Below are 57,466 nucleotides of genomic sequence, written 5' to 3'. Positions count from 1 at the left end.
GCCTCATAGTCGGCCGGATACTGACTGTCCTTGATCGAATTCCAGAACGTGATTTCGTACTCTTCGGATGTGTCTTTCGGCATCAGGCCGACCCGCACGATTGCGACGCCATATCGGCGCGGGACTGCTTGAGCGTGTGCGGACTCGATGCGGGTTTGCGCAGCCACCAGGGGCAGCATGCGTGCCGAAGTCGAAGAGGCATGCGCAGCGGACTCGGCCGGGTGCGTCGTCGAGGTCAGGCCGAGCGAGATCAACATGCACACAGGCACCAATAGCCGCCACATGTTCCTTCTCCCTATCAGGCGCCATCGCCTTTCAATGCCGAGGATGCGCTGCTCTGCCGCGTTCGCAGGAGGCGGGCGTTATCGACGCCGCCCGCCAACGGCGCAAGCACCGTTCGCTCACAACTACAAAATAGCACGCGTGCCGCCGATGCAGTAACACGGTGACGCGCGGCGATTTATGTCCATCCAGGTGAATCCGTCCTAAGCTGTAGAACACGCACCGAACTCCCCGGCCGCGTGCCGTCTGCCGAAGAAGGAGCATCAAGATGCGACGTAGAGAGACACTGTTGGCCCTGGCAGCGGCCGTCATGATGCCGCGTCTCGCGTTTGCCGGGCGTACCCCATCGCCACCCGGCGCAGAGGTGTACATCATCTGGCCGCCGGACGGCGCGACGATTCCCACCGGCAAGTTCTGGGTGCGCATGGGGCTGCGCAACATGGGAGTTTGCCCGAAGGGCATCGACCGGCCGAACACGGGACATCATCATCTGCTCATCGATACGGACTTGCCGCCGCTCGACCAGCCCATCCCGTCGGATCGCAATCATCTTCATTTCGGAGCGGGCGAAACGGAAGCCCGTATCGAGCTTCCGCCGGGCAAGCACACGCTGCAGTTGCTGATGGGCGACTACAACCACGTGCCGCACGACCCGCCGGTGTATTCGAAGAAGATCACGATCACGGTCAAGTAGCGAGGGACGTCCGTTCGTCTTTAGCCGGAAGCCGGAGTGCATGCCATGAACAGGATCCTTGTTTTTGCGGCCAGCCTCGCGCTGCTCCTGGGTGGTGCCGCGCACGCGGGCACGACCCCGGCCGACCCGAGAGCGTTCGTCTATATCGGCTGGCCAAACGATGGTCAGGTGATGCCGGCAGGACGACCGTTTCGCGTGTGGTTCGGCCTTCGTTACATGGGCGTGGCGCCCAAGGACGTCGCGTATCCGAACACGGGGCACCATCATCTGCTGATCGATACAGACCTGCCGCCGATGGATCAGCCCATTCCGTCCGACCGCAATCATTTGCATTTTGGCGCGGGCGAAACCGAGACGATGATCCAGTTGCCACCGGGCAAGCATACGCTGCAACTATTGATGGGGGACGCCCACCACATACCTCACAATCCGCCCGTCTATTCGAAGAAGATCACCATTTACGTTAAGTGATCCATACGATTTGAAATGCTCGTTGCGTTCGTGTGCACGAACGCCGCGCGCATGCACACCCTCTTGTTGTTCTCCATGAGGCGCACGGTTTTCGCGTCTCGTCCCCCTCCAGCGTTCGAGTGTTCGTAGCACGCCAACATAACTCGGCTGATCAGTTGGCGCGCGCCCATCAGCATGTTTTCACAGCATGCGCCGACAAGACGCGCGACATGCAGGCGAACTCCGGCAAAGTCCTTATGCAACGGGCGATGCGTCGCATTGAGGGCAGGCAGGTGCGCAGCTGGCACGCCTCATGCCTTGTTTGACGCGAGCCCGCAACGCATTGCAGCTCGACCGCCAACATCCTGGCATTTACTTTTCTGGAGAACTGTCATGAGCAAGCTGATGATCGCAGACCTGAGCGTCGCCCAAGAACTCGACCGCCGTGAAATGAGCGCTGTGCGCGGCGGCAACCTGGGCATTGGCGGCCTTTGGCCCGTCTACTACCCGACGCCGAGCGTGAAGGTCGACAACACGAGCTTCACGGCCGAACAGGTCATCGGCCAGACCAACAGCATCGTCAGCAACACCGGTAACGACGCGGCGTTCGTGTCGGGCATTTCTTCGTCCGTGAACCCGAAGCAAACGGCCCACAACACGATCAACTTCTGATCGTGCCGAGAGCCGTGGAGGCTCTCTCGCCTCCACGGCATTTCCCCTCGCCCCCGTTGCGCACAACCTCATCGTCGCGTTCCGCTCAAGGAGTCGATCGTGAACACACCTCTCTCGCCGTCCGCTGCATACGTACGTTGCGGCACGATGCGCTGGCTGGCCCGCTTCATCGGCTCGGCGGGGTTGTGTGCCTCGATGCTGTGCGGCTGCACGGATCTCAGCACGCCCGCATACCGCCGCCCGGACATGCCGGCCAAGGAAAGCTGGGCGCACACGCATGCCGCTGTGTCAGCGGCCGACACCGTCGATCCGCAATGGTGGAAGGCATTCGACGATCCGTACCTCGATTCGCTCATCGACAAGGCGATCTCGGGCAACGTCGACATCAAGATACTCGCGGCGCGCATTGGCGTGGCCGGCGCGCAGATCGGCGAGGTGCAGGCCGGCGCGCTGCCCACGGTCGACGCGGGAGCCGGTATCGACTATGAAAAGAGCACCGGACTGGCGCTCACGAAGACCTATAACGTCGCCACGCAGGTGAATTGGGACATCGATATATGGGGCAAGGTCGAGCGCAGCGTGCAGGCCCAGAAGGCCGAATACCACGCGAGCGAAGCGGATTGGCGTGCAGGCTATCTGACGCTGGTAGCGAGTGTGGCCAACACCTATTTCCAGATCCTCCAGTACGATGACCAGATAGAACAGGAGCAACAGACGCTCGACAGGAACAAGCAGATTCTCACGATTTACCAGCAGATGTACGCAAATGGCCTCGCGCCCAAAACCGAGGTCTTGCGCCAGAGTGCCGAGATCAATGGGCTCGTGAACGACCTGCTCGAGCTGCGCCGTTCGCGCGACACGACCGAAAACGCGCTTGCCACGCTGGTTGGCGTGCCTGCGGGCGAGTTCAAGATGCCGGCGGGCCATCTGCGTCAACGCGTAAAGTTTCCCGACGTGCCCATGGGCCTGCCTGCGCAGCTGCTTGGTCGCCGCCCCGACGTGGTCGCCGCGCAGTTCCGTATTCTCGAATCGTACGATGAGGTCGGTTCCGCGCGGCTCGCGCAACTGCCGACGATCAGCCTCACGGGCCGCGCCGGCACGGCCGCGTTTTCGCTCGCCGATCTGTTCAAGGTGTTCACGTTGAGCTTCATGCCGAGCATCGACTTTCCGATGTTCGATCCCAGCGTGCACGCCCACATCAAGACGACCGAGGCGCAGAGCAAGGTTGCCGAGCAAGAGTATCGCCAGACCGTGTTCGCGGCGTTCGAGGAGGTCGAGAACGCGCTCGTGAACCTCGACGCGCACAAGAAGGAGCGCATCGAGCTGCTGCAGCAGAACGAGCGTTTGCGCATCGTTGCGGCGCAGGTCGAGGCGCAGTTGAAAGAAGGGCTCGTGTCCCAGCTCGAAGTACTGGAGTCCGAACGTTCGCTCGCCTCCGCGGAGCTTTCGCTGCTCGCCAATCACGAGCAGATCCTGAGCGACACCGTTACGCTCTACAAGGCGATTGGCGGCGGCTGGTCTGCCGTCGAAATCACCAATGTCGCATCCAATGACGCTGCGGCCGCAGCGCCCGCACCGTGAACGCCCGCACCGGCGCGGCCCGCGCCAGTTGTTTGATTCCCGCGATCCGTCGCCTACACTTTTCTCACACCCCGAACGCCATATGTAAGGCGCGCGGCTTCACACGGATAGTCAGTGCGCGTGCGGCGCAAGCGCTGCGCGCAGCCTGGCGCACAAATGCTGATCGCTGACGCAATCATGGTGCCTGACGCCGCTTCGATTGCCGAGAGGCAGACATCGCTGGCCGGAACGTTCGATATCGTGCTTCGACCGATATCGCACCCGGAACTGGGCGAGATCCGCATCGACAAGGATCTGTTCGCGGTGGGGCGGACGCAGCCGCCTTTCGCTCTGGCGCGGCCTGAGGTCGTGGTCGACGTCTCGCGTCGTCATGCGCGCATCTTTCGTGAAGGCGCCGCCGCGTACGTGGCCGACCTCGGCAGCAAGAACGGCACGGCCGTCAACGGTATCGAAGTCACGCAAAAGCCCCATGTTCTCAAGGAAGGCGACGAGCTGTGCTTTGCCGGCGCGCTCACGTTCCGCGTCGGCTTCGTGCCGCGCGCGGCACGCGAGGCCACGCGAGCGGCGGTGGTGACGCTCACGCCCGAGCGCGACGATCTTGGTTTGCAGCAGATCGTCGTCAGCTGCTTTCCGTTCCTCGTCAGCAAGGCCGACGAGACGTTCGCCCAGTATCGCGAGGCCTATCCGCATCAGGTGAACTACCTCTCGCGCCGCCACGCGCACATTTACGCCGAGGACGACGCCATCTATGTCGAAGACCTTGGCAGCACCAACGGCACGTTCGTCGACGGACAACGTCTCGACGACCACGCCGTGCGGCTCGAAGACGGCCAACGGCTCGCATTCGGCGGCGAGCACTTCGTCTACCGTGTGGGACTCGAATGCGCGCCCGGGACCGATGCCACCGTGACCGCGACGCGCGCGCCCAGCGCCGAGACGATCGGCGACGACGCGGACCGCACGACTTTCGTCGGCACCGCTCACTCGTTCCTCGACATCTTCTGCGCATCGCCGCTTCCGGCACAGGACGACGAGATCAATCCCGATGCACCGCCGCAAGCCGCCGATCCTGGCCCGGGCGCGAAGCGCCGGCGTGGCAAGCTCGAAGTCTTTCTCAGCGAACTGAGCGAAGCGCTGGGCGGCAGCGGGAAAGTCGACATGCGCCGGCTTGTGAAATGGGGCGGCGGTGTCGTTGCGGTGCTTGTCGCGCTCGTTGCCGTGACGTATTTTCAGGGCGCGCCACAGCGCGAGATGCAAGCCATGCTCGCGAACGGCCAATATGAAGGCGCCGCGCGGATGGCCGATCAATACCTCGCAGGCCACCCGAACGACGCCGCCTGGCGCGCGATGGGGACAGAAGCGCTCATGAAGGCGAAGGTGCCGGACTGGATCGCCGCACTCGACGCTCATGCGTTCGATCGTGCGCGAGCCATCGTGGGGGACATGCGCACGCTTGCGCGCCACAACCCCGATGCGGCGCCGCTCGTGGAGAACATCGACTGGATCGGCGCGCTGCAATCGTTCGTGCTGGGACGGGGCGGCCCGGAAGCGCCGATACGCATCTATCGCGACGAAGCGCCGATCAGGGCGCTGACGAGCCGCTGGAACGACGACCCAGGCGAACACCAGCGTGCACTCGACAGGATCTCGGCTGATGTGCCGGCGTTCGCCGCCGTGTATGCGGATGCGCTCAGCCATCTGCGCAAGCTGCAGAGCGACGACTCGGTGTATGTGGCCGCGCTCGACCGGATCCGGCAGGCCATCGACGTAGCGTTGGCGAGCGACCACCTTGACGGGCTGGGCGCGATGCTGACCGACTATGGGCAGCGTTATCCGCGCCTGGCCGGCCTCGACGCCGTGCGAGCCGACCTCGACCAGTATCAGCAGATCGACAGTGAAGCGCACGCCGGCCATGCGCAGGCGGTGCACGAGCGCCTCGCCGCCGCTCACTTCGCCACGCCGGCATTCGCGGCCCATGCGGCGGCGCTCGAGAAGCTCGCTTCGGCAGGAGAGCACGGTGAAGCCGCGCCGGCTCCTTGAGCGCTTGCGCGAGGCGCATCCCCCGGCCGAGCCGCCACGTTCGCTCGGCGAGGCGCTCGGCGATCACAGCGAAGAAGGTGTCGCGATCCTGACCGCGCGTCCGTGGCGCCTCATCGAAGCGACCGTGATCACGATGGTGGCACTCGTGGTGTGCGGGCTGTTCTGGTCGTTCATCGGTCGCGCCGATGTGATCGTGAGCGCGCCAGGGGCGCTCTCGCCCGAGTCCGAGGTGCGCCGCATCTACGCGCCGGTAGACGGCGAACTGGTCGATATCTACATTGCCGAAGGCCAGCCCGTCGAGAAGGACGACGTGATTGGCCGCATCAACGCGCGTGGCGCGATCGAGGCGGCGACCAATGCGCTCGACGCACGTTTGAAGCTGGAGGACGCCGAGCGCGACTGGAAGGAATTCCCGGAAAAGAAGGCGCTCATGGAGCGCAAGGCCGAGGCGCTCAAGGCGCAGATCGACGTCGAAGAACATATGCACGAAACCCGCATAGCGGAAGGCACGAGCAAGCTGCAACAGGCCGAGAACGCGCAGCTCGACGAAGCGCGTGGCAACATCGACAACGCGCGCCACGTGCGCGACCTCGCGAAGGAAGAGCAGGACAAATACGAGCGGCTAATTGCGCTGCCGGGCGGCGGCGGGGTATCGCAAAGCCAGGTGGAGGAGAAGCGCAGCGCGTATCTGCAGGCCGACAACAACTTTCGCATCGCCCAGGCGCGGATGGCCGAGCTGCAGGCGCAGACGAGCCACGAGTTCGCGCAGGCGAAGGCGCAGCTCGAAGGCAGCGCCGGGCAATTGACGAGCCTGCGCATCGAATACGACGCGACCGAGCGCGAAATCGCCAATACCGAGGACAAGCTGCGTCTGCAGGTGCAGACAGCGCGTCTTGCCGCCGACGCGGCGGCGCGCATCCGCTTCGAGAACATCGACAAGGACAATTTCCTGCTCGTGCTCGCGCCGGTTTCCGGCGTGATCACGGATGTGACGACGACGCAGCCGGGCGACAAGATCCAGGCAAACACGCCGCTGGGCGGCATTGCGCCCGCCAACGCGCGCCCGGTCGTGAAGGTGGCGATCGCCGAGCAGGATCGCGCCTTCTTGCACGAAGGCCTGCCCGTCAAGCTGAAATTCAACGCGTTTCCGTATCAGCGCTATGGCGTGGTCGACGGCACGCTCGAATACATTTCGCCGACCACCAAGCCGCAGGCGCAGACGAAGGAGCCCATCTACGAAGGACGTGTGCGCCTCGCGCGCGATCATTTTTCGATTGGCGGCACGACGTATCCGCTGCGCTACGGCATGACGGCAACGGCCGAGATCGTGGTGCGCGAGCGGCGGCTGATCGACTTCGCGCTGGACCCTTTCCGGCAGATCGCGGGCTGAATCCAGAACTCGAGAATCAGGGGAACGACATGACGGCAATCGTACGTATCGATGACGAGGTGATCGGCACGGAGGATTTCATCCGGGTGCTGAAGCTCACAGGGCAGTTCGAGAGCCTCGTCGAACAGCAGGTGCGTGAGCGGCTCACGGTCATTGCCGCGAAGAAGATGGGCGTGCAGGTGAGCGCCGACGAAATCCAGCAGCGCGCCGACCAGTTTCGCCGCGTGCGGGGTCTGCACCGCGCAGCGGACATGAACCGCTATCTGGACGTATTCGGCATCAGCCTCGAGGAATTCGAGCGCTTCATCACCGACACGCTGTATCAGGAGAAGACATTCGAGCTGATCAGCAGCGACGAGGCTGTCGAGCGCTACTTCAAGCTCAATTCGCCGAAGTTCGACAGCATCGAAGTGAGCCATATCGTGGTCGACTCCGAAGGCAAGGCGAGAGAGGTCATGTCGATCCTCGAGGACGATCCGCAAGCGTTCGGCGAAATGGCGCGCGAACATTCGATCGCCGACACGCGCGAGCGCGGCGGCGTGATCGGCAAGGTGCTGCGCGGCTCGCTCAAGACGGACATCGAGGCGAAGGTGTTCAACGCGCACGTTGGGGACCTGCTCGGGCCGTTCCCTTCGCCCGATGGCTCGTTCTTCGAGATATTCTGCGTCACGGCCAAGCATCCGGCCGCGCTCGAGGCCGACGTCTGCTCCGAGGTGCGCCGGTTGCTGCGCGAGGAATGGCTCGCCGAGCGCGCTCAGGAACACATCATCGACGCGCACTGAGCGCGCCGGGCCACGCAGATGGACACCCACGCGCCCGCACCGGCCAGCGCACCCTCGCTGGCGGAATTCCTGGCATCGGTCGAACCGCTGTCGCTCTTTTCGCGCGAAGAACTCGACCGCCTTGCCACGCAGGTCGAAACGCGCAGCTATGCATTCGGCGATACGATCTGCAAGCACGGCGAGCCAGCCGCCGGGCTCTATGTGATTCGATCGGGTTCCGTGCGCCTCATCGCCGAGGAACGCGGCAAGGAAATGAGCCTCGGCGTGCGCAAGGAGCGCGAGGTGTTCGGCGAGATCGCGATGCTGCGCGATTACTGGCACGAAATCTCGGTGCGCGCTTCCGCGAAGACCGAGGTGCTCTGCATACCGCGCGCGTCGCTCGAACCGCTGCTGGCCGCGAATCCGGCCGCACAGTCGTTCGTGACGAGCTATGTGGCAATCAGCTCCGCCGGCGGCTTCGTCACCCGGCTGTTCGACTTGCGCGGCAAGTTGAGCCGTGAAGAACTTGAGGAATACGTATCGAGCGTCGGCGTCAAGCGCGTGGCGGCGGGCAAGGAGATCATTCACCAGGGCGCGGGTGGCGACATGCGGCTTTATGTCGTGCGCCAGGGCGAGGTCAGCCTCGCACGCGAGGAAGACGGCACGGTCTATCCGCTGGCGAAGCTCGGTGCGGGCGAGATTTTCGGAGAGCGCGCCTGCCTTCTGCGCCAGGATCAGTTCGCGAGCGTCACGGCGCTCACCGATGTGCGGCTTCTGGTGATACCCGAAAAGACCGTGCACTTCATGCTCGAGCGCAACGCGAAGTTGCGCGAGGTGCTGGAGGAGCGCATCCGCTTCACCGAGCGCGAATTGCAGCGGCAGAAGAAGCTCGCCGAGCGCCGCAGCCGGCCGATCGCGGTCGATAGCGGTGCAGATGCGAAGTTGAACGAACGAATCGTCAAGCGCTTCGTGCTGGTCGAGCAGGCCGAGGAAATGGATTGCGGCGCGGCCTGCCTTGCGATGATCTGCCGGCACTACGGTATCCCCATGACACTGGGCAAGCTGCGCGATCTCGCGAACGTGACCACGCAGGGCGCGACGCTCGAAAGCCTCGCGCGCACCGGCGAAGCGCTCGGCTTCACGACGCGCGGCGTGCAATGTACGTACGAGGCGCTGCAAGGTTTCGAGCTGCCCTTCATCGCGCACTGGGAGGGCTACCACTATATCGTCGTCTACGGCCTCTCGAAGCAGTGGGTGAGGGTGGCCGATCCGGCGCTAGGCTTTCGCAAGCTCAGTGTCGAAGCGTTCGAGCGTGGCTGGAATGGCACGTGCCTGCTGTTCACCATGGGCGAAACGACGGGCACGCAGGCGGCGGCGCGCTCGCCGTGGGTGCGCTTCATCGGCTATCTGCTGCCGTACCGGAGAATACTTGCCCATCTCTTCCTCGCGACGTTCGTGATCCAGCTGCTGGGCGTCGTGCCGCCGCTCATCATCCAGAACATTCTCGACAGTGTGATCGTGCATCAGAACGTGAGCCTCTTGCACCTGCTGATCGTCGGGCTCGTCATTTCGCACGTGTTCACGCAGTTGATGACGACCATACGCGCGCATCTGTCGAATTTCATGGTGCGCAGTCTCGACTTCGCGATGATGTCGCAGTTCTTCAAGCACACCATGTCGCTGCCGTTCTCGTTCTTCGCGCGGCGCAAGACCGGCGATATCTTCGCGCGCTTCCAGGAGAACCAGACGATCCGCGCGTTTCTTACCGAGTCGACGGTCACCACGGCGCTCAACCTGCTGATGATCTTCATCTACTTCACGATCATGTTTCTCTACAACGTGAAGCTGACGCTGCTGCTGATCGCGTTCGTCATTCCGATCATGGCGCTCACCGCCATCGCGACGCCAAGAATCAAGCGCTACGCGCGCGAGGTGTTCTCCGTGTCGACGGACGCGCGCTCGATGTTGATGGAAACGCTGAGCGGCGTCGAGACCGTGAAGGGCATGGGCATCGAAAGGGCGGTGCGGCTCAAGTGGGAGCGCAAGTACGCGAAGTCGCTCGAAGTGCAGTATCGCGCGCAGGCATTCAACATCCTGGTGGGGCTCGGCAGCCAGTTGCTCAATGCCGCGACCACCATTGTGATTCTCTGGGCGGGGGCCACGCTCGTGCTCAACCAGGAGCTCAGCATCGGGCAGCTGATTGCATTCAACGCGTTCATGGGCAGCGTGCTGGCTCCGCTCATGGGCCTCGTAGGCCTCTGGAGTCTCATGAACGACGCCGCGGTCGCCATGGAGCGGCTTGGCGACGTGCTCGACATCGAGCCCGAGCAGAAGGCCGCCGACCTCGCGTCGCGCGTGCTGTTGCCGGACCTGCAGGGCGATATCGCGTTCGACGGTGTTTATTTCCGCTACGGCGGCAACGAAACGCCCTACGTGCTGGAGAACATCAGCTTTTCGATTGGGCGGGGCCAGATGGTGGCGATCGTCGGGCGCAGCGGCTCCGGCAAGACGACGCTCGCCAAACTGCTGGTGGGCTTTTATGCGCCGACGGAAGGCAAGATCAGCGTGGACGGCTACGACATGAGCGCGATCGACCACGCGTACTTTCGCGCCCAGGTTGGCTATGTGATGCAGACCAACCTCGTGTTTTCGGGCACGATCGCGGAAAACATCGCCTGCGGCGATGCGAGCCCGGATTGGCGCCGCATCGAAGAAGTGGCACGCATGGCCGACGCGCACGCGTTCATCAGCAAGATGCCGCTCGGCTACGAGCAGGTGGTGGGCGAACGCGGAATGGGTCTCTCGGGCGGGCAGATACAGCGCCTTTGCATTGCGCGCGCGCTCTATCACGACCCGCGCCTGCTCGTGTTCGACGAAGCGACCTCGTCACTCGATACGCAATCGGAGAGCAACATACTCGCGAACATGCACGACATTCTCCAGGGCCGTACGGCGCTCATCATCGCGCACCGGCTCAGCACCATCATGCGGGCGGACAAGATCCTCGTGCTGTACGAAGGTGCCATCGTCGAGCAGGGGCGGCACGATGAGCTCGTCGAGCGCAAGGGCATGTACTACCAGCTCGTCCAGAAACAGCTGGGTGCAACATGAAACTCTTCGATCCGCACGGATTCGGCAGCTCAGTCGTTTCTTATGCCGGGCTGCTCGAGAAGATCGAGATCCTGCGCTCCACGCTGCGCTGGGCGCCGCGGCTCGAGCGCGCCGACATCGAGAAGCTTTTGAATCAATCGAACGCGCTGCGCGACGAAGTCATGCAACTCTCGCGCAAGGAGCGTTTCATCGAGGCGGCGGCCGAGGCGCCCGATTCATCCGATGCGCTCGACAAGCCTGAGGCGCTCGCCCCGTCTGCGCACAAGCGTCGCGAGGCGCTCATCGAGCGAAGCTTCATTTTTGAGGGGATATTCGGCGACAACCCAAAGCTGCTGGCGGCGCTCGAGATTGCCGAGAAGGCGGCGCCCACCGATCTGCCTGTTCTGATCGACGGAGAAAGCGGCACGGGCAAGGAGTTGATGGCAAAGGTGATCCATGCCAACGGCGCGCGCGCCGACCGGCCGTACATCTCGGTCAACTGCGGCGCGATTCCCGAAAACCTGCTCGAGTCGGAACTGTTCGGGCATCGCAGAGGGGCATTCACCGGCGCGTCGAGCGATCGCAAAGGCAAGTTCGAAAGCGCCCATACCGGCACGATCTTTCTCGACGAAATTGGCGAACTGCCGCTGCAAGGGCAGGTGAAGCTGCTGCGCGTACTCGAGTCGCACGAAATTCAGCGCGTGGGCTCGGACGAACCCATTGCGGTCGACACACGCATCGTGGCCGCCACCAACCGGAACCTGCGCGAACTCGCGGCCCAGGGGCAGTTTCGCGAGGATCTCTTCTACCGGCTGAGCGTCATCCACGTCACGCTGCCGCCGTTGCGCGAGCGCAATGATGAAATCCCTTTGCTCATTGCCTGGTTCGGCGACGAGGCGGCCGGCCAGCTCAAGCGCCGGCCTGTGAAGCTCACGCCGAAGCTGCGCGACTTCCTGCTCACGTATGCCTACCCGGGCAACATCCGCGAACTGCGCAACCTCATCTACCGGCTGTCATGCCTTGCCGGCGAAACCGCCGATATCGAACACCTGCCCGACGACATCCGGCCGAAGCCCATAGCAGCAACGCTGCGCGCAGTCGAGACGGAAACTTCGGGCGCACCGCTGTCGCTCAGCGACGCCAAGCGCGCCGCGAGCGATGAAGCCGAGCGCGCATTCCTCGAGCGCGGCCTGCAGGAAACCGGCGGCACGGTGGCGGAGCTCGCGCGGCGCTGCGACATGAACCGCTCGCATCTGCAGATGCTGCTCAAGAAGCACGGCATCCACTCCAAGGACTTTCGTCACGCGGACAAGGCGAATCACGAAAAGGAGTCCTGAGCGCCGCGCCCGGTGCTGGTTCGGTGTCACACGGCGGGGTTGACCAACGTATGATCCGCGGCGCCGGGGTCATCGACCCTGACGACCACTGCCGTGATGTTGTCGTGCCCGCCTGCCTGCAAGGCCATGTCGACGAGTGTGTCCGTCGCTCGCTGGCAGTCGCCGTCCGCGAGCGCGCGCGCAATCTCGGGCGCCTGCACTTCGTTGCTGAGACCGTCGCTACAGAGCAGAAAGAGGTCGCCGTCGTGCAAGGCGATGCGACCTTCGTCGAGTTGGAGCCAGTCTGCTGCGCCGACAGCGCGCGTAATCAGATGTTGCGATGGATGGTGGCGCGCCGCTTCGGCGCTGAGGTGGCCCTGTGCCTGAAGCTCCGCGACATAGCTGTGATCGATCGTGAGCGATTCGAGGCGCGCGTCGCGATAGAGATAGATGCGGCTGTCGCCCGCCCACAACCAGCCGCATTCGCGCCCGCTCGCCATCAGTACGGCGACGGTGCTGCCGATCATGCGAACGCCGCGTCGCGCCGCTTCATCGCGCAACTCGCGGTTCACCGTCTGCAGCGCGCCGCGCGCGGCTCCCGAGAATACGGCAAGCGAGCCGGGTGCCGGGAGCGTGCCGAGCGCGCGCACGATCATCCCGCTGGCCAGATCGCCCGCTGTATGGCCACCCATGCCGTCGGCGACGGCCCAGAGGCCCAGTTGTGGCAGATCGAGACACGCATCCTCGTTGAGCGCCCGCACGCGGCCTATGTCCGTGCGCGCTGCCGAGGTCCACAGTAAGCCAGCGGTCACGATCGCGCCTCCATAGGCTAGACGAGCCCGTTGTTCTTGCTGTTTTGGCCCACGCCCACCGTGACGTTCGAATTGGCTGCGGAGTTCGTCACGTCGAGCATCTGGTACTGATTGATGACCTGATTCGCGTAGAACGTGTTGTTGGTCTGGTAGAGATTGATGACGGGGCCAAGCGCGGAAGGCTGTGCGGGTTCGTAGGGCTGAATCCAGCCGAACACCCACGGCGCGCCTCCTGCGCCGCGTATGAACGACATCGCCTTGTGGTCGATGTCGCGCTGCAGATGAAGGTCGGTGATCGCGAGCGAAGTCATGATAGGTCTCCGTCCAGAGGGTGGCCGCGAGCGCGCGGCTTTTGCGCTCATATCACGCAAGCAGCATGCCAATGTGCAGCGACTGCTGGCAGCCGGTCACCTCGACGCCGCGAGGCCCGCCAGTCGAGACTCGTAGCGGCCCGCACGCGTTCTTCGCATGCTAGTGCCCCACGGCCTCGTTGTGCAACGGTCGTGCGCGGGCCAACACGCGCACGGGCAATCGTCATCAGGACTCCGACACATGGTGCAAACCCCGCCGGTCGTCGACTGCAGTCCGAACTGGTGGAACTGCGCCGACACATGGAGAGCCAATCCGTTGGCACGCGGCTGACACGTCACCGCTCCAGTCTCGCGCTTTCCTTCTCGAAGCCTTGTGCAGCCGTCGTTGGGCAGGTTGGCATGCCTGATGCAGGGTAGTTGGCAACCGGCAAACCCATCAGGAGTACGGGCAGCCAGCAACCAGCCAGACGGACCTCGCCATGAGCCTCGATCTTCATCCGATGAACAGCTGCGCAGAAGTATTGCCGCGCGCCGCTGCTCGCTCGATCGCTCGTACGGAAACGGCGGGCGAAGAGGACCTTCCGCTGGGCGCACATCTCGTATCGCGTCGCGCAGGCTACAGCCATCACGGCATCTACGTTGGAGCGGGCCGGGTCGTCCATTACGCCGGGCTGTGCACGTCGTTGCATCGCGGCCCTATCGAAGAGGTCACGCTCGAGCGCTTCGCAGCCGGGCACGAGGTCGAGGTCGTCGCGCATCCGTTTGCAGCCTATGCAGGTCGCGAAGCTGTCGAGCGGGCGCGCTCCCGTCTCGGCGAAGACCGCTATCGCCTGCTCAGCAACAACTGCGAACACTTCTGCACCTGGTGCGTGGACGGCAAGGGCCGCAGCGAACAGGTCCGCACATGCGTCGCCCATCCGCTCGCCGCGTTGCGCGTCGTCCGCGCGCTGGTTCACGCACGCCGGGCTCAACGGTGTCGCGGTGCGTTTGCGTTGCAGGCGGCGTGAGCGCCGTTTTCAGTCGATACCCCTAATACACGCTACGGAGACCCATCATGAACCCCACCGGAACGTCACTGCGCACCCTCGTCGACAAGTGGCTCGCGCCGAATGCCCGTGTGCCGGCCCGCGTGGTGCGCTTTAGCCGCACACAGGAAGACCGGCTGCGTTACGTTTGCGTCGAGGCAGCACATCCTGCGCGTACGATTGCAATCTTCTTCTTTCGTCACGACGACGGCTCCTGGTGCGTGTTTCCGCCCGTGGCCACTCGCCCGGCCATGACGGCGCGCGCCGCGTGACCCATTGCGCGGTCCACGCGGCGGCGTATGGGAATGTGGCGGTCCCGGCGGAAAGTCAGCGCAGCAGCGTAGGGCGAGGCGGCGCCGCAGTGAGGGTCACGGGCCCTCGCGCCGTTGCCCCGCCCGTGATGCCGATGCGCAATCCAATGAAGGGGCGTGGCGCGAGCAGCGTATCGTGCGAGGCGATGCGGGCGCCGCCCGTGATCGCGGCCATTGCCTGCCTGTCCAGATCCACGCTTTCCTGAAGATCCTTGATGACGAGAATACCCATGGTCTACTCCACGAGAGTGGATTCAAATCCAGTATAGGTGGCGCTTCGCGCACACGAAGACGCAGACAGTGCCTTTCGGTACTGTCTGCGTCCTCTGGCGCGGCAGCGGTCAAAACATCACGCCGGTGCTCGCATATTGCGAAGGGTTGACCTTCAGGTTAAGCGGCCCGAAGCCCGCGCCGATGTAACCGATGTTGTTGAGCGCAGCGACGTCGACTACCTGGACCTGCGAAATGTTTTGCACGATGTTCGGCGAGACGTTGATGTTGGCGATCGACCCGTAACCACTGGGTGCGCTGTTGTTGCCGCCGCGTACGGCGGCCATGGCGCGGTGGTCGAGCTCCGTCCCGGGGGCCAGCTCGCGGATAACGAGGGATGACATGATGAGCCTCCAATAGCGGATGAATGGGCGGGCGCGACGTTGCGGCGAACCGTGTTGCAGTCGCGCCACCCGTTGGGGCGATCAGAAGTTGATCGTGTTGTGGGCCGTCTGCGTCGGGTTGACCGAAGCGTGGATGTTCGAGGCAAATGCCACGTCGTTGCCCACGTTGCTCACGATGCTGTTGGTTTGGCCGATCACCTGTTCCGCGGCGAAGTTGGTCGTGTTGTAGTTCACGCTCGGCATCGGGTAGACGGGCAGGAGGGACAGGTTCCCGCCGCGCACGGCGCTCATTTCACGGCGGTCGAGTTCTTGGGCGACGCTCAGGTCTGCGATCATCAGCTTGCTCATGACAGTTCTCCAGAAGGGCGATACAGGTAGTTGGCGATTGAGCTGCAATGTGTTGCGGGCTCGCTCCTCTAAATGCATGCAGCGTGCCAGCGGCGTGGCAGACCTTGGCGATACGCCCGCTGCCTTATCCGACGGGGCTTCGCGCAGATGTGACGCGAACGTGCACGACGTGCGGGCCTGCTCGCGTGCATCGCTGCTGATGGATTGCGACCAACAGCGCCCTGCGGATCAGTTGGGTTCGCTGCAACAAGTGCGAGTTTGAGACCGGGTGCCAACGGCATCGCGGCGACTCACACCGTGGGCTAGTTCAGGCACCGATTGCACTGTGCGTTACGGCAGACTAATCTCTCGTCAGACATACTCGCGAAACGCTCCGCGCGCATGAAACGCACATCATGGCGCGCGCAGATTCAGCGGCGAGTTTGTATCCTGAAGAGAGCGGCAAGGTCATATTGCAGCGGACTTGACGGGGATCGCGCCGTACGGCCTCACGCCGCGAGACCGTGCGCCGCGATTGCTTCGGTGGGCCTGAAGCTGAGTTGAAGGCATACGAATGATGAGCCTTACGCAGCTAATCCAGACATTCCAGAGCGGGATGCTTTCACGCGAGGCGTTCTTCTCCGAGATCGACCGCGTGCTCGCGGGCGACTCGGCGAATCGTGCGCGCCTGCGTGAAGAGATGGATGCGACGCAGACGGTCCATCCGCTGCCCGATGCCGTTTACGCAGAGGTCCTGCGGCGCATCGAACATTGTCAGGACAGCACGACGGCCGCCATCGACGAAACTCGCGTGCAGGAGAGCGCGCCCGGCGCGTACGCGGCGCCGCCCGCACGCGCCGGCATGGCGCTCGACGAGACGGAGCACGTGAAAGGCATCGGCGACACGCTCAACGGGCGCTTCGTTCTCGAGGAATGTCTCGGCGTGGGCGGCATGGGTACCGTCTACAAGGCGCTCGACCTGCGCAAGCTCGAGGCATCGGACCGCCAGCCGTACATCGCCATCAAGGTGCTGAACGTGCAGTTTCGCGGCCAGCCGACTTCGTTGATCGCGCTGCAGCGCGAGGCCCGCAAGGCGCAGACGCTCGCGCACCGCAACATCGTCACGGTCTACGATTTCGATCGCGACGGCCCGCTCGTCTACCTCACGATGGAGTATCTGTCCGGCAAGCCGCTCAGCAAGCTGCTGCGTGCACCGGGTTTCGCGGGCATGCCGTTCGAGAAGGCCCGGCCGATCATCGCAGGCATGGGACAGGCGCTGGCTTATGCGCACGAGCGCGGCTTCGTGCATTGCGACTTCAAGCCCGCCAACGTATTCCTCACCGATGGCGGCGACGTGAAAGTCATCGACTTCGGCATTGCCCGCGTATTCCAGCGGCCCGAAGAGGATCCCGACGTCACCGTCTTCGATCCCGCCACGCTCGGCGGAATTACGCCCGCCTATGCGAGCCCGGAGATGTTCGAGCATCGCGAGCCGGACCCGCGCGACGATGTCTACGCGCTCGCCTGTGTGACGTACGAATTGCTGACGGGCAAGCATCCGTTCAACCGCAGGTCGGCCACCCAGGCGCGCAGCGAGAAGATGCGCGCCGAGCGGCCACAGGGGCTCGATCGCACTCAATGGCGCACGTTGAGCGCCGCGCTTTCGTTCGACCGCGCTTCGCGCACGGCGAGCGTCAATCAGTTTCTCGAGGGCATGGGTGTGCTCACCCACGCTTCGACGTTCTCCGGCGCGCGGCTCGGTGCCATTGGCGCGGGGGCCGTAGTGGTGGCCGGGGGGATCTGGCTCGGTTATCGCGTGCTTTCCGGCAATGAGGAGCCGCATGCAAAAACTTCCATGACAGCCGCGATCCCTGCCAGCGAGATCGACAAGGCCACGCCATCCAGCAGCCCGGCGAGCGCCGCGGAGGCACGGGCCACGCCGGTCCGCGTTGCCTCACTTTCCGCGGTCGTCGCGAATGTGCCCACCGCAACTGCAACTGCAACTGCTGCTGCAACGGCGCCGACGCCCGCCACGAGCGCCGCGATGCCAGGTGAGGCGGCATTGGCCGCGCTCAATTCGATGCTCGCAGGCATTCCGTGCTCGGCGGTTGCGGCGTCGCTGCCGGAGCACGCGCTCGAGGTGCGCGGCTTTGCGAGTGCAGGGGAGGGCATGGGGCGCTTGCGCGACGCGCTCGCGCAAACCCCGGGGGGGCATGGCGCGAAACTCGACGTGACCGCCGTCGACAGCCACAACTGCGAGGTCGTCAGCGCATTCGCGCCGTACTGGCGCGCCAATCGTCAGGCGGGGGGCGGGGCGACGATCCATACGCGGCCGCGCGACGCGCAATTGACGCAGGGAAGTCCGCTCATCGTCGACATCACGACGCCCCATTACGGCTCGTACGTCAACGTGGACTATTACGCGCTCGATGGCAGCGTCGTGCATCTCGTGCCGAGCAATCACGAGCGCGACAACCAGGCGCCACCGGACTTTTCGGCGACGGTTGGCGGTGCGGGCGACTGGATCGTGGACAAGCCGTTTGGCACCGAGATGATCGTCTTGCTGATCACGCCCGCGCCGTTGTTCGATGGGCTACGTCCGCCGTCGGAGTCTCGTGCTGCGTACCTCGCTGCGGTTGGCCAGCAGTTGAGACAGATGGAAACGCGTTACGGCACGGGGCACATCGTCGCCGATTTCGTGCAGATCACCACGCATGCGCGCAGCGACTGAGCCTCGATTCGAACAGGGGCTGCAGCATCGCGGCGTAGGCCGTCCACCCTGCCGCGAATGTCGCGACCCCGACCACGCTCAAGTAGAAGGCCATCGACATGATCTTCTTCGGCGACCTCAAGAGCAATGCATGCCTGCCGATTGCAATCACGGCCGGCAGTGCAAGGAAATGAGTTCAAGAGTCCGAACTGCTATGTTAAACGCACATCGAATGGCTGCTTGAGCGTTATCGCGAATGCAACGTCCGATACGTCTCGTTCTGCTGCCCGTCGTGCCGATTTCAAGGCGAACCTCGTACAGCTCGTTCGCTGTGCCCGTGCCGAGGCGCTCAATGGATAACCAGCAGTCGGAAACATAAGCTGCGTATGTTTGCAGTCGCAGAAGCTGCGACGCTGCCGCGCCTTCCAGGGAAACCGACCCGGGGAATCCGACATAGCTTATCTGCATACCAATACCCATAACCAACCTCTTCGCCAATACGGAAACAGTGACCGGGCGGGCCGCTGCAATGGATGAGATGCTCGCACTGGCCCATTCGAATCGTTTGACTTCGATCAGTTTTGGGGCATATCGGCAACGCGCATCATTCGACGAGCGATCTCTCGGGCGAGCAGGGCTGTGGCTGTTCTATGGCTGCTAACTCGTTATTGCCGGCTGATGCTTCGCTTCGCCTGGTGCCAGGTCTGGAGCAGGTCGAAAAGGCGTGCATCGTCGCGTTTCTGATACCTTTCGTGTGGGATGAGGCCAGTCGCTGCCCCATGAAATCCGCTCCGGGCGGACGCAATAAGCGCTTGCGCTACGGTCGCTGCGTCGCGCTACGCGCAGCAAGTTCAACCTCCAGTATCTATGGCGAACCACGAGAATCAACAACCGGAATCGAAAACGACCGCGTCCAATCGCTCGCTCGAACGCGGGCTCGAGTTGCTACGCGCTTTCGGCCCTGGCGCGACGCTGCTTGGAAACGGAGATCTCGCCGAGCGCACCGGCCTGCCGAAGGCGACCGTGAGCCGGCTCACGCGAACACTCGTGGCAGCGGGCTATCTGGAACACGACTCAGCGCGCAGGGCATACAGGCTCGGACTGCCGGTGCTCAGTCTGGCGCAAGCGTTGCGCAGCGGATCGACTGTGCTCAAGGCGGCCGGCCCTCTGATCCGCGACACCGCACAGAGAATGCATATCAATGTTGGAATCGCGGGTGCCGATCGGGAAGAGATGGTCTACCTCGAATCGATCCGCTACAACCAACGTGCGTCGTTACGCACGGTCGTGTCTGGTCAACGCGTGCCGATGGAGCTGACGTCGCTCGGTCGGGCCTATCTCGCGATGCAGCCGCAGGCCGAATTCGCCGCGCTGATGCACGCCTTCGAGCGACGCGGACGAAGCGGCTGGGCACGTCTTGCGCGTGAAATCACGCAAGCCGTCGATGCAGTGCATCGAAACGGCTTCTGCGTTGCGAGCTGGCAGCCGGAAGTGATTGCGCTCGCGGCGCCGCTCGTCATTCCCGGACACCGGTTGCTGGTGCTCAACTTCAGCGTACGCACAGTGGAATCGCAAGACAGCGTCGTGCGTGAACTGGCGGCGCCGCTGTTGCGTCTGCGCGACGAGATCATCGTCGAATGCGCGCATCTGGACGAGTAACGGCGGCGAGCGCGGGGTCGTTCACTCCCGGCGCTCACTGATCGCGCGCGCCGGAATGCCGAGCACTACCGCAAGGCCGCCCAGGATGGACACAACCGCTACCGCATAAAGGCCCACGGCGCTGCTGCCAAAGTGCGTCGATGCATAGCCGATCACCGAGGGCGCCGAAATGCCGCCAAACTGGCCGAGGCTGCTGATGAGGCCGATGCCGCTCGCCGCAACCGTGCTCGACAGATACGCGGGCGGGATCGTCCAGAACAGCGAAAGCATGCCGAGATAGCCGGCCGTCGCGACGCAAAGGAGCGCCACCAGCGCGCCTGCGTGATTCGCCGCCGCGGGCAGAAGCACGACGCCCAGCGCAGCCATCGATGCGCTCGCCATGAAGTGCCAGCGCCTCTCCAGCAGGCGGTCCGAGCTCCGGCCGAGCAGATACATCGCCACTGCGCCGACCCCATACGGAATCGCGGAAAGAAGCCCGATGTGCCAGTAGTTCGATACGCCGCTTCTCTGGATCACACTCGGTGCCCAGATGTGCACGACGATGCTCGCCCACGGCACGCTGAAATACGCGAACGTCAGGAAATAGAATTTCGGCTCCTTCAGCGCGACCCAGATCGAACCGTGCGCGCGTGCGGCTTTTGTTTGCGCGTCGCGCTTCAGTTCGTCGAGCAACAGGGCTTTTTCTTCGTCCGAGAGCCAGGCCGCCTGCTCGGGACGGTCCGTCAAACAGACATACGCGAAGATACCGGCGACCACCGAGGGCAAGCCTTCGAGCAGGAATAGCCACTGCCAGCCTTTGACGCCGAGAAAGCCCGACATGCTGTTCAGGATCCACCCCGACACGGGCCCGCTGATGATGCCCGACACGCAGATCGCCGTCATGAAGATCGACGTGACGCGCGCCCGTCGCGCGGCCGGGAACCAGTAGGTGAAGTAAAGGATCACGCCCGGAAAGAACCCTGCCTCTGCCGCGCCCAGCAACACGCGCGCAATGTAGAACTGGGTTGGCGTTTGCACGAACGCCGTGGCCGCCGACACGATGCCCCACAGCCCCATGATGCGCATCAGCGTCTTTCTGACGCCGACCTTCGCGAGCCACAGATTGCTCGGCACTTCGAAAAGCATGTAACCCACGTAGAAAAGCCCGACGCCCAGGCCGAATGCGGCATCGGAGAGGCCGAGGTCCTGCGAGAACTGAAGATGCGCAAAGCCGATATTCGCGCGGTCCAGATACGCGAAGACGTAACAGACGAACAGGAACGGTAACAGCCGCCGGGTGACTTTCCGGTAGACGGCCTCTGTCTGAGGCCGCGCTGCGCTGACTTCAATGGGTTGGGAAGGGGCTGCGTGCATCATGTCTCCGCTCTTTATTGGTGAGCGCAGGTGCGTCATCGCAAGTGTCCTGCGTTGGAATTCATTATCGGCAGCGACAGTTCGATGACAACCGGCCAATTCCGCACAGTGGAATTGGCCGGTGCTTCGGACGAAAGCGTTCCGCGTTCCACGCAGTGGAATTGATGGGGTGTCTTCGACGGTCGGCGCGGCTAAGCTGCATGAACCGATTGACCCGGTCAGCCGACTCCAACTCAACCTTCGAGACACGCATGAGCCCCTCCACCATTCAAGTCACGATCGACTCGCGGATCGCCACGATCACGCTGAATCGCCCCGAAAAACGCAACGCCATCAGCAACGAAATGCGCACCGAACTCATTGCGGCGCTCGAGACCGTGTCGCGCGACCGGGCCATCCGTGCCGTCGTGTTGACCGGCAACGGCAAGGGGTTTTGCGCGGGCGGCGACGTGAGCGGCATGGCCGAACGCATGGAAGCCCCAGCGGGCGAAGTCGCGTTCAACGGCTGGTCTCGCCAGCAGATCGTGCATCACACGGTGAACCTGCTTTATTCGATGCCCAAGCCGACCATCGCCGCAGTGAACGGCGCGGCGGCGGGCCTCGGCGCCGATATGGCGCTCTCGTGCGACTTCATCATCGCCTCGCAAGAGGCGAGCTTCGCGTGGAGCTACATCAAACGCGGCTTGATACCGGACGGCGGCGGCATGTTCTTCCTGCCGCGCCGAGTCGGTATCGCGCGTGCCAAGGAGCTGGTCTTTAGTGGACGCAAGGTCGACGCGAACGAAGCACTGGAACTGGGAATCGCGGATCGCCTGAGCGACGCCGGGTCTCTGCTCGGCGACGCGCACGCATGGGCCACGGAGCTGAGCCAGGGGTCGTCAACCGCGCTCGCGCTCGGCAAGAGCATTCTCAACCAGAGCTACGAATTGTCCGCGCATCAAGTCTTCGCGCAGGGCAGCCAGGCACAGGCCGTTTGCTATACGAGCCGGGAACATCGCGACTCAGTGCACGCGTTCCTGAACAACACGAAGTGAACGCGAAGGGAATCAACATGAACGCAATTTCAAAATTGATGCGCCCCGCGAGTGTCGCGGTGATCGGCGCATCGGCGGACGCCTCCAAGACTTCAGGCCGCCCGGTCGCGTATTTGAGGAAACACGGTTTCGACGGCGACATCTATCCGGTCAACCCTCGTTACGACTCGATCGATGGTCTGCACTGCTATCCGGATGTGGCATCGCTGCCGCACGCGCCCGATGTCGGCATCGTGTTGCTTGGCGCCGAACGCGCGCATGAAGCGGTGAGGGCGCTGGCAAGCCGCGGCACGAGCGCTGCGATCGTACTGGCAAGCGGCTATGCGGAGATTGGCGAGGAAGGCGTGAGGCGTCAGGCGCAATTGATCGAGGCAGCCGGCCCCATGCGGCTGCTCGGGCCGAACACGATCGGGCTCGTCAACTTGACCGACCGCATCACGCTGTCGGCAAGCGGCGCGCTCGAGACCGACGCCTTCACGGTTGGGGGAATCGGCGTCGTGTCGCAAAGCGGCGGGATCCTCGGTTCGCTGCTGTCGCGGGCGGCGGCTCGAGGGATCGGCCTGTCGAAGCTCGTGTCGACCAGCAACGAAGCCGATCTCGACATGGCAGACTTCGTCGACTATCTCGTCGACGATGATTCGACTTCGGTCATCGCCCTCTATATGGAGGGACTGCGTCATCCCGAGCGGTTCCGCGCCGCCGCGTTACGCGCGGCGAGCGCCGGCAAGCCGGTCGTCGTGTTCAAGATCGGGCGTTCGGAGTCCGGCGCACGCTCGGCGGTCTCTCATACGGGCGCGCTGGCTGGCTCCGACCGCATGTACGACGCGCTCTTCAACCAGGTGGGCGTGATCCGCGCTCAAACCTTCTCCGACCTGCTCGACATCCCTCATGCGCTTGCGACAGGCCGCAAGCTGGCGGGGCGACGCGTCGCGATCCTGACCTCGACGGGCGGTGCAGGCACGCTCGTCACCGACAGCCTCGGCATGGCGAACTTCGAGACGCCACCGCCCGACCACGCGAGCGCTGCCGCCCTGCGTGCGTTGCAAACCGGCGACCATGCGGTACTCGACCGCAATCCGATCGATGTGACGCTCGCGGGCCTGCAACCGGATCTTCTGCGCGGCGCGATTCGCACGCTGCTCGAGAGCCCGACCTACGATGCAGTGGTCGTGATCGTCGGATCGTCGGGCCTCGCGATGCCTGACCTGATGGCCGGGGCGATCCGCGAATCGCTGCCCGACAGCGACAAGCCCGTGATGGCATTCGTGAGCCCTCACGCGCCCGAGATCACGCGTTTGCTCAACATGCAAGGCGTACCCGCTTTCGTTTCGCCGGAAAGCGTGACGAGCGCGCTGGCGGCGATGTGGCAGCATGATGAGCACGTTCGGCGTGCTGCCGTACGTTCGGCCGAAAGGCAGCCCGAAGCCGACGTCGATGTGAGCGACCTGCCCGCCGGCTCGTTGAATGAAGCGCAAGCAAAGGCGCTCTTTGGCCGCTTCGGCGTAAGATCGGTGCGCGAGCGGGTGGTGGCAAGCGTAGAGGAAGCGGAAATGGCCGCCCGCGAACTCGGCGGCAAGGTCGTGCTCAAGCTGCTGTCGAATGAGATCACGCACAAGAGCGACGTCGGCGGCGTGGCGGTCGGTCTGAACCCGGAGAACATCGGTGCGCGCCTGAACCGTATGCGCGACGATGTCCAGACCGCAACGGGCGTATCGGCAGACGCCTTCCTTGTGCAGGAAATGGTAAGCGGCGGTACTGAACTGATCCTCGGTCTGCATCGCGATCCGCTCGGCACCGCTTTGCTGCTCGGCATGGGCGGCATCACAGCCGAACTGTTCAAGGACACGACGATGCGTCTCGTGTCCCCCGAGGCGCCGCTTTCATGTGAAGACGCGCTCGCGATGATTCACGAACTGCAAACCTGGCCGCTGCTCGACGGCTTCCGTGGACGGCCGCGCGCGGATATCGACGCCCTCGTGAGCGCGATCGTCGCGTTCGCGCGGATGGCGGTGCAGCTCGGCGGCCGCATCGTCGAAGCAGAGATCAACCCGCTCTTCGTTCTGCCCGCGGGACAAGGCGTGCGAGCGGCAGACGGCGTCGCCGTGCTGGCCGACCTTGCTTCACCTCCTCTCCAACCGTAGGAGACATATCATGGTCAACCCCACCGGGAACGGCTTCAAGCGTGTCTGGTTCATCACGGGCGCGTCGCGGGGCCTCGGCGCTCTGATCGCCGAGGCGGCCCTGGCTGACGGCAATGCAGTGGTTGCCGCTGGCCGCAATATCGCAGCGATCGCCGAGCGCCTCGGTGCATCGCCGGCACTGCTGCCCGTGGCGCTGGACGTCACGGACGAAGCGCAGGCGAAGGCCGCCGTTGGAGCCGCGGTCGAAACATTCGGCCGTATCGACGTGCTGGTCAACAACGCGGGCTTCGGCTTGCTCGGCGCCATCGAGGAGTCCAGCGATGCGGACGTGCGCCGCATGTACGACACCAACGTGTTCGGGCTCCTGAATATCACGCGCGCTGTGCTGCCGGTGATGCGCGCGCAACGGTCTGGTCACGTCATCAACATGTCGTCGATCGGCGGCTATCGCTCGTCGGCGGGATTCGGTGCGTACTGTTCGACAAAGTTTGCAGTCGAAGGCTTGACGGAAGCATTGCGCGCCGAACTGAAGCCGCTCGGTATTCATGCCACGGTGGTGGAGCCCGGCTACTTCCGCACCGACTTCCTCGACGCGTCATCGCTCGTTGTCGCACGCGAGGTCATCGCAGACTATGACGGGACATCGGGGAACGTGCGTCGCAACGCTGCCAGCATGAACCACAACCAGCCAGGCAATCCCGCGAAGCTCGCGGCAGCCATGGTCGAACTGGTCGACGCGTCTATGCCTCCGCTGCGGCTGCCGCTTGGCACTGACACGCTGAAGGCCATTGCCGAGAAGAATGCGTATGTCGAGCAGGAAACCGAAACCTGGAAAGCGCTGTCGGCATCGACTGATTTTTCCGCTGGATAGCTTGCAGATCGGATAAGCGAGCTTCGGGTGACGGCCGAGCTGCAATCTGCCCGAGTTCTGAGCGCGCATGCGCGTGACCTCTAGTGCGCGCGATCGAGCGCCAAGGCCACGCTTTGACGCATTCAGGTGTGCTATGCCGGACATCGGGACCACGTACAGCGGATGGCAGCTTTCGGCCAACTTTCGGTCGTGGCAAGTGACATGCGGAGCGTCTCTTCTTGGCGCCACTGCGTCAAACTCCGGGTGCAACGGCCGTCCTGGATCCTTAATTCATACAAAAGGCGTAAGTCGACCCGCAAGGAAAATCGGGTCGACTGAAAGAGGACATTCACCAACGAAAGTTTCGCGGCACTGCGCGCGGCGTAACGATCAAATTCGGCGCTGGACGATGCGCAGCCGCGCTCTACGCACCCCCCGCCACCTCTTCGCGAAGCGACCACGCTCACACCGCAAACGCTTCAACTGTAACCCGTGCGTGCCGGCGAGCGAATTACAGGTTACGTCGTCAATCTGGAGACAGGACATGTTGGCCCGTTCTCTCACTGCCCTCTGCGCGAGCGCCGCGGCGCTGCTCGCCTTGCCTGCGTTCGCCGCCGAGCCGCGTCCGGTCGTCGTCGAACTGTTCACGTCGCAGGGCTGTTCGTCGTGCCCGCCGGCCGATCGCTTTCTCTCCGAGTTGAGCGACACGCGCTCCGATGTGCTGCCCCTGGCGTTTCATGTCACCTACTGGAATAACCTCGGCTGGCAAGATCCGTTTTCGTTCGAAGGCGCCGACGCGCGCCAGGCCCAGTACGCCCAGCGGTTTCACGACTTCGCGTACACGCCGGAAATGGTGATCGATGGCAAGTCCGAGGTGGTGGGCTCGAATCGCGCTGCAGCCGGCTCTGCCATCGACCACGCGGAGTCCATGGACGCGACGGCCGCCGCAGTTAGCGCCACGCGCGCGGGCGGCAGCGTTTCTGTGTCCATCGGCGCGGGTACGGGACGCGCGCGCGTGCTGCTCGTCGGCTACGACGCCCGTCACGTCACGGCGATCGGGCGCGGCGAGAACGCGGGCCATACGCTCACTGAATCGAACATCGTGCGCGGCGTGGCATCAATCGGCCAGTGGTCTGGTGCGGCGCTAACGTTGCATGCCGATGCCGTCGCCGGCGAACATCTAGTGGTGCTTCTCGAAGCCGAGGATGGTGCAATTGTCGGTGCCACACGCGTTGTCGATGCGCGTTGAGTGCCGGCGTGCTGAAGCGCATGAGTTATCGCATGCCACGGAACTCAAGGCAGATACCCGCTCAACGGATTGCGTCTGGCTCACTGGTTCACGCTGAAGAACCAATCCGGCTTTTTCGCCCAGTTGCCTGATTGGCGCGAAAGTCAGATTTCATTCGACCTGATGCGAACTTGACGGCAGGTTCCGAGGAACCGCAACTGGCCTCGCACTACTGGCAGCTCGTCGGAAGTTCATCCGGCTGAGGCAGCCTCCTGCGATCTGCATTCAACAGCGCGCTTCGGATACGTGACCGGACACTTGTGATCGTGGCGCTCAACGGTCTGGCGCGGAGCCGACCGGCATCTTCCTTCGGCTCCCGGAATCCCACGGGACTGACTTGCATCGCCGGACTTCGTTTCGGCACTCGATCCGACGACTCGCAGGCCGAGCGGTGCATCAGCGCGTTCCAGCGCGATGACCTTGCTGCCGATCCGCTCGCCCCCTAACCGATTGTCGCAGGCGCGCTCCATCGCAAAAGCCCCCACGGTAGCGCTCGGGATGGGTAGGCGTTATCCCCGATATCAAGTAGCGCGTGACACACTACAATCCACGCATATCTTTCAGTAGCGCGTCACACGCCACTAAGGGCATTATCGCTATGACGTTCGTACCCGGGTATTGCACCCTTTGCCGCTCGCGTTGCGGCTCCTTGAATGAGATCCAGAACGGCCGTCTGGTGAGAGTCGCCCCGTTCCCCGGGCACCCCACCGGCGGGGCGCTCTGTGCGAAGGGGCGATCGGCCCCGGAGCAGGTTACCAGCCCACTGCGCTTGACCCGACCGTTGCGCCGCACCGCGCCGCGCGACGCCGCGGACCCTGGCTGGGTCGAGATTTCCTGGGATGAGGCCTTGGGCGTCATTGCGTGCCGTCTCGCCGAGACACGCCGGCGAGACGGCGCCGAAGCGGTGGCATTTGCCGTCACCACGCCGAGCGGCACGCCAATGGTCGACAGCTTCGAGTGGGTCGAGCGTTTCGTGCGCTGCTTCGGCAGCCCGAACTTGCTCTATGCGGTCGAGGTATGCGGCTGGCACAAGGACTATGCACACGCACTCACGTTCGGACGCGGAATTGGCGTACCCGACCTCGAACACGCCGATGTGATCTTGCTTTGGGGTCACAATCCGGCGCGCACGTGGCTGGCCCAGGCGTCGCGGGTCGCCGCGGCCCGGCAGCGCGGGGCAATGGTCGTGGTGGTCGATCCCAAGCAGGACGGGTCCGGCCAGCAGGCGGATTTGTGGATGCGTGTGCGCCCTGGCGCGGATGCCGCGCTCGCGCTCGGTGCCATTCGCCATCTCATCGAGACGGAGCGATACGACGTTGACTTTGTCCGGAACTGGACCAACGCGCCGTTGCTCGTAGACGTCGACACGGGACACCTGCTTTGCGCCCGCGATATCTGGCCCGGCCTGGGCGAAGACGTATTCGTCGTGCGCGACGTTGACGGCAACCTGCAGCCGTTCCGCCCGTCTGCCGCCACCCCGGCCGATCTGACGCTCGACACGGAAGGCACGCTGCGCGACTGCAGCGGGCGGCGGCGACGCTATAAAAGCGTCTTGAGGCTTCTCGCCGGTCATGTCGGACCCTACACGCCGAAACACGTGCAGACGCTGACGTGGATCGACGAGGCCTCGATCCATCGCTTCAACGCGCTATTCGAGCTTGGGCCCAAGCTTGCCTATCACGCGTGGACCGGCGTCGGCCAGCACACCAACGCCACCCAGACCGAGCGTGCGCTCGCCACGCTCTACGCGCTGACCGGAGCCTGCGACCGTGAGGGCGGCAATCTGTGGACGGTCGCTCCGCCTTACCGGAGCGTCAACGCATACCACGAACTCCTGGCGCCAGAGCAGCGCGCCAAGGCACTGGGTCTGAAAGAGCTGCCGTTAGGCCCCCCTCGGTTCGGCTGGATCACCGCGCGCGATCTTCGCGCGGCCGTGCTCGACCGGCACCCCTACGCCGTCAACACCCTGGTCAGCTTCGGTACGAACCTCGTGGTGACCCAGGCCGATGCCGCACAAAACCTGCGGATGCTGCGGGCGCTCGACTTCCACGTTCACGTGGACATGTTCATGAACCCGACGGCGAGCAACGCCGACATCGTGTTGCCGGCAAGCATGCCGTGGGAGCGGGAGGCACTCAAGTTCGGCTTCGAAATCACCCAGGCGGCGGTCGAACACGTACAACTGCGCCCCCGCATGATCGAGCCGCCAGGCGAGGCCCGGGCAGACTATGAGATCGTGATGGATCTGGCGAAGCGGCTCGGGATGGATGGCGCCTTCTTCGGCGGCAGTATGGAGCAGGCGTGGAACTATCAGCTCGAACCGCTCGGCGTCAGCGTGGCCGAACTGCGCGAGCGCCCGGAAGGCATGCGTTTCCCGCAGCCGTTTTCCCATCAAAAGTTCGCAGTACGAAATTTTGACGGTTCGGTTACCGGCTTCGCCACACCCACACGCCGCGTGGAGCTTTACTCGGAGGCGCTTCTCGATATCGGGCAGCCCGCTCTGCCAACTTTCGTCGAACCCGCGCAAAGTCCGCGCTCGCCTGACGCCGATCCAGCGTTTCCGACTGTGCTGACCACGGCCAAGAGCGGCTGGTTTGTACACTCATCGCATCGCCACGTCGCTTCGTTGCGCAAAAAGGCGGCCGCTCCGCAGATACAGATTGGCGAGGGCCTGGCGGCCCGTATCGATGTGCATGACGGCGACTGGGTACGCGTCACGACGACCGGCGGTGCGGTGCGTCTGCGGGCTCGCGTCGATCGTCATCTGCATGACGGCGTAGCCATTGCGGAGTTCGGCTGGTGGCAGGAATGCGAGCCGCTCGGTTGCGCGGCCACCGGCGTTCAAGGCGATGGATCTTCCAACATCAACGCGATCTTGCGTGATACCCAGCGCGACCCGGTCAGTGGCTCGGTACCGCTGCGGGCGATCATGTGCCGCGTCGAGCCGGAACCGGCGCACAACCGTGGCCGGTGGCACGGCACGCGGCCGTTCCTTATCAAGGCAAAGCGGAGGATCGCGGCCGACATCGAGGCATTCGAATTCGAGCCTGTCGATGGCGGCCCGCTACCCGACTTCCTCCCTGGCCAACACGTGATCGTGTCGGTGCCGGGCTTCGACACGCACCGTGCGTACTCGCTGACCGGACCGAATCGGGCGCCCGTGCGGCTCTCGATTGCCGTGCGGCTGGCGCGAGCGCCCAACCAGCCCGACGGTCGGATGTCCAGCCATCTGCACGCGATGCAAGAGGGCGACACCGTATTGCTGTCGCCGCCGACCGGCGTCTTCACGATCCCGGTCGAGAGCCGCCGAGCGTTGCTGCTCGCAGCAAGCGGCATCGGCATCACGCCGTTCGTGGGCCACCTCGAAGCGCTCGCGCAGCGGTTTTGCGATGGGGACGCCGGCAGCCCGCCTGAGGTGATCCTGGTTCACGTGTGCCGGAACGGGACGTCGCATCCGTTTCGCGACAGGCTACGCGAGCTGGCGAGGCAAATCGGGACCGTCACGCTCGTCACCGTGTACTGGGACCCGCTGCCGTCTGACTGCCTGGGCATCGACTACGACCATACCCAAGGGCCGGAATTCAGCTGGCTCACCGACGCTTGGATCGCGCGCCGGCCGCTCGCCTATCTGTGTGGCTCGCCGACGTTTCTGCACGACGCGCGTGAGGCTATCACGCGGCGCGGCGTCCCCGACTTTGACATCTTCGAAGAAACGTTTAGTGCCGAAGTTCGCGTGCCGACCACGCTGGAGCCTCGCATGGTGCGCGTGGAAGGCTCGGGCGCACCGTTCGAATGGTCGCCCGGGCTCGGCACGCTGCTGGACGCGGCCGACAAGGCGGGCGTCCCGTTGCCGAGCGGGTGCCGCGTTGGCCAGTGCGAAAGCTGCGCGATGACCATCCTCGAAGGCGAGGTCGCCCATCTTGCGCCCTACGACGGGCCGCCCGACCGTTGCCTGACCTGCATGGCGGTGCCGCTGTCGCCGTTGCGACTGCGCCCGTAGACGGCACAGGCGAGCCGACTCCCATCGTTTCCACTCCTTTCCGGCCCATCCACTCCCTCACCTACGACGAGACATACCATGTCCAGTTTGCAACCCAAATCAGTCGATACTGCTCCGCCCGCAGGCAATGCCGTCGAACGCGTCTCACAGGGCATCGTCGCGTGGGCCGAGAAGTGGTTCCCCGATGCCTACGTGTTCGTTGTCCTCGCCTGTGTGGTCGTGGCAGTCGCGGCCACGCTCCATAGCGGAAAACCGATGGCGGTCAGCAAAGCCTTCGGAGACGGCTTCTGGAGCATCATCCCGTTCACATTGCAGATGACCATGGTGGCCATCACGGGCTACGTGCTGGCGATGTCGCCGCCGGTGGCGGCGCTGCTGCGCCGGATCGCGCAGATTCCCACGACATCGCGTGGCGCCATCGTATTCATCGGAGTGCTAAGCATTCTGTTGTCGCTGATCAACTGGGGTTTCAGTCTGATCTTCTCCGGGCTGCTGGTCCGTGAGATGGCGCGGCGTCGCTCGCTCGCGCTCGACTACCGCGCCGCCGGCGCCGCCGCCTACCTCGGCATGGGCTGCGGCTTTACGCTGGGGATGAGTTCGTCCGCGGCGCAGCTCCAGGCCACGCCATCGAGCATTCCCGCCGAGCTGAAGGCAATCACCGGCGTGATCGGCTTCAACGAAACGATTCTGACCTGGCAAAACCTCGTGGTGATTTCGCTGGTGATCGCCGTTTCCGTGGTGATCTGCTACCTCACCGCGCCCGGTCGCGACAGGACCCGCACCGCCGAGGAGCTTGGCGTCGATCTGCAGGCAGACCTTGTCACGCCCGCGCAGCGCAAGCGGCCCGGCGATTACCTGGAGTTCAGCCCGATGCTGACGATAGTCGTGACGGTGCTGGCCGCCGGCTGGCTGTGGAACGCGTTCCGCAACGGCAACCCGCTCGTCACGATGTCGCAGCTCAACACCTACAACCTGGTGTTTCTGATTCTGGGACTGCTGCTGCATTGGCGGCCGCGCAGCTTTCTCGAATCCTTCGTGCGTGCCATGCCGAGCGTGAGTGGTGTGCTCCTGCAATTCCCCTTCTATGGCGGCATTGGCTACATGCTGACCAAGGTAACGGACTCGCGCGACAGCAGCCTGTCCGACCTCATCGCTCACGGGTTTGTCAGCCTCGCGCACGACTCGGGCCTCTTCTCCATGCTCGTGGGACTGTACTCGGCCGTCCTCGGCTTCTTCGTCCCCTCGGCCGGCGGCAAGTGGGTGATCGAGGCGCCATACATCATGACTGCGGCAAACCAGTTGCAGGCCCATCTCGGCTGGACGGTGATGGTCTACAACATCGCCGAGACGCTGCCGAACTTCATCAATCCGTTCTGGATGCTTCCGCTTCTCGGCATCCTGAAGCTCAAGTCCAAGGACCTCGTGGGCTATACGGCAATCCAGTTCATGATCCACGCCCCGCTCGTGATCCTGACGGCGGCGCTGCTGATCTCGACCTTCACCTATCACCCACCCATCGTCCCCGCTCACTGATAGACGCACCTGGAGGCCTTCCCATGACCCAATTCGTTTCCCTTAATGAACCCGTGCTGAGCTATGCGCCGGACAGCCGCGAACGCGCGGAGATCCGGCGGGCGCTCGAGTTTCACGCCGGCCACGTCGCTGAGATTCCGCTCGTGATCGATGGCCGACGCTGTTCCGGTGCGTCCATGCAGTCGCTGCACGCGCCGCACGATCACGCGCGCCGCATTGCCGACGTCCGACAAGCGGGGCCGGCTGATGTCGAGGCCGCCATCGCGGCGGCGGTGGCGGCACAGCACGACTGGGCGAGCTGGCCCTTCGAGGCGCGTGCGGCCGTGTTCCTGCGCGCCGCGGACCTGCTGGCCGGCCCATGGCGGCAAAGGCTCAATGCCGCGACCATGCTCGGCCAGAGCAAGACCGTGTTTCAGGCGGAGATCGATTCGGCATGCGAACTGATCGACTTTCTGCGCTTCAATGTCGAATTCGCACGTGATTTAATGCGCATCCAGCCGCTGTCGCCCGCTGGCGTGCGCAATGCGATCGACTATCGCCCGCTGGAGGGCTTTGTCTATGCGGTTACGCCGTTCAACTTCACGGCGATCGCGGGGAACCTGCCCTGCGCGCCCGCGCTGCTCGGCAACACCGTGGTCTGGAAGCCGGCCTTCACGGCCTCGCTGAGCAATCACCTTGTCATGGAACTGCTGGAGGCAGCGGGGCTGCCGCCCGGCGTCATCAACTTCATCCCCGGTCCGGCGGCGGTAGTCTCGGAAGCCGTCCTGGCTTCACCGGATCTGGCGGGCCTGCACTTCACGGGCTCGACCGAAGTGTTCGATTCGCTCTGGCAGCGGGTGGCCCGCAACCTTTCGGGATATCGGAACTATCCGCGGCTGGTGGGCGAAACGGGAGGCAAGGACTTCGTGCTGGCTCATCGATCGGCGGACTGCGAAGCGTTGGCCGTCGCGCTGCTGCGCGGCGCCTTCGAGTATCAAGGCCAGAAGTGCAGCGCGGCCTCGCGCGCGTATATCCCCGCCTCGCTATGGCCGAAGGTGAAGGCGCGACTGCTGGACGACCTGGCGACCCTGAAAATGGGCGACGTCGAAGACCTGAGTAACTTCATGGGTGCGGTGATCGACCGTAAGGCTTTTGATCGCATCTCGGGACACATCGAGCGGGCACGCGTTTGCGGTGACCGTGTCATCGCAGGCGGCCAGTGCGACGACAGCCGTGGTTACTTCGTCGCCCCGACCGTGATCGAAGTGAGTGACCCGCAAGCCGTGACGATGCGCGAGGAAATTTTCGGGCCCGTGCTGTCGGTCATGGTCTATCCCGACAGCGCCTGGCCGGATGTCCTCGCGCTCGTCGACAAGACGAGTCCATATGCGCTCACCGGCGCGGTATTCGCCAATGAACGAGGGGCAATCGAGCAGGCCAGCGGGCGGCTGAGGTTCAGCGCGGGCAACTTCTATCTCAACGACAAGCCGACTGGCGCGGTAGTCGGGCAGCAGCCGTTCGGCGGCGGCCGACGCAGCGGAACCAACGACAAGGCGGGTTCGATGTTCAACCTGCAGCGCTGGGTATCGCCACGGACCATCAAGGAAACGTGGGTGCCGGCCAGCCACTATCGCTATCCGCACATGCAATAGTTGCTGTCAGTCCAGTGGCAACCGCCGGCGCGCCCATCTCCCGTTCGCGCTGCCGGGTTTGCCACTGTCGGCGTCGCTATCGGCTTCAGGAGAACTCGCGGGCGCTGCAGACGTGGCGATCAAGGCTGCGACGGCCAAGTGTGGATCGTGTGCGGGCCCGGTGGGTACAAAGACGCAGGCCGCCGCGTCGTTATGAACAGCGGCGCCTGGGAAAGATGTATCGACGAACAAGAGTGAGCATGTGTGTAGCCAATTCCGCAAAGAATCGGCTCACTGCAAAAATGCGGACCCGCAACCTTACCCGCAACGCCTCGATTGCGGGGCATCGAGCAAGCCGCCGGTATCCGCGGGAAAACGCGCCGACGCATATAGCCGCGCCTTGGCGTCGAAATAGGCTTTCACCCAGTCCGACCGCTCCCCATCCTTCGGCAGTCCTACTGTTTCGGCAATCGACATGAGGCTGATCGTCTTACCGCGCGCGCCCCAGTTGCCTTCGGTCACCTCGTCGATTACCACCAGGATGCTGGCCCCTGCATCGGGGCGGTTGGCATCCCCCACCACGGCGAGGATGGAAGCGTTGACTGCAGCATGCACGCGCGATTTGTGCAACGAATTCATGTAGCCCTCCGGAATGGTGACGTGGACCAGAAACCTTCCCGGCGATGCGACGAAGGTATCGTCGGTACAGCCTCCGATGTACCAGCCGTCTGCGCGGACCTCGTGGAACATCACCCAGGCAAATGCGCGGCCGCCCTCGGTGCGCGCCCCTCCCTCCATATCCAGCAACACTTCGTTCAGACGCTTAGCCAGCGCCGCCTTTTGATCGGGGCGCAACGCGCCCTCGAGATAGTGAACCTGCATGATGGGCATGATGGGATCCTCAAAGAATCGTCTCGACAAAGAGGACGTCTGTGTGGTCCGGCGCGGTACGCAGGGTGAACGGCTTGCCACCGGTCATGCCCATGCTGTCGCGGCACGAGAGCATGACGCCCGCGCATTCGGCTGCCCCCTTCAGGACGAACACGTATACGCCGTGGCGCGGTGACGCGGGCTCATACGTTTGGGTCATCGACTTATCGGCACTCAGGCGCGAGATGCGTACGTCTTGTGGTATCGGGAGGGCACCTGGCGCGTCGCCGACGAGCGGAGCGAGTCGGTTGCGCGAAGCGTGCGCGTCGAAGCGAGCCCGGTGGTAGGACGGCGGGAGCAGCAGGCGGTCCGGAAGGAACCACATGTAGATCGCACGCATGTCCTCGTCCTTCAGGTTGACCTCGCAGTGCTTGCCGCCCGAACCCGCAGAAAAGACGTAATAATCGCCAGCATGTAACTGGTCGATGTTGCCCACCGTATTGATGTGGGTGAGTTCCCCATCCAGAACGAAGGCACAGATCACAAAGTCGTGATGGCGATGGATGTTGTAGCCGCAGCCAGCGCCGCTGAATACCTCCTCGCCGAACACACGCATGCGGCCAAAGCCGGCGCGCCCGGTTTGATACTCGTGGAAATTGAAGCTCGAATGCCGGCTCAGAATTGCGTCCGGGTGGCCGCCGATATATGACGACGACTCTCCAGTCGACAGATACTGATGGAACCCACGTTCGCTATCACGCAAGACAAACTGGCTGGATTGCGCTACGGGTGTGCCGGATTGCTCGACACGTGCCTCATCGGCGTAGGGCAGTTCCACCATTTCGAAGAGATGCTTGGGCGTACCACAGTCCGGGCATACCCAATCATCGGGGACGTCTTCCCATCGCGTGCCCGCAGGCAGCCCGTACTCGGGCAAGCCTGATTCCTCGTCGTAGAGGAACCCGCAACCCAGACAAACAAGACGCTTGAATCGCAATGCTTCCATGACACTCTCCTGACTTCCGCGCATTCGAGTAGCGCGTGACACATTTATAGCACGCGTGACGCGGTACTCAAGGTCTGTCTGAGGTGTGCGGCAAAATGCCCATAATCGGTGTTTGGTATGAAGATTCGTGCCGGGCTGACATCAACCGCCGATATGTCATAGGGAATCTCGCCCGCGATGGCATGCCCGGTATCTGCGACCTCAGGGCAGATATCACCGTGCTCGATGGGCTACTGAGGCGCAGCCGCATAGCAATTCGAATCCATTTCGGCACGAAGTCTGCGAGCACCATCGCCGTACAGAAGCGCGTGACGCGCCACCCTGAGATCTTTAGTACAATTCGACCTGGCTATGGATGAACAACGGGGGAGCGGATGGAACTGTTGCATGGTATTGGTCCAACCAACCTGCGGGAGCAGGTGGTCGAACGCGTGCGCTCGGAAATAGTCTCGGGGCGCACGCCGCCCGGCACCGTGTACTCGGTGCCCGGCCTTGCAGCAGAACTTGGCGTGTCCACGACCCCGGTGCGCGAAGCGCTGCTTGAGTTGAGCCGCAGCGGCCTCGTAGTGGCCATGCGCAACAGGGGGTTCCGCGTGGAGCCCCTATCGCTGGAGGCGCTCGACCATCTCTTCACGATGCGGGAATTGCTGGAACGCTTTGCGCTGGAGACATTGGCGCGGCAGGGCGTCCGCGATCGTGAGGCCTTGGTCGCCCTGGCCGATGCCGTGTCAGACGCAGTCGCAGCTGGCGACGTTCCGGAATACATTGCGTCTGATCGCGCCTTTCACGAAGCCCTGGTTGCGCAAGTGGGCAACCCGTTGCTGACCAAGATGGTGATGCAGTTGCGCGACGATATGCGGCTGTATGGCATCGACTCCCCAGAAGGCCTGAAGCGGCGCAAGGCGTCGGTAAAGGAGCACTATCAGATGGTGGATCTCGCAGCCAGGCAGGATGTCGATAAGGTTGGCGCCTTGATCAGTCAGCACATCCTCTCCTGGAAGCCGCTCTTTCGGGCGGCGCTCGACAAGGTTGCTTGATCGCCATATGCCGTTCAATCGGGCGAGGCGTTGAGTTTCGAAGCGCGCGTTGCCCCTTGCAACGCGCCCAGCGCTTCATGGGATTGGCGATGCGCACTTCCTGATCCCGCGATCGTCACCAGCCAGTTCCGCGGCGAGCGCAGTGAGCGTCGCGATGAATGCACACCGTCGCATGCGGTGTTTCCCTGTTCGTTATTGTTTCGGGAGTGGCCGGCGCTCAGACGAGCAGCAGCAGCGCCGCGCCAAACACCACGGTGCCGAGCAGGAAGGTCATCACGGTGAAGCCAAGTACGCGCTGCACGCCGATCCCCGCCATCGCGACCACGGGTGCGGCCCAGAACGGCTGCATCATGTTCGAGACCTGCTCACCCATCGCGACGGCCATGGAGGCGTGCAGCGCGATCGCCGCGGGCACCACGAACGGGCCTTGCACGGCCCAGTGGCCGCTGCCGCTCGGAATGAAGAAGGTAACGATGAGCGAGCAGACGTAGCTCCAAAAAGGCAGCGTGTGCGTGTTCGAGATGGCGATGAAGAAGTGCGAGATCACGTTGGGCAGGCCCGTGGCGTCCATCATGCCCATCACGCCGCCGTAGAGCGGGTACTGCAGCATCATCGAGCCCGTTTGCTTCGCGGCGTTCTTGACCGCATCGGCATAGGCGAGCGGATAGCCGTGCAGGATCACGCACGCGATGAACCACACGAAGATCACCGCGTTCACGCCAGAAAACGCGGCGACGTGCTCGATGCGCGCGAGCACGAGAAAGGTCACGCCCACCACGCCGATGAACGCGCTGCCGATCCACGAGTATTCGAGCCATTTCGCGCAGTTCAATTTGTCCTCGGGACGCTTGCGCGGCTCGGGATCGGGGTTCTTTTCGATGTCGAGGACGATGGCGTCTTCGTCGCGCGGCTTGAGGAGCGCAAGCACGATGGGCGTGGCGACGAGCATCACGATCACGGGCACGAGGTTGAATACCGTGTCGCCGAACGGCAGCACCTGGCCCGTGAGCTTTTGCACGACATTCATTGCGCTTCCCGGCGTGGATTGCGCGAGCGCGATGGAACTGGAAATGCCGCTTGCCCAGACGACCCAGCCCGAAAAGCCGGCCGCGACGATCCACGCAAAGTCCACGCGCATGCGCTTGGCGACTTCGCGAGCGAGCAGGGCGCTGACCACGAGGCCGAGCCCCCAGTTGAAGAACGAGGCCACGGCCATGAGCACGAAGGTGAGGGTTGCGGCCTGCACGGGCGTGCGCGCGATGTCCACGAGCGCCTTGAACACGCGCTGCACGGGTGCAGCGTGCGCGAACGCGTGACCCGTCACGAGCACGAGCGTGATCTGAAACGCAAACGTGAGGATATCGAAGAATCCTTTATACCAGCCGACCACGAGCGTATTGAGTGACGCGTGCGGTGCGAACAGCGCCGAGAGTGCGGCGACGACTGCGGTGATGAGGATGGCGAGAACGAACGGGGCGGGAATGGTGCGTGACGGGCCGCCGGAAATCCTCTACGGCTCGGTGGTCGACTACTATGCGGCCGCGCTCGTCGCGGCTGGCGTTTCCTCCGCGCTGTTCGAGCGCTTGCGCAGCGGTGCGGGGCAGTACGTGGGCGTCTCGCGGCTGCGCATCGCGCTCACCATGCAGTCGGCCCGCATGATTTGGGCCGCCGCCGCTCACTAAAGGCTTGCGGCTCGCGCGGCTCGCGCTGCCCGAGAAAACGGAGCCGCGCCGCTTCGGCATTCTGTGGTCGCGGGCCTCGCCGCGCAGCCGGCTCATACGCGGGATGATCGAATGTTCGGGAGCGGTACTGCACTCGCAGAGGTGAAGGCGTTGTGCAACAACGCGTGGAGCATCACGCTCCGGACATTCGGTAGCAACCGCGCCATGAGATGACACAGCTGGGCAACGAACAGAACGCCAGCACCGCTACCATCGGTCGTACGACGCCGATGTGGTATCTAACGTGCCAGAAAACGACTGCAAAGTGTCGCGATCACCATCAGCGCGCGCGTTCGCATTCATGGCTCAGACTCGATCGGCAGTAGTCCCAGGAACCAGATGCTCGCGCGCCGCATGAAAGATACATCCGGCTCCGCGCCATATTCGGTCACCGTTCCGTTCGCGGCGGTATCGACATTGTCGTGCCGACGGGGCGGTACGAGTGGCACTGTTATCAGATCTTCAGGCGCGAAACTTTGGTGCCCGAGAGCGATACATCGCCCATCAGGCCGGCATTGGTCAGCACGATCGCCTGGACGGGAGCGGTGGCCGTTGTCGTATCAATCACACCGTTCGCGCCGACTTTGAGCAGTGCAACAGATCCTTCGCCTCCGGCCGACCAGCCCTTGGAATTGCGAAAGCTGTTGAGTGCATCATGGGTCATGAACAGGAAGATGACAGCCTTCGACTGCGCGCCTGCCTGCAAGCCGAGTGAGCCCGACGCCGTGCTGTAGTACCCGACCGGCTTTCCGCCCACAAGCAATGCGCCTTCGCCGTACTCGCCACCGGCAATGAAGCCGGCCTTGATCACCGATGGGAACACGAGCACGCCGTTCGCCTTGGAGACGAGTTCCCTCGAACCTTTGACTGTCTGGTACAGCCGCGATAGCGTTCCGTGGACCTTGGCATCGATTTCGCGCCGTTTCGCTGCGTTGGATTCGGCGGCTTGCGTGTTGGTCACTGTCAGCGGGGAACCCGCCAACGTAAGGCCTGCAACGGCGAGCACAGCGGTACCCGCTTGCATAAAGCTTCTTCTGCGCATGGTTGCCTCCATCGTGGTTCACGGTTGAACCGTGTTGCTGCAATGGTTGAGAGGTTGTATTCCACAGACAATTGCGTGGTCGCCCAGAGCGGTTGCGATGTCGGGCGCCACGACACTACAGACGACACGTTACGGCTTTCAGACTAACTCATCTCGATGCCGGCGTGCTTGCTTAAGGCCTAAACCGATGTGTGCGCATGGGGTTGGCGCATCGGCTCTGCTGGATTCTTCTCCGCGCGTCTGGCAGCGGGCGCTGACCGACCCTTCTCTGCCGCTCAGCCAAGCGCGCTACCGCTGGCTGCTTCCAAGGAGAAGCGGCCATTCTTCCTGCAGCGCGTCGTTTCCCGCGCTTTGCGAACACCAATCCGTCCGTGCATGTTCCGGCAACCCGCATCGGCAAGGTTGATGTGCCCCTCCACTCGGAGAAGATTCGCGAAACGAAACCCACGATCTTCGCCAACAAGCCTGGCGTGAGGGCGCATTCTTGCAAGTGCGAGAGGTATCTGCACAATGTATCTGTGCAACTATGCTTACCCGAAGCCAAAACTCGCACCTGGCAGTCGTTTCTTCTTGACGAGCATAGCAACCGCAGGGCTTACCTCGGGCCGCAATGGAATTTATGGTAACGATCAACTCACCGACGCGTTGCTCGATAGCGAGCCCGCTTCACGATATGCGTTGACATTCCCTGCTTGCCGGGGTATTGTGATCCTCGAAATATTCAAGAAGCTCGATTGCTGATCACCATTTTCCGCCTCTCCTGCGCGGTACTCGTTATCCTCTCCTCTTCCTTGAAGTTTTTGTCGCTCCACAACGGAGCTGTTATTTTTATCTCAAGGAATTCTAATGGATACCGGTACTGTCAAGTGGTTCAACGATAGCAAAGGCTTTGGCTTTATTACTCCTGACGCGGGCGGCGACGATCTCTTCGCTCACTTCTCGGAAGTTCGGGGCGACGGTTTCAAGACGCTCGCAGAAAATCAGAAGGTGAGCTACGAAACAAAGCGTGGCCCGAAGGGTATGCAGGCCGCGAATATCTCGCCTCTGTAACGTATTTCAAGGGCCGGTCTGCCGGCCCTTTGCTTGTTTGCCTGACTAGCATCCTCGCGGAGCCACGCGCTCCCGATCTGATCGCCGTGTTTCAACGTGCGCATCATTTGTCTTTTCGACACGATCCGTCTCGCCCCAATTTCAATTTATTTCGCTTGTACGGCATGAATGTCGTGCGGGTGTCGCTCGGTTATTGCTTATGGAAAATAATAAACATCTTCACCAATACAATGGTTATTCAGTCTCCCCATCTGCGCACCGGTTGCCGGACGGCTGGTTTGCCGCGAACCTTCTGCTCATAAGGGGTGGTGCCCTTGACGCTGATCCGGTTTCCTACAAGTTCCACGCGCTCGACTATTTCGATAACGAAACGCAGGCACTGGGACACGCGGCCACATGGGCACGTGACTGGGTCGACAGTCGCGGTTAGTCTGCACCCCTGCGTAGCAGCGGCAAGATGGACGGCGTCGAGGATTGAGTGGCCGTCGGTGCAGAACCCATCTAATCGTAACGATACATAGCGACAGCACCAACTTCCGAATGGACTAGTGTCATTCCGGCGGCCGGTTTAACGCCTCGCCCGGGAGTCGCAGACGGACGCGCAGGATGCCCACCGCATGATGTATCTCTCGACACACGACGCCCGTTACACCCGCGTCAATCACACAGTCACACAAGGTCGCAATGAGGCGCCTCAAGGGTGCTCGGTCTCGTGCCCGCCAGAATGTCACTCAACCGGATCACGGGATTCGGTCGCCTGATAGACACAACGCTATTCCCGTCAATCGAATCACAAGGAGCCGAGATGGCGTTATTGGTCATGCAGGTCGCGGTCAGTGGGGAACTGGTTGAGGTTTTCGAAATGCCGGTTGATGATGTCGACGGGCATCGGATGCTCGCCGCCGCGAATGAAGACGAACGGGTTATTCATCCCTCGGGACAGGCCCTTGAAGACGGGGAGGTCTGGATCGATCTGATCGACGGAGATGGCGAGACGCTGTTCGATCATGTGGCGTGTTTTCACCGGGCGGATGCCTTCGACGCGCTGCAGATTCATTTTGGCATGAATGTCGACGTCGTTAGAGATTGCCTTTCAAAGTCAAATATCGCGTCGCTCTACGCAAGGCACCGTCTGGCGGTTCAGGCATATTTCCGCAAGATTGACCGTCTTGTCGATTGCTCGCCGGTTGGTTCCAGACAGAGCAATCGCCGGCGTATCGGTGACGCCAGTGTCATGGATCTCGTGGTAGAACTTCGGAGGCGGCTGGACGGTGTTGCCACCCAACTTGCACTGAGCGAGCTGCCATCGCCTGTGCAGGCCGCAGCGCAGCAACTGAAAGAGTCGATAGAAAGCTACGTGGGTGCGGTTCAGCGCCTGTGAAGCAGCGGCCTTAGCTGCATTGCGGAATGTGAAGGAACTGTATGCAAAGAACGCTGAAGTATCGCGGGTTTGAGATTTGTGTTGACCTGGTGCCCACTTCTAAAGACATGTTTGACGCGTGGTTCCGCATGGAGGGACCGACTCACGCCCCGGGAGTGGCAGCGCCGGGCCAGCGTATCAAGGTCCGCGGCGGCCCGTTTTCCCGTCGTTGGGCCTACTTTGTCGCGGAGATCGCTGGCCAGGCATCAGTCGACGTCATCCTCGGCCCTAACGAATAGTTTGACGCCGTAAAACGCGAAGAGCGGACTTGCCTATCGCGCGTTGTCGCATGCGGTTCAGAAAAACACGGGATACCGATTTAAAGGAAACAGGTTACATGGACGAACGCAAGCGAGAAAGCATGATTGCCTATCTCCGCCACCGCATGGCGGACTTCGGGATCAGCCCGGATGACCTGGCCGCAGCACTCGCGGCCGCGCCGGAAGTTGGGCGCTACCGTAGCGCGAACGGCGATAGCTGGAGCGGCGAAGGGGCAATGCCTCAATGGCTGAAGCAGGCGATTAGTGCGGGACAGTCCGTAGGGCACTTTGAGTTGTCGTCAGGGTCAGTTTCCAGGCCCTCCTTTCAAGCAGGCGCAGACTGGACGAACGACCCATTCGCAGGTAGTCCACTCGCCCGGTCTAACCCCCGTTAGATCATACTTTGCGTCTTTCTGGTTTTGCCCATGATCGTCGCTGATCGAATGACCGCGATCGCGTGCATGAATCAACGGTCGGAAAATCAGGAATTCTGATGCCGGGTTCGTCGCTGCCCCCGCGTGACTGGGACTCAGCCATACCGCATGTGCAACGGCAGATCTTGCGGCTGTGGCGGCCAGTACCTTTTCGATTGTTTCCATGACGCGCCCCGTTGAGCAGATCGGCGGGACTCAGAAGCTCTCCCGGCCCTCGCCATTGCCTGCCGTTCGTGTCGCGCCCGCCGAAGCAAGCTTTCATCCTCGCAGTGAATGACAGTTGTCGGACGCGAAGCCGACAACCACACGTCCACCTAACAATGGTTGCGAACGACGCCTACTGGCCGACCGCCGGCCAATGCCCTCGACCGTCGCCATGGCCGCTGTTGCGCCAGTCTGCAGATGTTCCCAATCGTCTCCGTTCCACCCATCCCCGGCTTCGCCGCCGGCCAGTGGTTGATCGTACCCATCCAGTCCTGAAGCCCCATGGTCGACCGGGCTCCCAGCGCCTGGCAGCATGCCGTGCCATACTTTCAGACCGTCTCTACCCGCAACGCCACGTTGGTCATGACTACATCTTCCGCATCCATCGGCTTTAACTACAACCCGCTCGATCGCCGCTCCGAAAGACGCGACGATCACGCCTTCATCGAGTCTCTGCGCAGCGCCCCGTCCGCGCGCTTTCTCGTGTTCGAAGACGATATCCCCTTGCTCAAAGGCGGCAGTCAGCACGACGCGTGGTTCCTCGCGAGCGAAGCGGCCACTTTTGGTCAACCGCTTCACAGCGTCTTCCTCGGGCAGGAAAGCGATGGCAGCGGACGTTTCGCGCTCGGTTTCAAACTCGGCCTCGAACTGGCGGACCTATCGCCAGGCACTGTCCATCGTCGGATCGACCTGCGCTCGATCGCCATGCAAGGCCTCGTCTCCCCCGCGGTCCTCGGAATGCTGGGCGAGGCGAAGTCGATGCTCGACTGGCATCGCCGCCATTCCTTCTGCGCCAACTGCGGCTCGATGAGCCGAGCCACGGCGGCCGGCTGGCAGCGAATCTGCGATGCCTGTGGCGCCCGCCATTTTCCGCGAGTCGACCCGGTCGTGATCATGCTGGGGATAGACGGCGAGCGGTGCCTGCTCGGACGTCAACGCCAATTCGCCGCTGGGATGTACTCGGCGCTCGCGGGCTTCGTCGAGCCCGGTGAGACGGTGGAAGACGCGGTGCGCCGCGAGGTGCTCGAGGAAACTCGCGTGAAGTGCGCACAGGTCGTCTACTTCGCGTCGCAACCGTGGCCGTTTCCTTCGTCGCTAATGATCGGCTGCTTCGCGCAGGCGATCGATATGGAAATCGTCGTCGATACCACGGAACTCGAAGACGCGCGCTGGTTCTCCCGCTCCGAAGTCGCGGCGATGCTCGCGGGCACGCATGCGAGCGGACTTTCCGCGCCCAAGCCATACGCCATCGCCCATCATTTGCTGCAGGCGTATGTTGAGCAGGGTTCCTCAGTACTGCGTAGCTGATGGTGGAGCGTGCAACCAGGCTGCGCGCTACATCGTGCATCCTGGAACTTTATGCACAGCGGTCCGTTGAAACGCGGCATGTCATCCAACTCGGCGCCAATCGAGCGGACACATACTCGCGCCATGTTCGATGAGAACTCCGCGAGCCACCTCGCCGGATAAAAAAAACGCCAACCCGTATGGGTTGGCGTTTTGCTTGCGGTACTACGGGTATCAGAACTGGTTCATGGTGTTGTCTTTACCCGCCGCTTTCAGGGCTGCTTCGCCGCTGAAATACTCCTTGTGGTCGTCGCCGATGTCCGAGCCGGACATGTTCTGGTGCTTGACGCAGGCAATGCCCTGACGGATTTCCTTGCGCTGCACGCCAGCCACATAACCCAGCATGCCCTGGTCGCCGAAGTATTCCTTGGCCAGGTTGTCGGTCGACAGTGCGGCGGTGTGGTACGTCGGCAGCGTGATCAGGTGGTGGAAGATACCGGCTTCGCGCGACGCGTCGGCCTGGAAGGTGCGGATCTTTTCGTCGGCGAGCTTCGCCAGTTCGGTCTGATCGTATTCCGCGCTCATCAGCTGGGCGCGCTCGTATGCAGACACATCCTTGCCTTCGGCCTTCATCGCGTCATACGCCTGCTGGCGGAAGTTCAGGGTCCAGTTGAACGACGGGCTGTTGTTGTACACGAGTTTGGCGTTCGGGATGACCTTGCGGATCTCGCTGACCATACCGCCGATCTGGCCGATATGCGGCTTTTCGGTTTCGATCCACAGCAGGTCGGCGCCATTTTGCAGCGCGGTGATGCAATCGAGCACGCAGCGCGCTTCGCCCGTACCGGCGCGGAACTGGAACAGGTTGCTCGGCAGGCGCTTGGGACGCAGCAGCTTGCCGTCGCGCTTGATGACGACGTCGCCATTGCCCAGCGCGTCTGCTGCGATTTCGTCGCAATCGAGGAACGAATTGTATTGGTCGCCCAGGTCGCCCGGCGTGTTGGTCACGGCGATCTGCTTGGTCAGGCCGGCGCCCAGCGAGTCGGTACGGGCCACGATGATGCCGTCGTCCACGCCCAGTTCGAGGAAGGCGTAGCGGATGGCGCGGATCTTGGCGAGGAAGTCCTCGTGAGGCACGGTGACCTTGCCATCCTGGTGGCCGCACTGCTTTTCGTCGGACACCTGGTTTTCGATCTGGATGCAGCATGCACCCGCTTCGATGAACTGCTTGGCCAGCAGATAGGTGGCTTCGGCGTTGCCGAAACCCGCGTCGATGTCGGCGATGATAGGCACGACGTGGGTGACGTGGTTGTCGATTTTTGCCTGGATGGCGGCCTTGGCAGGACCAACGGCGGCGTCCAGTTCGCGGAACAGGCCGCCCAGCTCACGGGCGTCGGCCTGGCGCAGGAAGGTGTACAGCTCGCGGATCAGCGCGCTGACCGAGGTCTTTTCGTGCATCGACTGGTCCGGCAGCGGTCCGAACTCGGAGCGCAGCGCAGCGACCATCCAGCCGGAGAGGTAAAGGTAGCGGCGCTCGGTGCTGTTGAAGTGCTTCTTGATGGAGATCATCTTCTGCTGGCCGATGAAGCCGTGCCAGCAACCGAGCGACTGGGTGTACTTCGACGGGTCGGTATCGTAGGCGGCCATGTCGGCGCGCATGATCCGGGCGGTGTACCTGGCGATGTCGAGGCCCGTCTTGAACTTGTTCTGCGCACGCATGCGCGCGGCGTACTCGGGGTTGATGGCATTCCAGGCGCTGCCGTGGTTCTCCTTCAAAGCAGCAACTGCCTTGATGTCGTCTTGATATTGAGCCATGTGTATCTCCTAAGAGCAAAGCGCGTTGGGTGAGTAGTTGAGCGTGCCGCTACGTATGTCGAAGCGAACTGCATGACTCAATGGTAGCGCCGTTTCGCACTATGTCTTATATAAGACATAAGACTTAATTTATGCTTATTTTTCAATGAGATGCGTGGCGATTTTTGCGATGCAAAACATGTTTTCAAGTGGCGGGAAAAAGGGTGCTGCGGAAATTTGATGTAAATCCCGCAATGTGAAACGCGCTTTCGGCTTCTGGAGCGGGACAAGCACGGATAGCTGGAGCGACGACTCGCTGGCGGGATGATTTTGTAGACGTCTGTTTCGGCGGACGGACTTTCCAACGCGCGATCTAGCGCGCCGCGCGAGCGCCAGGCTGACCAGGCGGCCGGGTGATGTCGCCCACCTCTCGCCATTCGCGTGCAAGGGATCTATCGGAAAAGGAATCGGAATCGGGATACGACATCCGGACGGCGCAGGCGCTCCTGGTCACATCGTGAGGTGTCGACTACGATGGGCTGCCTGCATGTGTTGAATCGCGGTGGACGTGCCTTCAATTCGCCTGTCGGCGCAATGAAGCAAGTTCCACGTTCAGAGGAACGCTAAACCGCTATTGGGGACCACCAGGGCAGCGTCGCGCCACCCGTACCTTCAGAAGCTCTGCGGGGTGTTGACCCAGAGCACGCGCGCATCGGTGCTGCCGATGTTGCGGTAGGCGTGTGCGATGTGCGAGAGAAAGAAGAACGAATCACCGGGGCCGACGCGCACGGTCTGCTCGCCCACGGTCAGTTCCAGTTCCCCCTCCAGTACGAAGCCCATTTCCTCGCCCTGATGCTCGAGAAACCCTTGCGATGACGCGCCCGCGGGCACGTGATGGATATTGGCTTCGAGCAGCGTTGCGAGATGGCTCGGGAGCAGCGTCTCAAGCGACACCGCATCGCCCGCGCGGCGGTGGTCCGTGCGCAGCACCGCGCGCTCGCCCTCGCGCAGAATCGTCACGGGGCCCTGCGTGTGGTCCTCTTCGACGAACAGCTTCGCGACGCTGATGCCCAGTGTGACGGCAATCTTGTGCAGCATCGGCAGCGATGGCCGGACCTTGTTGTTCTCGACCTTAGACAGATAGCTTTCGGTGCAGCCAACCTTGTCGGCCAGTTGCCGCAAGCTCAGCCTGAAATTCAGTCGTGCATGTTTGAGGCGCGCTCCAACAGCGATTTCGTTATCCATTTTCATTCTTTCAAAAATATACCGGGCTGCCCGCAACGCGCCTGCCCCTCACCATGACTCTTCGACCTGATGCCCCGTTCGCGAGTGTAAACGCTAGGCGCGCGGCTGCGTCCGCTCAGGAAGCAACTCAGGGGGCAACTCAGGGGGCAACTCAGGGGGCGCTCACGGAATGGGTCACATGCCCCGGCCGGCCAGCCACCTCGCCACTACGCGAGCGCAGCGCGTGACGCAAGGTTGCGCCCTCCGTCCAGAAAAGGCAAGTTAGATTCCTGCTAGTCAAGTAACTTGACAAGGAAATATAGGCTGGGTAGATTCGCCATCAGGACAACTCTGGCGTCGCAGTCACACCGTCACAATGGAAATGCATCAATCACTAGTTGCGGCCACCCCGCTCATCAACGGCTCCCGACTTTCGGAGCGTCATTGTGAAATGGCCCGTATCGGAGCAACCGCCAACGGCGGCGTCAATCGTCAAGCCCTTACGCCCGAGGACACGGAGGGGCGCCGCCTGCTCCTGCAGTGGGCAAGGGCGCGCGGCTACACGGCCGCGATCGACCCGATCGGCAATCTCTTCATCCGCCGCGCGGGATCGCGCGCCGACCTGAGCCCCGTCATGACGGGCTCGCACCTTGACTCGCAGCCCACTGGCGGCAAGTACGACGGCGTGTACGGCGTACTGGCGGTCCTCGAAGTGCTCGAAACGCTCGACGACTACAACGTCGTGACCGAGCGTCCGATCGAACTCGTCGTCTGGATGAACGAGGAAGGTTCGCGTTTCGGGCCGGTCACGATGGGATCCGCCGTCGCGGCGGGCGCCGTGTCGCTCGAACGCGCGCTGGCGACGAACGACGCCAGGGGCACAAGCGTGAGCGAGGCACTGGCGCAGCAGGTCGCGCAGCTCGCGCCGTTGGAAAGCCGTCCATTGGGCGCGACCGGTCACGCCTATATCGAGGCGCATATCGAACAGGGCCCGGTGCTCGAGCAGGAAGCGCGCGATATCGGCGTGGTGAGCGCGATCCAGGGGTTGCATCTGTATCAGGTCGAAGTACGCGGCTTCGAGGCGCACGCCGGCACCACACCGTCGCGCCATCGCAAGGACGCGCTGGTCGCGGCGAGCGCGCTCATCGCGAAGCTGCGTGCGGAAGTGGCCGACCCGGCCGACGTGCTGCGCTTCACGGTGGGCCGCTTCGAAGTCGCGCCCGGTTCGCCGCACATCGTGCCTGGCAAGGTCACTTTCAGCATCGATCTGCGCCACCCGGACCCCGAGCATCTGCTGCGCACGGGGGAGCGCATTCTTGAGCTGTGCGCGGGCGAAATCGAAGCGTGCACCGTTTGCGCGAAGGTGATGCTGCGCTCGTCGCCGGTGCAGTTCGACACGCGCCTCGTCGCGGCCGTTCGCAATGCGGCCGAGCATCGCGGGTTCGGCTACATGAGCATGGTCTCGGGGGCGACGCACGACGCCAAGTACATGGCCGAGCGCACGCCGACCGCGATGATCTTCGTGCCGAGCGAGAAGGGCATTAGCCACAACGAGCTAGAGCACACCGACGACGAAGACCTGGCCGCGGGCGCACAGATCCTGTGCGACGCCGTGCTGGCCGCAGCAGCCATGGAGCTGTAACGCGGCAGCAATCACGGTCGATGCGAACCGGTGGCTACGCACAGCGTGGCGTACGCCGGGCCGCACGATTCGCGCAGCCCGGGGACACGCATTCGCCACGCGATGCAGGTCCCGACCGACACTGACGTAAGCGAGGCTATCTTGCTGGCAAAAACTAATACATCAGGAGACGAGAGCGCGGCGGCAGCGGCGCTCTATCGCAAGCTCAACTGGCGTTTGCTGCCGATTCTGCTGATCGGCTTCGTGTTTGCGTATCTCGACCGCATCAACGTCGGATTCGCCAAGTTGCAGATGCAGAGCGATCTGCAGTTCTCCGACGCAGTCTACGGCGTGGGTGCCGGCATCTTCTTCGTGGGCTATGTGCTGTTCGAACTGCCCAGCAATCTGCTGCTTCCCAAAGTCGGCGCGCGGGCGACCTTCAGCCGGATCATGGTGCTGTGGGGCATCACCTCGGCCTGCATGATGTTCGTGCACAGCGTGCCGACGTTCTACGCCGTGCGCTTTCTGCTGGGCGTGTTCGAAGCGGGTTTCGCGCCGGGCGTCCTGTTCTATCTCTCCCGCTGGTATGGTCCGTCGCGCGCGGCCGGCGCCATTTCGATCGTCTGGCTCGCCGGGCCCATCAGCGGCATCTTCGGTGGTCCTCTCGCGGGCTGGCTCATGACGGGGTTCTCGGGCGTCGGCCATCTGTCCGGCTGGCAGTGGATGTTCGTGCTCGAAGGCGCGCCGTGCGTGCTGCTCGGCGTCGTCGCGTTCTTCCTGCTGCCGAACGGCCCCGATACGGCGAAGTGGCTCAACGACGACGAGCGTCGGCTGATCGCGGCGCAAGTTGGGCCCGTCAAGGGGCAGCACGGCTCGTTTCGGGCCGTGCTGAAGGATCCGAAAGTCTATGCGCTGGCGCTGGCTTATCTGTTCATCATCGCGCCGATCTATGCCGCGGGCTTCTGGCTCCCGACCGTCCTGAAGCTCGCGGGCGCGAGCAACCCAGCGCAAGTTGGCTGGTATGCGGCCATTCCGTCCGTCGCGGGCGCGCTGGCCATCTACTTTGGCGGCCGCAGTTCGGACCGGCGCGGCGAGCGCCGCTATCACATCGCCGTGCCGGTGTTCATCGCATTTCTCGCGTTGTGCGCGTGGGGCTTTACGGGCGGCAGCCTGATCGCGGCCACGCTCGTATTCACGGTGGTCACGGCGGCGACGTGGATGGCCAACGTCGTGTTCTGGGCCGTGCCGACCGACTACATCAAGGGCGACGCGAGCGCCGGCGCCACCGCGCTCATCAACACGATCGGCTTGTCGGGCGGCTTCTGGGGACCGGCCATCATCGGCTGGGCCAAGACGGCAACGGGCAATGTGCACGTCGGCTTTCTCGTCATGGCGGCCATGTTGTTACTCTCGGCGCTGTTGATGCTTTCACTGGCGCTCGCGCCGAAGGCGGCCGCCGTGCCGGCATTGGCCGGCGAGACCACGGTGTGACGGCGTAAGACGACACAGTCACCATTTATCCGGAGTTGTTCATGAAGTTAGCGGAATACGCATCGTTCGACGGTATGGGATTGAGCCAGCTGATTGCGGACGGCGAGGTCAGCGCGGCGGAAGTCGCTGCGGCCGCGCAACGCGCGCTCGAAGCGGTCAATCCGAAGATCAATGCGATTGTCGAGACGTGGGAGCCGGAGGCGCAAACCACTCACGCGAGCGATGCGGCGGGCAGCCCCGCGCTGCGTCCGCTCGCGGGCGTGCCGTTCCTGCTCAAGGACCTGGGCGTGACGATGAAGGGCCGTTGCTGCGCAATGGGCAGCCGCTTTGCCGACGGGCTGCCGGCTGTCGCGGATTCGAACCTGATGGTGCGCTTTCGTGAGGCGGGACTTGTTACGTTCGGCCGCACGACGCTGCCCGAGCTCGCGGTGAGCACGACCACCGAAGGCCGCATGTGCGGCCCCACGCGCAACCCATGGGACCTCGAACGTGGCGTGGGCGGTTCGAGCGGCGGCGCCGGCGCGGCCGTTGCGGCTGGCATCGTCCCCGTGGCCCATGCGACCGACGGCGGCGGGTCCATTCGCGTGCCCGCATCGTTCAATGGGCTATTCGGGCTGAAGCCGACGCGCGGCCGCGTCTCGAACGGCCCGGCCGTGGACGAGGTCTGGAACGGCTTGGGCACGCACATGGGCGTGAGCCGCAGTGTGCGTGACAGCGCCGCATTGCTCGATGCGATCCAGGGCGGCGGTGTGGGCGAGCCTTACTACATTGCGCCGCCCGCCGAACGTTACCTTTCCGAATTGCAGCGCAGCCCCGGCAAGCTGCGGATCGGCCTCATGCTGAATCCGGCCAATGGCGCGCAGACCCACGCGGCGATCAAGGCGGCCACGCTCACGGTCGCGCGCGAACTGGAATCGCTAGGCCACGAGGTCGAGGAAATCGCCCCGGACCTCGGCGTGAGCTGGGAGGCGTTCGTGCATGCAAACGCGCAAATCTGGACGACCAACGCGACGGCGCGGCTCGACACACTGGCCGCCGCAACGGGCCGCGCCGTATCCGCGGACGTGCTCGAACCGGCCACCTATGCCGTGTACGAGTATGGACGCCGCGTGAGCGGTACGGACCTGCTTGCCGCATTGCAGACGCGCAATGCCGTCACGCGCGCCACGGGCCATCTTTACCAGCGGTACGACGTCGTGCTCTCGCCGACGCTGCCCGAACTCGCACCGCGCATCGGCGAATACAACCGCGTGGAGACATCGGTGGATGGGCGCGGCTGGATCGCGCATGTGCTCGACCAGACGCCGTTCACGGCGCTCGCGAACGTCACGGGCTTGCCGTCTATGTCGGTGCCGCTTTCGATGGATCACGAAACCGGCTTGCCCATTGGCGCGCAATTCGGCGCCGGCTTCGGGCGCGAAGACGTGCTCTTCCGGATCGCCGCGCAGCTCGAAGCGGTGCTGCCGTGGTCTGGTCGCCGTCCTCCGGTGTGGGCCGGCGCATCTTCGCAGGATTGAAGCCGGGGTAAGCGAAGCGATGAGTGGACAATCGCTTCGATGGCGTGGAACCACCCGGCAAGCGAGCGCTTGCCGGCCGGATCGCCGTTAGATCTGATTGGAACGCCCGGCCGCTTTGGTATCTTCGGGGCCTCTCTGAGCGTCACGCTAATCATTCGATCGGCGCGACAGAAGCACCCATGATGCGGTGACGCTCGAGTGCTTCGGCAACGAAGCCGCTTCGCTTCATTTCCTCGACGAAATCGCGCAACGTTGCCGCAGCCTTTTCGCCCCGGCTTTTCGCCACGCCCATTGCCTGCCGGATGACCATGAAGCGTTCGTCGAGGAGGCGCAATCCGCCGATCTTTGCGGCGTCCCCTTCGAGTTGCTGCTTCACGCCCGCGGCAACCTCGAGTCCTTGATCGAGAAACGTCTGGACGACGGTCGGCGAAGTCGGCGCGCGCACGATCTGAGCCTGCTTCAGTTCGCGCGTGAGAAAGAGATCATAGGCGCTGCCTTTGCCTACCGCCACGCGGTTATGCGGCTGATCCACATCGGCGTTGGTGCGCACGGGCGATTCGTCACGTACGAGATAGAAGCCTTCGATCAAAATATAGGGCGACGTAAACGCGATGGTTTCGCCACGCTTCGGATCGATGGCGAAAAAGCCGAAATCCGCGCGTTCGTCGCTCACTGCCTCGACCGACTTGGCAGCCGCATCGAACACCACGAGTTCGAGCGGCACGCCGAGATGCTCCGCGAAAGCGCGAGCCAGATCGACGGATACGCCGCACGGTTCGCCAGACGACGGATCGCGATTGGCGAGAATCGGATTGCCGAGATTGATGGAGGCGCGCAGCGCGCCGGTGGGTGCGAATGCTTTAACGACCGCGGAATCGATGTTCATGGTTATTCAGGTGGATGCCACCCGCTGCGCGAACGGCTCAGGGTTCAAAAACCTCTCGAATACTTGCGAGCGCATCCGGTGAGTGCCGCAAGTGCCGGCGCGGCTCTTCCGGGGTTTCTTCGTTGCGCTCGCGCTCCAGTATTCGATTTCGAGCATATCACCCGGTCCGCGCGCAAGTCCAAGGGCGGCTACCGGCAAAGCTCTGACGATTTCGACGAACGCCCGGTGGCCCAGTTCGGCGTTGACGATCGCAGGTAGATGGCCGCAGACGGCTTTCCGCTCGCTTCGAGCGGGGCCGAACTCATTCACGCAGTTGACCGGGTTTCGGCAAACGGCGTGCCGGATTGCGGGGCTTGCATGTCCGGGCTCGCCATGTCGCCGGCACGCTTTTGCTGCTCGGCCCAGATCTGGCTGTCGGGAAACCAGAAGGCGTTTTGGCGCGGCGGCACCGCGAGTTTCACCGGCAGAGACGGATTGAAGATCTTCGACCACGCCGAGAGATACGAAGGTGTCTTCATCAAATACCCGCAGCTAGCGAGCAGCAGGCACGCGACAAGCGCTTCGCGGCCGATGGCGAGCCCCGGATGTCCGCTGAAGTGCACGGGCTTCTCGCCTGTCGCGAGCAGCGTGGCGGGCGCGACGCGGACTGGCACGGCAAAGCCCCAGTTCGCGAAAAAATCGAGGAACGGCTGCTCGTCACTGGACACGAAGATGCTTGTCAGCTGGGGTTCATCGGCAAGCGTCCTCTCGACCATGCGGCAAAACTCGTCCCATTCAATAGTATGGGCCTCTAACTTCTTGTCGGTGCCGCGAAAATGGACGCCCAGTGTCGATGCGCCGATGCCGAGCCGTTGGCGTACGCCATCGACTTCCGCGCGAATCGACGCGCTCGGCCGATAATTCGACAGGAACAGCGCACTCGCGCGTTCGAGCGTGAGCCCCGATTCGTAGCGGCGGAAGCCCAGTTGACCGAGATCGCGTACGAATGACGTTCGCAATCGCCGGCTCGCGGCCGGCACGTTGAACGGCGCGACGTTATCAAAGCATTCGGCGAGCCAGTCGATCTTGCCTTGTGCATCGCCATAACTGCCGCGTCGTGCGGAAATGAGTGGCGTCAGATGCTTTTCGTCACAATAGAGCAGGACAAATAGAACGATCTGCATCACGGAGAAAAAACCGGAGTTTGCGCGGATTTCGATGGCGAAGTAGTCACCGTTGAGACGCTGCCGCGCATGCAGGGAAAGGCGCGCGAGCGAACTGAAGGTGTTCTTGAAGCCTTCGTTGCGCCGGACTTGTCTCGCGACTTCGATTAACTTGCCGAACATGTCACTTTCCTCCTGTTGCCGGGATCTCTTCCGGCAGGTCAATGGTGGTCAATGAGTTCAGGTACGGCTCGATGAAAATGCCATGCGTGCGTGGTGGCATGCACGGCATGTTTCGTTTATCCGAGGAATACGGTCGCCGGCCTCGTGCACATTCCGCCGGCAAATAGACGTGCTGCGTTGCGCAGCCATCATATTCGGAATCGATGTCAACGGTCGAGTGGGGAGCGTTAAACTATGTGCGGCGTCATACATTTTTCGGCGCGGCAGGCGCCAGACGTAGCGAAACATTCGCATTGGAAAATGCAAACTCGCGGGGCGGCTGTCGTTCAAGGTGCATGCATGCGAATCGAAGTGTCGAGATCCATATTTTTTAAAAGGAATACTAATCAATAGATTGTCTGAGTCTGCCATCCCGAAGCCGTTGTGGTGGCAACGGAAACGGAAACGGCTTTCGGTCTGGCTATTCACGGGCTTCACAGTCGATTGCGGCCGTTCGATTCGAGCGCGCAGAATTCGTTCTTGATAAACCAGGGACCCTAGCGAACGCGGCTGGACCGCCGCGAACGCGCCTCGAACTGAGTAAGCTCTTTGTCAGCAAGCACATAGTCGCTGCAGTTATGGAGGCGCGAGACGGCGAGGTCGAGGAACGCTCGTACACGCCTCGGCTGAGCAGCTCGGCTCCCGTAGTACACGTGCAGACCAATGTGCGCGCTCATATGCTTCAGGAGAACTGGCTCCAGTCGTCCTGCGCGGATGTGGGGTGCTGCGGAGAAACTCGCCAGCTGACCCATGACTTGCCCCGCGAGCACGGCTTGCAGCTCCAGTTCCGCGTCGTTCGTCGCGAACGCCGGGGACATCTGCCGATGTTCGAGCTTGCCATCCACGGTCAAGTACCAGGGCGCCACTTTGCCGGTGGCCGAATGGCGGAACACGCTGCAGCGATGCGCCGCCAACTCATCGAGTGTCGATGGCGTGCCGTACGCTTTCAGGTAGCTGGGCGCCGCGCACACAATCATCTGGATCGGAAAGAGTTGTCGACCGATTACGCCTTCGCTGGGCGACGCGCCGATCCGAAAGCCGACATCGACGCGATCCAGCACCCAGTTGCCAATACCGTCATCGAGCTGGACGTCCGGCTGGATACCGGGGTGCTGTCTGCAGAATTCGTCGAGCAGCGGCATGAGGATGGCGGCGAACGACGATTTCGGCCCAACGATCCGCAGCGGGCCCGCAATCTCATCCTTGGACTCTCGCGCCAAGGCTAGCGCTCTGTCCAGCATCGCCAAGGCGGGCTGCGTGTTCTCCAGGAACCGTTGGCCTTCCTCGGTGAGGGCGAGACTGCGCGTCGTCCGGTGTAACAGGCGCACTCCAAGATGCTGTTCCAGTTGCGCAATCGCCTGACTGGCCGCTTGAGGCGTGACGCCTTGGGCCAGCGCAGACTTTCGGATGCTGCCGAGTTCCACGGCTTTCGCAAATGTCGCGATGGCCTTGAAGTCATTGGTGGGCATGGTGAACTCTTCTGTTCAAGCGCTGAGGGAACCGTTGCACAGACTAGCCAGTATCAACCCAAAGTTGATACTGGTGCAAAGTGAATTCAACTATTCAGTTGAAATTGAGGTGCGTAAACTGACGGGCATCTGGCAATTGCCCTTGTCATCGATGCGGCGCAACTCCAGTAGATCTCATACCGCCATCGATACTCACCACCAAGGATCGATCATGCAAGACGTGACCCTGAACAATGGAATGAAGATGCCGATCGTCGGGTACGGCGTCTTCCAGATCGCCGACGAGGCAGAATGCGAGCGCTGTGTCGTGGACGCGGTGCAGGCGGGCTATCGCCTGATCGACACGGCTGCGTCGTACAAGAACGAGGAGGCGGTTGGACGAGGCCTCAAACGTAGCGGAGTACCGCGTGACCAGCTTTTCGTCACCAGCAAGCTGTGGGTTGAAGATGCGGGTTACGAACGCGCTCGCGTGGCCATTGACAAATCGCTGAAGCGACTCGATCTGGATTACCTCGACCTGTTCCTCATTCATCAGCCGTTCTCCGACGTTCATGGGGCGTGGCGAGCGATGGAGGAGGCGCATCGCGCTGGCAAGCTGCGTGCGATCGGGCTGAGCAACTTTCAGCCGGACCGGCTCATGGACATCACGGCGTTCAACGAAGTGAAGCCAGCCGTCAACCAGATCGAGGTCAATCCCTTCCACCAGCAGGCTGAAAGCGTCGATTTCATGCGTGAGCTTGGCGTGCAGCCGGAGGCTTGGGCGCCATTTGCCGAAGGACGAAACAACCTCTTTCAGAACGAGCACCTGGTGGCCATTGCTCAGCGCTACGGCAAAACGGTTGGACAGGTCGTGCTTCGATGGCTGGTTCAACGCGGCATCGTCGCTCTCGCGAAGACCGTGCGCAAGGAGCGCATGCTGGAAAACCTGGCTGTCTTCGACTTCGAATTGACCGAGGCAGACATGCAGGCCGTCGCAACGCTGGAGACCGGTAAAAGCAGTTTCTTTTCGCATCGCGATCCAGCGATCGTGAAGTGGATGAGCGAACGAAAGCTCGGCCTGTGACACGCAGTCGGCGCAACCGTCCGACAAGTCGGGCAGGTCGCCTCGTAGCCGAGGGCAGTGGGGTGCATCGACCGGTTGAATCCACAGCCGAGATCGGAAGCAGGAGGCCGGGGGCCCGACATCCTGCCGCACCCGAAGCCCGGACTTCCGTAGCCAACCCTTCTCTGCCACTCGACCGCCACCCCGTTGAATGGCGGTTTTCGCAGGATGGCCCGGCGCCCGAAGGACCGCGAATCGGCTAGCCGGTCCGACCGACGGCGCAAGGTAACCTTAGCCCCCAGCTCCGTGACCTTTTGAATGCGCGGCGAGCAATTGCCGGTGGCGTGCTTCGGTTTCGTCGTCGGCGGGGAACATGCATTCCAGACGGAGGCTTCGCGAGACAGTATCCCAATTGGCCACGAATGGACGCATCGCCTGTGGATCGAAGATCAGCTGCAGCATGTTGCGCGGGCCAGTGCGCACAGCCATGTCGATGAAACAGTCGAAGAAGCGCGGCGCTGCGTCGTTGGTCATCAGAACGGTCCAGTGGCGATCCATCACGGTCGCGGGAAACGGCTCATGCTGGCGAACGACCCGCTCGAGCGCGCGGATGACGCTATGCATTTCCTGTGCGCCCCATCGCCGGCGGCCTGTGGAATCGTCGTGCAAGACAACCAGAATCAGCCACGTCCGGGCGTTCTATCGCGCGCACGTGCTGCCTGGCCACTTGTGGCCTTGGGCGTTGTTCGCCGAACTCATTGCGAGAACCACGGCCCTCCACGAGGCACGATAGCAAGCGGCCAGACGCAGCGCTGCCCTGGCCGCTGCCGTTCCGTTTGGTCATATCTATGCGCTATGCTGTTCCGGGTCCAT

Annotated in this window: 48 protein-coding genes and 1 pseudogene (1 of these 49 running past the window's edge); 31 read left to right on the top strand and 18 right to left on the bottom strand. The window is 63.0% G+C overall.

The window, feature by feature from the left end; translation table 11 throughout:
* Positions 1-284 carry the 5' end (the start) of a formylglycine-generating enzyme family protein gene (locus VMJ11_RS16575; protein WP_414694412.1) on the bottom strand. Its footprint begins 988 nt before the window's first position, so 284 of the gene's 1,272 nt are visible here — the first part of the coding sequence; it begins with the start codon at positions 282-284; its stop codon lies beyond the left edge, outside the window.
* Between the two features lie 266 nt (positions 285-550).
* On the opposite strand from VMJ11_RS16575, the gene VMJ11_RS16570 reads away from it, so the two are divergent.
* The 9 genes from VMJ11_RS16570 to VMJ11_RS16530 all read left to right on the top strand — a co-directional run bounded on the left by VMJ11_RS16570 (position 551) and on the right by VMJ11_RS16530 (position 12,297).
* A complete protein-coding gene (locus VMJ11_RS16570) occupies positions 551-976 on the top strand; it encodes a DUF4399 domain-containing protein (protein WP_325620465.1) in 426 nt (141 codons plus the stop codon).
* Between the two features lie 45 nt (positions 977-1,021).
* Complete coding sequence (locus VMJ11_RS16565) at positions 1,022-1,447, top strand: DUF4399 domain-containing protein (RefSeq protein ID WP_325620464.1); 426 nt, start codon at positions 1,022-1,024, stop codon at positions 1,445-1,447.
* Between the two features lie 372 nt (positions 1,448-1,819).
* Positions 1,820-2,098, top strand: coding sequence for a hypothetical protein (locus tag VMJ11_RS16560; protein WP_325620463.1), 279 nt, complete (start codon positions 1,820-1,822; stop codon positions 2,096-2,098).
* A 147-nt stretch (positions 2,099-2,245) separates the two neighbouring features.
* Entirely contained in the window at positions 2,246-3,679 is a 1,434-nt protein-coding gene (locus VMJ11_RS16555; RefSeq protein ID WP_325620484.1) for an efflux transporter outer membrane subunit, read from the top strand.
* A gap of 156 nt (positions 3,680-3,835) precedes the next feature.
* A complete protein-coding gene (locus VMJ11_RS16550) occupies positions 3,836-5,719 on the top strand; it encodes an FHA domain-containing protein (protein ID WP_325620462.1) in 1,884 nt (627 codons plus the stop codon).
* The gene (locus tag VMJ11_RS16545) at positions 5,697-7,109 is read left to right on the top strand and encodes an HlyD family efflux transporter periplasmic adaptor subunit (RefSeq protein ID WP_414694411.1); all 1,413 of its coding nucleotides are present in this window, start codon (positions 5,697-5,699) and stop codon (positions 7,107-7,109) included. The genes VMJ11_RS16550 and VMJ11_RS16545 overlap by 23 nt, the downstream gene beginning before the upstream one ends.
* Positions 7,110-7,138: 29 nt before the next feature.
* Entirely contained in the window at positions 7,139-7,891 is a 753-nt protein-coding gene (locus VMJ11_RS16540; protein ID WP_325620461.1) for a peptidylprolyl isomerase, read from the top strand.
* Positions 7,892-7,909: 18 nt separating this feature from the next.
* Complete coding sequence (locus VMJ11_RS16535; protein WP_325620460.1) at positions 7,910-10,981, top strand: peptidase domain-containing ABC transporter; 3,072 nt, start codon at positions 7,910-7,912, stop codon at positions 10,979-10,981.
* Complete coding sequence (locus tag VMJ11_RS16530) at positions 10,978-12,297, top strand: sigma-54 dependent transcriptional regulator (protein WP_325620459.1); 1,320 nt, start codon at positions 10,978-10,980, stop codon at positions 12,295-12,297. The genes VMJ11_RS16535 and VMJ11_RS16530 overlap by 4 nt, the downstream gene beginning before the upstream one ends.
* Before the next feature lie 26 nt (positions 12,298-12,323).
* On the opposite strand, the gene VMJ11_RS16525 is transcribed toward VMJ11_RS16530, so the two are convergent.
* Together VMJ11_RS16525 and VMJ11_RS16520 are read right to left on the bottom strand one after the other, a co-directional pair.
* Positions 12,324-13,088 (bottom strand): PP2C family protein-serine/threonine phosphatase, encoded by a 765-nt coding sequence (locus tag VMJ11_RS16525; RefSeq protein WP_325620458.1) that lies wholly within the window; start codon positions 13,086-13,088, stop codon positions 12,324-12,326.
* 17 nt (positions 13,089-13,105) lie between these two features.
* Positions 13,106-13,399 (bottom strand): hypothetical protein, encoded by a 294-nt coding sequence (locus VMJ11_RS16520; RefSeq protein ID WP_325620457.1) that lies wholly within the window; start codon positions 13,397-13,399, stop codon positions 13,106-13,108.
* A 479-nt stretch (positions 13,400-13,878) separates the two neighbouring features.
* Between VMJ11_RS16520 and VMJ11_RS16515 the strand changes: the two genes are divergently transcribed.
* Both VMJ11_RS16515 and VMJ11_RS16510 read left to right on the top strand, forming a co-directional pair.
* On the top strand, positions 13,879-14,406 hold the full coding sequence (locus VMJ11_RS16515; RefSeq protein WP_325620456.1) for a lecithin retinol acyltransferase family protein: 528 nt from the start codon (positions 13,879-13,881) through the stop codon (positions 14,404-14,406).
* Positions 14,407-14,453: 47 nt separating this feature from the next.
* On the top strand, positions 14,454-14,696 hold the full coding sequence (locus VMJ11_RS16510) for a hypothetical protein (RefSeq protein WP_325620455.1): 243 nt from the start codon (positions 14,454-14,456) through the stop codon (positions 14,694-14,696).
* Between the two features lie 55 nt (positions 14,697-14,751).
* Here the strand turns inward: VMJ11_RS16510 and VMJ11_RS16505 are convergent, their stop codons facing one another.
* The 3 genes from VMJ11_RS16505 to VMJ11_RS16495 all read right to left on the bottom strand — a co-directional run bounded on the left by VMJ11_RS16505 (position 14,752) and on the right by VMJ11_RS16495 (position 15,697).
* Complete coding sequence (locus tag VMJ11_RS16505) at positions 14,752-14,967, bottom strand: hypothetical protein (RefSeq protein ID WP_325620454.1); 216 nt, start codon at positions 14,965-14,967, stop codon at positions 14,752-14,754.
* Positions 14,968-15,076: 109 nt separating this feature from the next.
* On the bottom strand, positions 15,077-15,349 hold the full coding sequence (locus tag VMJ11_RS16500) for a hypothetical protein (protein ID WP_325620453.1): 273 nt from the start codon (positions 15,347-15,349) through the stop codon (positions 15,077-15,079).
* An 81-nt stretch (positions 15,350-15,430) separates the two neighbouring features.
* Complete coding sequence (locus tag VMJ11_RS16495) at positions 15,431-15,697, bottom strand: hypothetical protein (RefSeq protein WP_325620452.1); 267 nt, start codon at positions 15,695-15,697, stop codon at positions 15,431-15,433.
* A 553-nt stretch (positions 15,698-16,250) separates the two neighbouring features.
* Between VMJ11_RS16495 and VMJ11_RS16490 the strand changes: the two genes are divergently transcribed.
* A complete protein-coding gene (locus VMJ11_RS16490; RefSeq protein WP_325620451.1) occupies positions 16,251-18,407 on the top strand; it encodes a serine/threonine protein kinase in 2,157 nt (718 codons plus the stop codon).
* Positions 18,408-19,253: 846 nt separating this feature from the next.
* Positions 19,254-20,045, top strand: a complete 792-nt coding sequence (locus VMJ11_RS16485; RefSeq protein WP_325620450.1) for an IclR family transcriptional regulator — start codon at positions 19,254-19,256, stop codon at positions 20,043-20,045.
* A 21-nt stretch (positions 20,046-20,066) separates the two neighbouring features.
* On the opposite strand, the gene VMJ11_RS16480 is transcribed toward VMJ11_RS16485, so the two are convergent.
* Entirely contained in the window at positions 20,067-21,398 is a 1,332-nt protein-coding gene (locus VMJ11_RS16480) for an MFS transporter (RefSeq protein ID WP_414694413.1), read from the bottom strand.
* A 251-nt stretch (positions 21,399-21,649) separates the two neighbouring features.
* Between VMJ11_RS16480 and VMJ11_RS16475 the strand changes: the two genes are divergently transcribed.
* The 7 genes from VMJ11_RS16475 to pruA all read left to right on the top strand — a co-directional run bounded on the left by VMJ11_RS16475 (position 21,650) and on the right by pruA (position 33,875).
* On the top strand, positions 21,650-22,432 hold the full coding sequence (locus VMJ11_RS16475; protein ID WP_325620448.1) for an enoyl-CoA hydratase/isomerase family protein: 783 nt from the start codon (positions 21,650-21,652) through the stop codon (positions 22,430-22,432).
* Between the two features lie 17 nt (positions 22,433-22,449).
* Positions 22,450-24,573, top strand: a complete 2,124-nt coding sequence (locus tag VMJ11_RS16470) for an acetate--CoA ligase family protein (protein WP_325620447.1) — start codon at positions 22,450-22,452, stop codon at positions 24,571-24,573.
* A 10-nt stretch (positions 24,574-24,583) separates the two neighbouring features.
* Positions 24,584-25,444, top strand: a complete 861-nt coding sequence (locus VMJ11_RS16465) for an oxidoreductase (RefSeq protein WP_325620446.1) — start codon at positions 24,584-24,586, stop codon at positions 25,442-25,444.
* A gap of 523 nt (positions 25,445-25,967) precedes the next feature.
* Positions 25,968-26,672, top strand: a complete 705-nt coding sequence (locus VMJ11_RS16460; RefSeq protein WP_325620445.1) for a DUF1223 domain-containing protein — start codon at positions 25,968-25,970, stop codon at positions 26,670-26,672.
* A gap of 637 nt (positions 26,673-27,309) precedes the next feature.
* Positions 27,310-30,711: a molybdopterin-dependent oxidoreductase gene (locus tag VMJ11_RS16455; RefSeq protein ID WP_325620444.1), complete on the top strand. Its 3,402-nt coding sequence runs from the start codon at positions 27,310-27,312 to the stop codon at positions 30,709-30,711.
* Between the two features lie 78 nt (positions 30,712-30,789).
* Positions 30,790-32,244 (top strand): short-chain fatty acid transporter, encoded by a 1,455-nt coding sequence (locus tag VMJ11_RS16450; protein WP_325620443.1) that lies wholly within the window; start codon positions 30,790-30,792, stop codon positions 32,242-32,244.
* A 23-nt stretch (positions 32,245-32,267) separates the two neighbouring features.
* Entirely contained in the window at positions 32,268-33,875 is a 1,608-nt protein-coding gene (pruA, locus tag VMJ11_RS16445; RefSeq protein ID WP_325620442.1) for an L-glutamate gamma-semialdehyde dehydrogenase, read from the top strand.
* A gap of 297 nt (positions 33,876-34,172) precedes the next feature.
* Here the strand turns inward: pruA and VMJ11_RS16440 are convergent, their stop codons facing one another.
* Both VMJ11_RS16440 and VMJ11_RS16435 read right to left on the bottom strand, forming a co-directional pair.
* Entirely contained in the window at positions 34,173-34,745 is a 573-nt protein-coding gene (locus VMJ11_RS16440) for a hypothetical protein (RefSeq protein ID WP_325620441.1), read from the bottom strand.
* A 10-nt stretch (positions 34,746-34,755) separates the two neighbouring features.
* Complete coding sequence (locus VMJ11_RS16435) at positions 34,756-35,730, bottom strand: rubredoxin (protein WP_414694410.1); 975 nt, start codon at positions 35,728-35,730, stop codon at positions 34,756-34,758.
* Positions 35,731-36,104: 374 nt separating this feature from the next.
* Between VMJ11_RS16435 and VMJ11_RS16425 the strand changes: the two genes are divergently transcribed.
* A complete protein-coding gene (locus tag VMJ11_RS16425) occupies positions 36,105-36,767 on the top strand; it encodes a GntR family transcriptional regulator (protein ID WP_325620440.1) in 663 nt (220 codons plus the stop codon).
* A gap of 217 nt (positions 36,768-36,984) precedes the next feature.
* Here VMJ11_RS16425 and VMJ11_RS16420 read toward each other — a convergent pair whose 3' ends face one another.
* Positions 36,985-38,220, bottom strand: a complete 1,236-nt coding sequence (locus VMJ11_RS16420) for a TIGR00366 family protein (protein ID WP_325620481.1) — start codon at positions 38,218-38,220, stop codon at positions 36,985-36,987.
* 40 nt (positions 38,221-38,260) lie between these two features.
* On the opposite strand from VMJ11_RS16420, the pseudogene VMJ11_RS16415 reads away from it, so the two are divergent.
* Positions 38,261-38,434: pseudogene (locus VMJ11_RS16415) on the top strand (CoA transferase); the annotation flags it as partial.
* 508 nt (positions 38,435-38,942) lie between these two features.
* Here the strand turns inward: VMJ11_RS16415 and VMJ11_RS16410 are convergent.
* Positions 38,943-39,530 (bottom strand): BPSL1445 family SYLF domain-containing lipoprotein, encoded by a 588-nt coding sequence (locus tag VMJ11_RS16410; protein WP_325620439.1) that lies wholly within the window; start codon positions 39,528-39,530, stop codon positions 38,943-38,945.
* 846 nt (positions 39,531-40,376) lie between these two features.
* Between VMJ11_RS16410 and VMJ11_RS16405 the strand changes: the two genes are divergently transcribed.
* From VMJ11_RS16405 to nudC, 5 genes are all read left to right on the top strand, one after another.
* Positions 40,377-40,580 carry a cold-shock protein gene (locus VMJ11_RS16405; protein WP_133187408.1) on the top strand — a complete coding sequence of 68 codons (204 nt, stop codon included), beginning with the start codon at positions 40,377-40,379 and terminating at the stop codon, positions 40,578-40,580.
* 199 nt (positions 40,581-40,779) lie between these two features.
* Positions 40,780-41,010: a hypothetical protein gene (locus VMJ11_RS16400; RefSeq protein ID WP_325620438.1), complete on the top strand. Its 231-nt coding sequence runs from the start codon at positions 40,780-40,782 to the stop codon at positions 41,008-41,010.
* A 375-nt stretch (positions 41,011-41,385) separates the two neighbouring features.
* A complete protein-coding gene (locus tag VMJ11_RS16395) occupies positions 41,386-41,961 on the top strand; it encodes a hypothetical protein (protein WP_325620437.1) in 576 nt (191 codons plus the stop codon).
* Between the two features lie 376 nt (positions 41,962-42,337).
* Complete coding sequence (locus tag VMJ11_RS16390) at positions 42,338-42,655, top strand: H-NS family nucleoid-associated regulatory protein (RefSeq protein ID WP_325620436.1); 318 nt, start codon at positions 42,338-42,340, stop codon at positions 42,653-42,655.
* A 606-nt stretch (positions 42,656-43,261) separates the two neighbouring features.
* Positions 43,262-44,206, top strand: coding sequence for an NAD(+) diphosphatase (gene nudC, locus VMJ11_RS16385; RefSeq protein ID WP_325620435.1), 945 nt, complete (start codon positions 43,262-43,264; stop codon positions 44,204-44,206).
* A 213-nt stretch (positions 44,207-44,419) separates the two neighbouring features.
* Here nudC and VMJ11_RS16380 read toward each other — a convergent pair whose 3' ends face one another.
* Positions 44,420-46,000 carry an isocitrate lyase gene (locus VMJ11_RS16380; protein WP_325620434.1) on the bottom strand — a complete coding sequence of 527 codons (1,581 nt, stop codon included), beginning with the start codon at positions 45,998-46,000 and terminating at the stop codon, positions 44,420-44,422.
* Between the two features lie 651 nt (positions 46,001-46,651).
* Positions 46,652-47,224 carry a cupin domain-containing protein gene (locus tag VMJ11_RS16375; RefSeq protein WP_325620433.1) on the bottom strand — a complete coding sequence of 191 codons (573 nt, stop codon included), beginning with the start codon at positions 47,222-47,224 and terminating at the stop codon, positions 46,652-46,654.
* A gap of 355 nt (positions 47,225-47,579) precedes the next feature.
* Between VMJ11_RS16375 and VMJ11_RS16370 the strand changes: the two genes are divergently transcribed.
* The 3 genes from VMJ11_RS16370 to VMJ11_RS16360 all read left to right on the top strand — a co-directional run bounded on the left by VMJ11_RS16370 (position 47,580) and on the right by VMJ11_RS16360 (position 51,832).
* A complete protein-coding gene (locus VMJ11_RS16370; RefSeq protein WP_325620432.1) occupies positions 47,580-48,845 on the top strand; it encodes a M20 family metallo-hydrolase in 1,266 nt (421 codons plus the stop codon).
* Positions 48,846-48,986: 141 nt separating this feature from the next.
* The gene (locus VMJ11_RS16365) at positions 48,987-50,315 is read left to right on the top strand and encodes an MFS transporter (RefSeq protein WP_414694409.1); all 1,329 of its coding nucleotides are present in this window, start codon (positions 48,987-48,989) and stop codon (positions 50,313-50,315) included.
* Positions 50,316-50,356: 41 nt separating this feature from the next.
* The gene (locus tag VMJ11_RS16360; protein ID WP_325620431.1) at positions 50,357-51,832 is read left to right on the top strand and encodes an amidase; all 1,476 of its coding nucleotides are present in this window, start codon (positions 50,357-50,359) and stop codon (positions 51,830-51,832) included.
* Positions 51,833-51,983: 151 nt separating this feature from the next.
* On the opposite strand, the gene VMJ11_RS16355 is transcribed toward VMJ11_RS16360, so the two are convergent.
* From VMJ11_RS16355 to VMJ11_RS16340, 4 genes are all read right to left on the bottom strand, one after another.
* Positions 51,984-52,718, bottom strand: a complete 735-nt coding sequence (locus VMJ11_RS16355; protein WP_325620430.1) for an ABC transporter substrate-binding protein — start codon at positions 52,716-52,718, stop codon at positions 51,984-51,986.
* Between the two features lie 6 nt (positions 52,719-52,724).
* Positions 52,725-53,027 (bottom strand): hypothetical protein, encoded by a 303-nt coding sequence (locus VMJ11_RS16350; protein ID WP_325620429.1) that lies wholly within the window; start codon positions 53,025-53,027, stop codon positions 52,725-52,727.
* Complete coding sequence (locus tag VMJ11_RS16345) at positions 53,024-54,043, bottom strand: hypothetical protein (RefSeq protein ID WP_325620428.1); 1,020 nt, start codon at positions 54,041-54,043, stop codon at positions 53,024-53,026. Before VMJ11_RS16345 ends, VMJ11_RS16350 begins: the two co-directional genes overlap by 4 nt.
* Before the next feature lie 536 nt (positions 54,044-54,579).
* Entirely contained in the window at positions 54,580-55,551 is a 972-nt protein-coding gene (locus VMJ11_RS16340; RefSeq protein ID WP_325620427.1) for a LysR family transcriptional regulator, read from the bottom strand.
* A gap of 211 nt (positions 55,552-55,762) precedes the next feature.
* Between VMJ11_RS16340 and VMJ11_RS16335 the strand changes: the two genes are divergently transcribed.
* Entirely contained in the window at positions 55,763-56,614 is an 852-nt protein-coding gene (locus VMJ11_RS16335) for an aldo/keto reductase (protein ID WP_325620426.1), read from the top strand.
* A 270-nt stretch (positions 56,615-56,884) separates the two neighbouring features.
* Here the strand turns inward: VMJ11_RS16335 and VMJ11_RS16330 are convergent, their stop codons facing one another.
* Entirely contained in the window at positions 56,885-57,217 is a 333-nt protein-coding gene (locus VMJ11_RS16330; RefSeq protein ID WP_414694408.1) for a hypothetical protein, read from the bottom strand.
* Positions 57,218-57,466: the final 249 nt, after the last annotated feature.

The sequence above is a fragment of the Paraburkholderia sp. genome (assembly GCF_035501035.1).
GTDB lineage: Bacteria > Pseudomonadota > Gammaproteobacteria > Burkholderiales > Burkholderiaceae > Paraburkholderia.
The sequence above is the reverse complement of the archived record's forward strand: the minus strand, read 5'-3'. Positions and strand labels throughout refer to the sequence as shown.

What these genes read in the sequence shown, in the direction of transcription:
- VMJ11_RS16565 (WP_325620464.1), top strand. Translation starts at nt 1,022, where the DNA reads ATGAACAGGATCCTTGTTTTTGCGGCCAGCCTCGCGCTGCTCCTGGGT.
- VMJ11_RS16475 (WP_325620448.1), top strand. Translation starts at nt 21,650, where the DNA reads ATGAGCCCCTCCACCATTCAAGTCACGATCGACTCGCGGATCGCCACG.
- VMJ11_RS16500 (WP_325620453.1), bottom strand. Translation starts at nt 15,349, where the DNA reads ATGTCATCCCTCGTTATCCGCGAGCTGGCCCCCGGGACGGAGCTCGAC.
- VMJ11_RS16505 (WP_325620454.1), bottom strand. Translation starts at nt 14,967, where the DNA reads ATGGGTATTCTCGTCATCAAGGATCTTCAGGAAAGCGTGGATCTGGAC.
- VMJ11_RS16440 (WP_325620441.1), bottom strand. Translation starts at nt 34,745, where the DNA reads ATGCCCATCATGCAGGTTCACTATCTCGAGGGCGCGTTGCGCCCCGAT.
- VMJ11_RS16330 (WP_414694408.1), bottom strand. Translation starts at nt 57,217, where the DNA reads ATGCATAGCGTCATCCGCGCGCTCGAGCGGGTCGTTCGCCAGCATGAG.
- VMJ11_RS16370 (WP_325620432.1), top strand. Translation starts at nt 47,580, where the DNA reads ATGGAAATGCATCAATCACTAGTTGCGGCCACCCCGCTCATCAACGGC.
- VMJ11_RS16570 (WP_325620465.1), top strand. Translation starts at nt 551, where the DNA reads ATGCGACGTAGAGAGACACTGTTGGCCCTGGCAGCGGCCGTCATGATG.
- VMJ11_RS16550 (WP_325620462.1), top strand. Translation starts at nt 3,836, where the DNA reads ATGCTGATCGCTGACGCAATCATGGTGCCTGACGCCGCTTCGATTGCC.
- VMJ11_RS16335 (WP_325620426.1), top strand. Translation starts at nt 55,763, where the DNA reads ATGCAAGACGTGACCCTGAACAATGGAATGAAGATGCCGATCGTCGGG.
- VMJ11_RS16540 (WP_325620461.1), top strand. Translation starts at nt 7,139, where the DNA reads ATGACGGCAATCGTACGTATCGATGACGAGGTGATCGGCACGGAGGAT.
- VMJ11_RS16340 (WP_325620427.1), bottom strand. Translation starts at nt 55,551, where the DNA reads ATGCCCACCAATGACTTCAAGGCCATCGCGACATTTGCGAAAGCCGTG.
- VMJ11_RS16390 (WP_325620436.1), top strand. Translation starts at nt 42,338, where the DNA reads ATGGACGAACGCAAGCGAGAAAGCATGATTGCCTATCTCCGCCACCGC.
- VMJ11_RS16380 (WP_325620434.1), bottom strand. Translation starts at nt 46,000, where the DNA reads ATGGCTCAATATCAAGACGACATCAAGGCAGTTGCTGCTTTGAAGGAG.
- VMJ11_RS16485 (WP_325620450.1), top strand. Translation starts at nt 19,254, where the DNA reads ATGGCGAACCACGAGAATCAACAACCGGAATCGAAAACGACCGCGTCC.
- VMJ11_RS16465 (WP_325620446.1), top strand. Translation starts at nt 24,584, where the DNA reads ATGGTCAACCCCACCGGGAACGGCTTCAAGCGTGTCTGGTTCATCACG.
- VMJ11_RS16405 (WP_133187408.1), top strand. Translation starts at nt 40,377, where the DNA reads ATGGATACCGGTACTGTCAAGTGGTTCAACGATAGCAAAGGCTTTGGC.
- VMJ11_RS16490 (WP_325620451.1), top strand. Translation starts at nt 16,251, where the DNA reads ATGATGAGCCTTACGCAGCTAATCCAGACATTCCAGAGCGGGATGCTT.
- VMJ11_RS16410 (WP_325620439.1), bottom strand. Translation starts at nt 39,530, where the DNA reads ATGCGCAGAAGAAGCTTTATGCAAGCGGGTACCGCTGTGCTCGCCGTT.
- VMJ11_RS16555 (WP_325620484.1), top strand. Translation starts at nt 2,246, where the DNA reads ATGCGCTGGCTGGCCCGCTTCATCGGCTCGGCGGGGTTGTGTGCCTCG.
- VMJ11_RS16450 (WP_325620443.1), top strand. Translation starts at nt 30,790, where the DNA reads ATGTCCAGTTTGCAACCCAAATCAGTCGATACTGCTCCGCCCGCAGGC.
- VMJ11_RS16530 (WP_325620459.1), top strand. Translation starts at nt 10,978, where the DNA reads ATGAAACTCTTCGATCCGCACGGATTCGGCAGCTCAGTCGTTTCTTAT.
- VMJ11_RS16560 (WP_325620463.1), top strand. Translation starts at nt 1,820, where the DNA reads ATGAGCAAGCTGATGATCGCAGACCTGAGCGTCGCCCAAGAACTCGAC.
- VMJ11_RS16355 (WP_325620430.1), bottom strand. Translation starts at nt 52,718, where the DNA reads ATGAACATCGATTCCGCGGTCGTTAAAGCATTCGCACCCACCGGCGCG.
- pruA (WP_325620442.1), top strand. Translation starts at nt 32,268, where the DNA reads ATGACCCAATTCGTTTCCCTTAATGAACCCGTGCTGAGCTATGCGCCG.
- nudC (WP_325620435.1), top strand. Translation starts at nt 43,262, where the DNA reads ATGACTACATCTTCCGCATCCATCGGCTTTAACTACAACCCGCTCGAT.
- VMJ11_RS16360 (WP_325620431.1), top strand. Translation starts at nt 50,357, where the DNA reads ATGAAGTTAGCGGAATACGCATCGTTCGACGGTATGGGATTGAGCCAG.
- VMJ11_RS16535 (WP_325620460.1), top strand. Translation starts at nt 7,910, where the DNA reads ATGGACACCCACGCGCCCGCACCGGCCAGCGCACCCTCGCTGGCGGAA.
- VMJ11_RS16480 (WP_414694413.1), bottom strand. Translation starts at nt 21,398, where the DNA reads ATGCACGCAGCCCCTTCCCAACCCATTGAAGTCAGCGCAGCGCGGCCT.
- VMJ11_RS16400 (WP_325620438.1), top strand. Translation starts at nt 40,780, where the DNA reads ATGGAAAATAATAAACATCTTCACCAATACAATGGTTATTCAGTCTCC.
- VMJ11_RS16495 (WP_325620452.1), bottom strand. Translation starts at nt 15,697, where the DNA reads ATGAGCAAGCTGATGATCGCAGACCTGAGCGTCGCCCAAGAACTCGAC.
- VMJ11_RS16345 (WP_325620428.1), bottom strand. Translation starts at nt 54,043, where the DNA reads ATGTTCGGCAAGTTAATCGAAGTCGCGAGACAAGTCCGGCGCAACGAA.
- VMJ11_RS16470 (WP_325620447.1), top strand. Translation starts at nt 22,450, where the DNA reads ATGAACGCAATTTCAAAATTGATGCGCCCCGCGAGTGTCGCGGTGATC.
- VMJ11_RS16455 (WP_325620444.1), top strand. Translation starts at nt 27,310, where the DNA reads ATGACGTTCGTACCCGGGTATTGCACCCTTTGCCGCTCGCGTTGCGGC.
- VMJ11_RS16435 (WP_414694410.1), bottom strand. Translation starts at nt 35,730, where the DNA reads ATGGAAGCATTGCGATTCAAGCGTCTTGTTTGTCTGGGTTGCGGGTTC.
- VMJ11_RS16515 (WP_325620456.1), top strand. Translation starts at nt 13,879, where the DNA reads ATGAGCCTCGATCTTCATCCGATGAACAGCTGCGCAGAAGTATTGCCG.
- VMJ11_RS16395 (WP_325620437.1), top strand. Translation starts at nt 41,386, where the DNA reads ATGGCGTTATTGGTCATGCAGGTCGCGGTCAGTGGGGAACTGGTTGAG.
- VMJ11_RS16425 (WP_325620440.1), top strand. Translation starts at nt 36,105, where the DNA reads ATGGAACTGTTGCATGGTATTGGTCCAACCAACCTGCGGGAGCAGGTG.
- VMJ11_RS16460 (WP_325620445.1), top strand. Translation starts at nt 25,968, where the DNA reads ATGTTGGCCCGTTCTCTCACTGCCCTCTGCGCGAGCGCCGCGGCGCTG.
- VMJ11_RS16510 (WP_325620455.1), top strand. Translation starts at nt 14,454, where the DNA reads ATGAACCCCACCGGAACGTCACTGCGCACCCTCGTCGACAAGTGGCTC.
- VMJ11_RS16375 (WP_325620433.1), bottom strand. Translation starts at nt 47,224, where the DNA reads ATGGATAACGAAATCGCTGTTGGAGCGCGCCTCAAACATGCACGACTG.
- VMJ11_RS16520 (WP_325620457.1), bottom strand. Translation starts at nt 13,399, where the DNA reads ATGACTTCGCTCGCGATCACCGACCTTCATCTGCAGCGCGACATCGAC.